The organism is Neobacillus sp. 204 (assembly GCF_046562815.1).
Classification (GTDB): Bacteria; Bacillota; Bacilli; order Bacillales; family Cytobacillaceae; genus Neobacillus.
Genome location: NZ_JBJORY010000012.1, coordinates 115,343 through 173,013 on the forward strand (window position 1 = coordinate 115,343; position 57,671 = coordinate 173,013).

A 57,671-nucleotide genomic window follows, 5' to 3' on the forward strand; every position below is an offset into this window, starting at 1 on the left:
TCGGTAAAAGGGAGTACGAGAGTGATAAATAATCAGGGAATACTGTCTATTAAAAATACAAATAATGGCCAAGTGATCCAGTTAGTTTCACTTAAATATAAGGAGCCAGTACCTGAGAAGGTAGTAGATATAAAGGAAACATCCACTGAAAAGAAAGAACAAGAGCAGACAATGACATATGTAAATGCCATATATGGAGTGATTATTATTGCATTGGCAGGGATTATTGTTGGTGTAAGAAAGAAATTCGTTAGAAAATTATAGTAATAAGATAAGCCATGGAAGGGACGCACCCAACCATGGCTTATTTTTGCGTTACATTTGTTACTAGAAGCATCAACGCAGATATAAATATCATCGCTATAACTAACAACCAGGCTAAATTCATATTTCCAGATTCCATAGCGATGTAAATAGCAGTGGGCGCGGTCTGTGTTTTTCCAGGGATGTTACCAGCAAACATAAAAGTGGCACCAAATTCACCTAGTGCTCTAGTAAAACTAAGAATTAGACCAGTAATTATGGATCTTGTTGATAACGGCAGGGTAATTAGGAAAAAAACATTCCATTCATTAGCACCATCTACTCTTGCTGCTTCTTCAATCCCGTTATCAACCGATTGGAAACCAATTTTGACCGTTTGATACATTAAAGGGAAGGCTACAATGCTAGCGGCAATCACTGCTGCCATGGGAGTAAACATAATCGAACTTGAAAAAAGATGATTTATTAATAAACCCACTGGACTATTGCCGCCAAAAAAGAAAATTAGTAAAAAGCCAATCACCGTTGGCGGCAATACGATGGGAAGCAAAAGAAAGATTTCTACAAGAATTTTTCCCTTAAAATGTCCTTTGGATAATAATCTTGCAAATAATAGCCCAAATATAAAGACTAAGATAACAGAAACGGAGGCCACTTTTAGTGACAATAAAATTGGGGACCAAAATTCACTTTGCATCAGAAGAATCAATCCAATACTTTAAAACCGTATTTTTTAAAAATATCTCGGGCTGTAGGGCTATGTAAATAATCATAAAATAGTGAAACCTCTTTCTGATGAGCAGATGACTTAATAATACCTGCGGAATAAATAATAGGGTCATGTGTTTGTTCCGGAGCGACAGCTATCACTTTTACTTTATCAGAAACTTTTATATCTGTCATATAGACGATTCCTGCATCCACACTGTTCGTCTCTACATAGGTTAGAACCTGCCTGACATCTTTTGTTTCAATTAACTTTGCATGCATTCCTTCCCATATACCTAGTGATTGTAGTGTTTGTTTTGCATACATTCCGGCTGGTACAGAGGCAGGTGCCCCAATAGCCACTTTATTTATTCCTTCTTTTTGCAGGTCATCGAAGCTTTTTAATGGAATTGGCTGTCGTTTATTTGTGATTAATACTAATTGATTGCTTAGTAAATCCATTTGATTCTTGGAATCTATTAAATCTTTTTTGGATAACTCATTAAAGAGTTCCTTAGATGCTGAGATGAATATTTGAACTGGGGCACCTTGCATGATTTGTTGTTTTAATGCACCGGATCCTCCAAAGTTGTATAGAAGGGAAATTTGTTGATTAGTTTTTTCAAAATGGGTCTTAATCTCGTTCAAAGCATCATTAAGACTGGCTGCTGCAGAAATGGTAATTTCCACTTTTTTAGGCTGATTTGCTTCTTCTTTTGACATATTAGTAGAACAGGCGGTAAGGAACAAGATGAAGAGGCTAATAAAGAATTTCAAAAACGTTTTATACATGCCATACGTCCTTTCAAATATCTATTTCATAATCATTATAGCAAATAGATTAAATCATTAAAGATTAAAACAAAAAAAGACTAAAGTGTGTCCTTTAGTCTTTGAGAAATAAATTAAATTATTGTAGTCTGCTTTCTACTTGTTGACATACTTCGTCAGCTGAAAGGCCGTTTGCATCAATAACTGAACCCTTTGTAAAGGTATCCTGCATACCCATTACGTTGGAATCTAGTCCTGTAACAACACAACAATCACAATTCTGGGCGTCAGACTCCTGCTTTAATTCGATAACATCATGACCTTTTTCACGTAATGCTTGTTGAACTTGTGCAAGAGATTGTTCTACACCAATTTTTGCCATACAAAACACCTCCTCTTCTAGATTATTTTGCCTAACTTTATCTGAATTATTCGGAATAAGTACCTATAATACTCCAAAAGATAAAAGGGGAGGTGTACAATATGGGAAAACGTAAAAAGGATCCATCAACGATTGGGTTGACTTCCCCACAGGTGGAAGGACAAGGAACAACAACAACTGAAACAGGTTCAAGAACTGAACCATCATCTAGAAGAAAACAGAAGAGAAGTTAATGAAATGGGCACCTCGTTTATTATAATGAGGTGCCCATTCAGTCTAATTAACTATTTATACATTTCAGCAACTTGCTTTTGTATATCGTCATTTTCAAGATATTCATCATAACTCATTTGCTTATCCACTAAACCAGTTGGCGTTAATTCAAAAATGCGATTGGCAATTGTTTGAATGAACTGATGGTCATGGGATGCGAAAAGTAATGAACCCTTAAAATTAATTAATCCGTTATTCAAGGCAGTTATAGATTCTAAGTCTAAATGGTTTGTTGGTTCATCTAAAAGGAGTACATTCGCGCCATTTAACATCATCTTAGAAAGCATGCAGCGAACTTTTTCTCCCCCAGAAAGAACACTTGCCTTTTTAAGAACCTCTTCACCTGAGAAAAGCATTCTTCCTAAGAAACCACGTAAAAAGCTTTCACTGTCATCTTTAGGTGAGAACTGACGAAGCCAATCCACTAGGTTTAAGTCACTATTCTCAAAATACTCGGAGTTATCTTTAGGGAAATAAGCTTGTGAAGTGGTAATTCCCCATTTATAGGTCCCGCTGTCTGCTTCCATTTCACCCATTAGAATTTTAAACAATACAGTCTTAGCAGCCTCGTTTGTACCCACAAGGGCAATTTTATCACCCTTATTGACGATAAAGTTAATGTTATCTAGAACCTTTACACCATCAATGGTTTTGGTTAATCCTTCAACTCGTAACAAATCATTCCCAATTTCACGATCTGGTGTAAAGCCAACAAATGGATAACGACGTGAAGAAGGTCTAATGTCATCAAGAGTAATTTTATCCAGTAACTTCTTCCGAGAAGTAGCCTGTTTTGATTTCGAAGCATTAGCACTAAACCGCGCAATAAAAGCTTGTAATTCCTTAATTTTTTCTTCCTTCTTTTTGTTAGCGTCCGAAGTTAATCTTGAAGCTAATTGGCTTGATTCATACCAAAAATCGTAGTTCCCTACATAGATTTGAATTTTTCCAAAGTCAAGATCAGCGATATGTGTACATACCTTATTTAAAAAATGACGATCATGGGAAACAACAATAACAGTATTTTCAAAGTTAATTAAGAAATCTTCTAGCCATTGGATTGCTTTAATGTCCAAGTGGTTAGTTGGCTCATCCAGTAGTAAAACATCTGGTCTGCCGAATAATGCTTGGGCAAGCAATACTTTGACTTTTTCTGAGCCTGTCAATTCCGCCATGGTTTTATAATGAAGATCTTCACCAATACCAAGGCCTTTTAAGAGAATCGCCGCTTCAGGTTCTGCTTCCCAACCGTTTAATTCAGCGAATTCACCTTCAAGTTCAGCAGCTTTCATGCCATCTTCATCCGTGAAGTTTTCCTTCATATAGATGGCGTCTTTTTCCTGCATTACTTCATATAAGCGCGAATGCCCCATAATAACTGTCTTTAAAACTTCATATTCTTCATATTCGAAATGGTTTTGGTTTAACACAGCCATCCGTTCGTTAGGTCCGAGCTGAACAGTTCCAGATTGTGCTTCAATTTCACCAGATAAAATTTTTAAAAAGGTTGATTTCCCGGCACCATTTGCACCGATTAGTCCGTAGCAGTTTCCAGGTGTAAATTTAATGTTTACATCTTCAAATAATTTTCGGTCTCCGTATCTTAAACCTACGTTACTTACAGTAATCATATTTAAAACATCCTCCAAAACAAAATATCTACTGATTATACCATTAAAACGGAAGAAGAGCGAATTCTTTTGGTCGGGAAAAAGTTTAGATGAAAAATTTTCTAAAAAAATTTATTCGAATTCACACTTTATTCATATTTTTGTTGTAGAATTGGGTTATGAAGCAAGTAAAAGAAGGTGTGAGATGGATGACAAAAAATCAACTAACTGAACTTGTTAACAAGTTAAAAAAGGCTGGTATAAAAGCGAGTTTAACCAAACCGAAATCCAATTACCTCTTGTCTCTGCAGAAAATAAAAAATTACCCTTCTTCTGTAAACTAATTTGAAGCTATAATGGGGTAATGAACTTGGAAATAAAAAGCGATTAATCCATATAAGGACTAATCGCTTTTTTTTTATTCAATTTTATCCATAACTTTGTCGTAAACCTCTTTTTTGTTAAAGTCTTTTCCCATTGGAAACTTGGCAATAAATTTATTGTTTTCATCAATCAAAAAGGTAAAGGTGGAATGGATGAATTGTCCGTTGCCTGGATCTTTAAACTGAAATTGCATAGCATCCGTAACTTTTTTAATTTCTGCGCGGTCCCTTTTCAAGTTTTGCTTATCTCCTGTTAAGAATAACCAGGCTTTATTATTTTCAATCTCAAATCCTTGCATATAGCTGGTTAATATCTCTGGAGTGTCCCGATAAGGATCAATGGTAATGGTTACAAATTCAACATCCTTCCCAAAAACGCCAGCTTTCTCAAAATCATTTTTCAAATCAATCATTTTTTGGGTAGTGGTTGGACATATGTCAGGACAATGGGTGTAGATAAATTCAACAAGTTTTAGTTTGGTTTTATCCTTACCAAAATTATAGGAATCACCATTTTGGTTTTTCAACGTAACTTCGGCAGGTATTTTAGCATTTGCATCACGAATTAAAAAGAAAGAAATTCCTGCTGCAATTCCAATAAACACAGCAAGACCGCAAATTAAATAAATCTTTTTCATATGTATCCCTCCTATATTTAAAATAAAGAAGTTGTTTAAAAAAAGATATGGATATTTTGTGAACAAAATTTCGTGCAATTAAAATGCGGTTCCTTTATACTGTACTATTATCAATTGTATTTTTTGAATTTTTAAATATTTATTGGGGATAGGAGGTATTATGGTGAAGAAAGTGCTGATGTTTTCTTGTCAAATTGCGATTTTAATAGTGATTTATCAAATGGGCAGTCTCATCACACGATTTTTTAATTTAAAAATTCCAGGAAATGTCATCGGTATTCTTCTCCTTTTAGTATTACTCTGGACACGTGTCATTAAAGTGGAACAAATAGACTTGGCCGCAACATGGTTATTAAAACATTTAAGCTTTTTCTTCATCCCAATTGCAGTTGGTTTAATGACATTGGGTCCTATCTTTTTAAATAAGGGAATTGTCATCTTATTTGTCTTGATTACCAGTGCATTTATTGGACTTTTATCGGCTGGGAAAGTAACACAATCAGTTATTATGAAAAAAGCAAAGGTAAAAGTGAATTATCATGATCACAGTGTATAGTATTGTTCTAACCATTATTGTATATATATTTGCACGTAGATTTGGTCGTAGATATTCTTCACCGCTAACAAGTCCTGTGTTTTTTAGTACATTAATCATTATTATTCTGCTAGTAGGATCACATATTACCTATTATGAATATACACCTGCTAAAAAAATTATGACTTATCTGCTCGGACCTGCAACTGTTGCATTAGCTGTCCCAATTTATAAGAACCGAGACTTATTTGCGAAATACTTTGTTGCTGCTTGTGTCGGATTATTAATTGGGACATTTACAACCATTTTGTCAGCAATCGTTATCGCTAAATGCTTTTATCTCTCGAAAATGCTGCTTTTACCATTAACGATTAAGTCAGTAACCGTTCCAGTTGCGACAGAAATCGGGAAAATAATAAAGGGTAACGTTTCTCTCATCGCTGCTTTTGTGATAATTACTGGAATGATTGGCGCTATGTTTGGGCCCAAGCTTTTGAATCTATTTAAAATCGACCACCCATTTGCTCGTGGTTTATCGATCGGGACGATAGCACATGGTATTGGGACGGCAGAGGCTGTTAAGGAAGGGGAAATTCAAGGAGCTGTTGCTGGGGCAGCAATGGGAATTGCCGCACTATTAATATCGTTTATCATTCCATACATCATCCCTTACTTACTATAAAGGAACTAAAATACCTTTAGATGCATAATCTACAATATGAGGCACACACTTAATTGACAAGTGTTGCCATTTGTAATATTCTTTAAAAGAATTAAATTTTTCTAAAAAAATCACGTTTTTTAAAGGAGTATGTTTTATGTTAGGTGTCGTTCTTAACTAATCCAATCAATTGGATATGTTCATTCCTCGATCCTCTTTCAATTTTTTTCTTGAATGAAGGCTTATTTACGTATGTTTAGGAATGGAGTTAAGAACAATGGGCATCATAAGCATACATCTTTACCAATGTTGCTGTGTACATCCGTGTAGACAGTTTTTATTTTGGGTAAATATTTTGTATGAAAGATGAGTGGAATAGTTTATTTCATTTGGCCGCAATGACATTGTTCATTGCGGCCATTTTTATATTTTTTAGGAGGTTTATAAAAGTGAATCAACATACTCTAAATACGTTAGAATTTCAGCAAATCAAAGACACCATTGCGAGTTATGCCTTAACAAAAGAAGGGAAGGTAAAAATTGAGTGCCTGACACCATCGACAAATATGAAGCAAATAGAAGCTTGGCTTGATGAGGTATCTGAAGCAGTAGAAATTTTAAAAAAGAGCGCAAGTGTGCCTGTTCATGGATTGGATGGGATGGAATCCATATTAAATAACATGAATAAAGGAGTAGCACTGAGGGCTGATCAGTTGGCGAAGCTTTATGATTTTTTGGACTGTTGTGGGAAAATGTGCAGATATATGAAAGATAAAGTTTACTATGCACCAAGAGTGTCTGCATATGTGAACGGAATTGAAGAATTGCCGGATCTTGCGAGTGAGATTATCCGCTGTATTCGCAATGGTCGTGTGGATGATTATGCTAGTAAAGAGTTATTAAAATTGAGGAAACAAATAGCGATTCAAGAGGAAAGGTTAAAAGAAAAAACTCTTCAGTTGATTCGCTCTAATAAATATAAAAATTATTTGCAAGAGAATGTGATCAGTCAGAGGAATGGCCGGTATGTGATCCCCATTAAGAAGGAATACCGGAACAAAATAAAGGGAGTGGTATTAGATACCTCCGCATCAGGTTCCACTCTATTTATGGAACCTGAAGAAATAGCCATTTTTCAAGATCAATTGAATTGGTTATTCGCAGATGAAGAAGTGGAAGTTCAAAGGGTTCTGAACTATTTAACGGGGTTGGTTGAAGAAAAGGAGCAGCAAATTCGATTGGCGATTGAAACTATGGTTCATTATGATTTTTTATTTGCAAAAGCAAAGTATGGCCGTTCGATTAATGGATCCAAGGTAGCAATAAATGAATCTGGTCAACTTAATTTAATTTCTGCAAAACACCCGCTTTTAGGTGAAAAGGCTGTCCCGCTTTCCTTTACACTGGGGAATGACCAGCATGCATTAGTAATTACTGGTCCAAATACTGGCGGAAAAACTGTCACAATTAAAACGGTGGGGCTCTTGACCTTAATGGTCCAATGCGGTCTGCATATTCCTGCAGCACCAGAGAGTAATATCAATATCTTTGAACGGATTCTTGTGGATATTGGGGATGGGCAAAGTATTACTGAAAATTTGAGTACGTTTAGCTCACGAATCGTTAATATTATCGAAATCTTAAAAGATACCCAACATCGGACATTGGTGTTATTAGATGAATTAGGCTCTGGTACCGACCCTGGAGAAGGAATGGGGCTTGCAACAGCCATCTTAGAAACGTTGTATAAAAAAGGGGCTACTATCCTAGCAACAACCCATTACAGTGAGATCAAAGTATTTGCTGAATCACATCCCGGATTTATTAATGGATCAATGGAGTTTGATCTAACCACCTTAAGCCCGACCTATCGATTAAACATAGGGAGAGGCGGAGAGAGTCAAGCATTTGCAATTGCGTTAAAACTGGGGATTCATCCGAAAATTCTTGAAAGGGCACATAACATCACTTATAAAGAGGAAAAGAAATATACTACTGAGCTTACAGATGCATGGAAGCTAAAGGAATTGGAAAAACAGGTGATCATTAATAAATTTCAGGATGTTAAGAAAAAAACGAAACCGGAGGTAAAAGTTCCCCTTTTTCTACAGGGTGACAATGTAAAAATTTCACCGACAAATGAGTTTGGGATTATCTACACGGGTCCCGATCCGCACGGAAATTACGTTGTCCAAATAAAAGGAGAAAAGCAAACAATAAACCACAAAAGAATCCAATTATATATTGCTGCCAAAGAACTATACCCAGATGATTACGATTTCGACATTATTTTTCAATCAAAGGAATACCGTAAGAAAGATAAATTGCTTTCCAAAGGACATCAGGAAAATATTACGATCAAGTATAATGAAAATAACCATTAACAAAAATCAAAAAACTCAAGCTTTCTTTCCTTATGCAGGCTTGAGTTTTCTTCTTCATTCTTTTTCTATTCCTTCTTATGATTAATATATCTTTCGGCCAGCAATTTCTTGACCTCATTATAGCTCAAGCCAGATTGGCTGTTTAACCTCTTCACTTCTTCGATATCCGTACCCACTTTAGTAAATCTTTTTGGATTCAGCATTCTTTTTCTCAACTCCTTGGGTTTTATGGAAATGAAAAGCAACTTTTTTGTACATACTAATAAAAAAGGAGGCGGTTCCCATTTTTTACGGTAAAAGAGCTAAAGAAGAAGAAATTGAAACGATCCTGGTTAATACTGAAATTTATTCTTGCATAGATGAAGCCTGTATAGGGTGGATGAGGAAGGACTTCGTTGCAGATGACTTACTATGCCCAATGTGCGGAAATGAAATGCTTCAAGAAATGAGAGAACTCCCGCAAATTTAAAAATTTATCCACTTACTAAAGACTGTCATAAGACAGTCTTTTCTTACTCACCAAAATCAAAAAAATGTGATTCATAAGCTTTTATTGCAGCATCAGAACTGTTAAAAAGGGCATCATCCTCATCAAGGTCATGAAATTTTTCATTTAGATATAGCGCCAAGGTATTAGGATTATTAGGATGTTGTACAATTTCAGCTGCTGTAACATTTGCGGCAGTTAATACAGCAGGATTTCGATAGATGACAAATACTTCATCACCAGGTTTGGCCTTAGCTATATCGATCATTTCCAATGTTCTTTAACCGCCCTTCTAAAGATTTTCATTTTGCTGGTGAATTTCATCGCCGCTAATTAAAGTGTTTGCTTCTTCAAGATTCCTAAGTTTATCTACAGAATCCCCTGAAACAGTTTTCGTATGAGTAGCATAAGTTCCTTTTAAAGGGTTTCTAGTTTGATAACTCTGAGATTCATCCTTTTTAGTCATCTATATCAACTCCTTATCTAAAGCTTTCGCATCAAGATAAGGGATTATGCCTTCCTAATTCTCTCCTAAAAGGTAAAAACATCAAATTACATCTGAGATAACGAAAAAACTCTCCAATGTTGGAGAGTTTTTTGGAGCTATTCTTCTTTTTTAGCTAAACATTTTTCACATTCCATAAAATAACTTTCTGCCTGTTCCTCCATGTGTTGACCACATTCTGAACATTCCTTTTTTTGTAAAGTGCGGAAAAACTCAACTGGACTCATTAACATAATAAAACTCCTCCTTTATTAATACAGTTTATTTATTTCGTTCTTGTTATAGTACAGTATAGCCGAAATAATTTAAAATGTGTAGACTTTTTTTTAAATAATCAGCCCTTTTTTTAAAATAAGTCTTTTGTCACAAAAAAAATTTTCATTAGACCATTTTATTTATTTCATCGAAAGGCGGAATCAAGGTTAAAATATAGGGGAAAATGATACCTTCGCTTAAATTTTGTACTTCCATAACCCATCACTTTCCATTACAATCATAGTAGAAAAGGAATAGATATGGGGGGATGCTCGTAAATGAATGCAATGATAGGGACTTTTCAACCTTATTTCATAATAATTGCCATTGCTTTAACTCTCATGGCATCATATACAGCATTAGATATGTTTATTTTAGTGAAGTCGTCTGAAAAAAATAAGCGGCTTTTGTTTTTGGGTGGTACATTTTCGATTGGTATCGGGATTTGGATTATGAATTTTATTGGGCTCATTTCAGCAGATACAAACAGGTTTGCCAGTTATCATATTCCACTAACGATTCTCTCGATTATTATCGGCATTGCCTTTACAGGAATGGCTTTTTTGACATTGTTCGGTAAACAAATAAAGTCATATCATTTATTCTTAGCAAGTTTGTTTCTAACGTTTGCTGTTATTGCCATCCATGTAATCTGTTTATACGCCATGAATGTCATAATTAAATATAATGTTTATTTGTTTCTTTTTTCAGGACTATTAATCTTTGGATCTTTTTTATTTTCTTTATGGATTCTATTTTCCTCCAAAAGCTTTACCCAAAGTAACCAGGTTTGGCTAAAGCCAGTTAGTGCCTTAATTATGTCGTTAGCAATTATTGAAGGTCATTTTCTTTTGAGAAAAGGTACATTAACGACAGTAAGTGAAAGGATTAACGGATCAAGTGCAGATAGTCCATTCTTTATTTATTTGGTATTATTCTTGACTATTTTAATTATTGGAGGGCTACTTGTATCAAGTACATTAATTAGCAAACAATTAGTGGCTTCAGATACAAATTTGAAGGATATCAAAGCTGCTCTTGATGCTTCGACAATTGTTGCCATTACAGATCCCAAAGGAAATATAATATTTGTTAATGATAAATTTGAGGAGATTTCCAAATATACAAAAGAAGAGATTATTGGCCAGAATCACCGAATCTTAAATTCTGGATATCATTCTAAAGATTTCTTCAAAGATTTATGGACAACGATTCGCTCAGGTAAAATATGGCGAGGAGAAATTCGTAATAAAGCAAAGGATGGATCGTTTTACTGGGTTGATACCACAATCGTTCCATTTTTGAATAAAAAAGGAAAGCCAGTCCAATATATAGCCATTCGTTCAGATATTTCGAAAAGAAAAAAGGCAGAAGGTCATCTGAAAGAAACGATCAAAGAGAATATTGATATTAAATTTGCTCTTGATCAATCCTCGATTGTTGCATTTACCGATGCAAAAGGAATTATCACTAGTGTAAATGAAAAGTTCTGTGAAATTTCACAATACAGCCGGGAAGAAATCCTTGGCAGAGACCATAATATATTAAATTCAGGTTTCCATTCAAAAGAATTTTTCAAAAATCTTTGGAAGACCATTGGTTCCGGTAATGTATGGAAAGGTGAAATTAGAAATAAAGCAAAGGATGGGACCTTTTATTGGGTGGACACAACAATCGTTCCATTTTTGAATGATCAAGGGAAACCATATCAATATCTCGCCATTCGAAATGACATAACCGAACGGAAGAGAACAGAAGAAGTCTTACATCGGCAGGATAAATTGGCAGCGGTGGGTCAATTAGCTGCAGGGGTTGCTCATGAAATACGTAATCCACTTACCTCCATGAAAGGGTATGCGGAATTCTTGCAGTTAGATGAAAAGGATCCGGAGCGATTGGAGTTTTTGAGTATTATTCTCGATGAAATTGAACGGGTAAATACCATTGTTGAGGACTTTATGGTATTGGCTAAACCAAAAGCCGTTGAATTGGAAGAAAAAAATGTCGTTCCTGTTATCAAAAACGTTGTCTCTCTGCTTGAATTTGAAGCAAGAAAGAAAAATGTTCGTTTGACTTTTGATTGTAATCAGGACATCATTCAAATTGAATGTGATGAAAATCGTTTAAAACAGGTATTTCTAAATTTTATCAAAAATGGAATCGAAGCCATGCCTAATGGTGGTGAACTCCATGTTAAAACAATTATTCACAACAACAATGTTCAGATTTCAATTCAAGATACGGGTGTGGGCATATCCAAAGAGAAATTAAAGAAACTCGGGGAACCCTTTTACACAACCAAGAAGAACGGGAACGGCTTAGGATTGATGGTAAGTTTCAAAATCATAGAAAGCCATAATGGGAAGGTTTTTGTCGAAAGCGAACCCGATAAAGGAACCACCTTTAATATTTTATTACCAGCAAAAATTGCTTAAAAACGGGAGAACTATTCTCTCGTTTTTTTATTACACATTTTTTTTCAAAAAATAGACAAATATTTAAAAAAAAAGCAATCTAAAATCGGAATAAATAGATTAATATGTTTATATAGGTATAAATGTTTTTATGGAGGAGTGAAAAATTTGGGTGAATCAAATTTAGTCAAAACGATTTGCGGGTATTGTGGTACGGGATGTGGTCTAGTCCTTGAAGTTCAAGACAACAGAATAATGAAAATCCGTGGGGACAAGGAAGCACCTGTTAATAAGGGACAAACATGTGTAAAAGGGGCATTTGCCTATGAATATGTACATGCAAAAAATAGATTAACCTCACCACTCATTCGTAAAGCGGGTAAACTGGTTGAAACGACATGGGATGAAGCCTATCAATATATTGCATCTAAATTATCTACCATTAAATCAATATGGGGACCAAACGCGATCTCGATGTTTGCTTGTGCGCGGTCCACGAATGAATCCAATTTTATTACCCAAAAATTCATGAGGACGGTCATTCAAAGTAATAACATTGATGGCTGTAATCGAACCTGACACGCTCCTAGTGTTGCCGGTCTGGCAACTGTTTTTGGAAGCGGTTTCCCAACAAATACACTTGAGGATTTTGATCGTGCTGAAGTATTACTTTTGATGGGCTCAAATACGACAGAGGCGCACCCAATTATTGCTAATCGTATGAAAAAGGCGGCAAAAGCAGGGCTGAAAATAATCGTCATTGATCCAAGGAAAATTGATATGGTAAAAGTATCTCATCGTCATTTACAAACAAATGTTGGTTCAGATATTGCCCTTATCAATGCTTTCATCCGGGTCATCCTTAAAGAGGGTTTATATAACCCTGAGTTTATCAAACAATTTACAGTGGACTTTGAGAAGCTAGAAAAACAAGTGGAACTGTATACACCTGAATATGCAGCAACAATTACTGGCTTGCAGGCAGAGGATATTGTCGCTACAGCTAGAGAGTATGCTTCATCAAACTGTTCAATGATTGCGTACACACTTGGTATTACAGAGCATCACTGTGGCGTTAATAATGTATTTGATATCGCTAACCTTGCATTATTAACTGGAAATATTGGAAAACCTGGGACAGGGATTATGCCATTAAGGGGCCAAAACAATGTCCAAGGGGCAGGGGATATGGGATGCCTTCCTAACCAATTAGCTGGTGCAATGAGTCTAGCAAATGACGAGTACCGTGCCCGTTATGAAAAGGAATGGAAGGTCGAATTAAACCCGCAGGCAGGAGATACACAAACGCGGACGTTTGACCGTTTAGAAATGGGTGAACTGAAGGCTCTTTATATTATCGGAGAGAATCCTCTTCTTGCCGATGTGCATTTGAATCATACGAAAACATTGTTAGAGAAACTAGATTTGTTAGTTGTCCAAGATATTTTTATGACTGAGACAGCACGGATGGCAGATGTTGTCTTGCCAGCGCGCTCTTGGGGTGAGGTAGATGGTACTTATACCAACACTGATCGGAGAGTCCAAAGGGTTCGGAAAGCAGTAGATTCACTTCCAAATGTGAAAGAGGATTGGGAAATACTATGTGAATTGTCAACAATCATGGGTTATCCTCTAAGCTATAACAATAGCGAAGAAATCTGGGATGAAGTGAGGAAGCTTGCTTGGGAGATGTATGGCGGGATATCCTACGAGCGGCTTGAAAAAGAGTATAGTATTCACTATCCATGTCCAGACGAAAATCATCCAGGGACTTTTATTATGCATGAAAGATTCCATCAACAAGGTGCACCGACGAAAAAATCGCCATTTGTACCAGTGGATTATACGGCACCGTTAGAATTACCTGATGAAGACTATCCATTTACTCTTACAACAGGTCGTCGCTATGAATCATATAATACCCATTCTCAGACCCGTCACTATGCCTCAGGTGTGAAGGTGAAACAAACGGAAGAGACCCTTGATATCCATCCGGACGATGCAACTGCCCTTGGAATCATGGATGGGGAGGTCGTTCGGGTACGTTCAAGAAGAGGGGAACTTGAGGTTAAGGCTAAGGTTACAGAACAGGTTGTACCTGGATTAGTATTTATGAGCTTTCACTGGAGTGAAACTCCGACTAATGTATTAACATTAAATGAGTATGATCCCATTTCAGGAACTGCCGAATATAAGGCATGTGCAGTTGCGATAGAACGAGTATAAGCAACATTTTAAACGCAGTTTAAAGACTGCGTTTTTTTATGGCTATGAAAAGCTCATTGGTGATTATAACAATATGTTGTTTGGAGCGCCTGGAGAAATTAACAATCAATTTTAATAGAGCCTTATAAAAAAAGCAAGTCGGAATTACCCGACTTGCTGTGTAAGTGATTTAGTTGCTGTAGCTTTTCTTTGATAATAATACCAGTTGAGTGCAAATGATATGACATAAAAAGCGATAAAGAAGTAAAAGGCTGTAACTGGAGTGCCTGTTGCTTTAACAGACCATCCGAATAGCTTTGGAATAAAAAATGAACCATATGCTGCAAATGCTGCTGAGAATCCGATGACTGGTGCTGCTTCTTTAGGAATAAACAGGTTAGGGATCATTTGGAACGTCGAGCCAGAACCAATGCCAGATGCAACGAAAAGAAGTAAGAATGCTGCTAAGAATCCAGCAAATTGTTTCCCATTTAGGAAGTAAATCACTCCTGCTGCGCCAATGCCCATGATGACTAAAACATAGGCAGTTACTTTAGCGCCGCCAAGTTTGTCGGCCAACCATCCTCCCACGGGTCTTGCAGCTGCTGCCACTAATGCACCAAGGAAGGCAAGTGAAATATGCTCAGGAAATTGTGATCTTAATAGAAGCGGAAAGGCTGCTGAATAACCAATGAATGAACCAAATGTTGCTACATAAAGGGCAGTCATAATCCAAGTGTGTTTACGTTTTACGATTACAAATTGTTCACCTACAGATTGTTTAGCACCAGGAACATTATCCATTTTAAACAAGGCTAGTAGTGTTAAAATAACAATTGGTATAACCCAGATAAAGGCTGCGTTTTGTAACCAAACTTTCTGACCATTAGCTAACACTTGATTACCACCAACTAGTGCAAAAGTGCCTGAAGTAACAATTAACGGTGTAACGAATTGAACCACTGATACACCCATGTTTCCTAAACCGCCATTTATACCAAGCGCTGTTCCTTTTTCTTTTTTCGGAAAGAAAAAGCTAATATTTGCTGAAGAAGATGAGAAATTTCCGCCGCCTAGACCACAAAGGGCTGCAAGTAATAACATGATAGAAAATGGTGTGTCCGGATTTTGGACTGCAAATCCAATTCCAATTGCCGGAATGGCTAAGATTGCCGTTGAAATAACGGTCCAATTCTTACCGCCAATCGAGCCCACAGCGAATGTATAAACAAAGCGAAGTGTGGCCCCAACAAGGCCAGGTATAGCTGCAAGTGTAAAGAGTTGTTCTTCAGTAAAATGGAAGCCGATGTCGTTAAGTCTAACTGCAACTACCGACCAAATTTGCCAGACAATAAAAGCAATCATCAATGATGGGACAGATATCCACAAATTTCTTTGTGCATGTTTTTTTCCTTCTGCTTTCCAGAATTTTTCGTCTTCTGGATTCCAATAATTTATTCGGGCCATTATTTTTTCCCCCTAAATTGTTTTCAAATGTTATTCTTATAAGAAAGTGTTGTTTGTGATATTAATATAAAACAGATGGTAGCATGAATTTTGTGACGTACGTCACAAAAACGGTGAACGAACTGTGAACACAGGGTTGTTGACAAAAAGTTGTAATAATTTCTCTGCTTAACAAAAAAAGACCTTCCTTGAGGAAGATCTCAGGTTGTCAAAAAACCCTTGGTCAGCCTTTTATTTTATTCAATTACTTCAACGATCAACCGCGTTAATTCGTTATAGTATTATTGGTATATAGACTTTAAACAGGTCTGTTGATTGGCGCTCCAGGCATTTCGCTTTCCGCGGGCGTGCCGGGGAGCCTCCTCTTCGCTTCGCTCCTGCGGGGTCTCCCCTGACCCGTACTCCCGCAGGAGTCTTCATGCCTTCCGCGCCAATCAACAGAGTGTTTTCAATAAGACCTTCAACTCAACTAATAAATAATAATGTTCAAGCCAAAAGAGTCTAGCCAAAGTGAATATGAATTTGTATCTATTAATGATTTGGTACCTGATGAACATCTTCCTTGTTTGATTGACGCTCAAAAAATAAGGTAAAAAGTTGTAACACGACATAGTTGGGAGGAGCACAAGGAAAGGGTAAGGTTAAATCGCTTATCTAAATCAGGGAAAATCCATTATACATTTAGAAAGGAAAAAATTGAGACTCAGGAAGAGCTGCACTGGTTTCGCTACTGCCGGTTACGGGGATTGAAGAATGTGAGCGAACAGGCTCTTCTTACTGCAGCCTGCCAAAATATAAAAAAGATTGTGACACACATACAAGGTTGGAAAAAGTGTGTTGTAATCCTTTAAGTTGATTTGCCTCCCCGCGGAAAGCGAGTGCCCGGAGCGGAAATCAACATGCCCATTTGCATGGACAATCAATAAATTTAGTATTTAGATTCTGACAAAATAAAAAATTGCCGAGAAAAATACCCTTTCTCGACAATCTGAATCTACTTTTCTATGCTTTTTCGTTATCTTCATAAAACATACCTACATAGTTTTTCGTTTCTCCTGCGTCATCTTTAATGGCAGTAATGGTAAGCCATTCTCTGTAAATATCATTATTTTTGCGTTTATTCCAAATGTACCCTTCCCAAACACCGTTTGTCTTTAAACTAGCCCACATCTTTTTGTAAAATTCAATGCCATGTTCACCGGACTGAAGAACACTTGGAGTTTTACCGACAACCTCTGCTTGACTATAGCCGGTAATTTTTGTGAATGCAGGATTTACGCTTTGGATAATTCCATGAATATCGGTTACACAAATGCCATCCAGAGCATGGTTGACTATCTTAGCAGAAATATCTAGCTTATCTTGGTAATAAAGCCAAACTACAATAACTAGACTTGCTAAAGAAAACTCGGACAGAGTCATAAACCCAATTGCATAATGCCCAGTCCAATCAAAGAGAATAGTAAGAATAATTGGCGGGAAAAAACCACCAAGCCCCCCCATGGCCGAAACAATACCATTCACAATTCCAGCTTGTTTAGAAAAATATAATGGGACTAATTTAAAAATTGCGCCATTACCAATTCCCGCAAAGAAAGCCACTAATAAGCAGCCAAATGAATAGATCGGCAGCGATGGAGTAAATGACAAGAGAAATCCTGCAAAAGTTAAACTAAAGAAAACAGCCATTAAAATAAGAAATGGATTAACTTTATCGCCTAGCCATCCTCCTATGGGTCTAAAAATAGTAGCCAAAGCAATAAATCCAGCTGTCCTCAAGCCAGCATCGACTTTATCTAATTCAAAGTGATTTACTAAAAATGATGGTAAATATATGGTGAAGGCGACGAAGGAACCAAAGGTGATAAAATAAAATAAACTAAGAAACCATAGTTTTGGATTTCTATAGACATCTTTGATTTGGTCTGGCAATGATATGTTAACTTTTCGTTCCTTTCTATCACCAAATATAAAATTTAATAGAGCAAAGATAAGAACAACCAGCAGGAAAATTTTTATGGTGTTTCTCCAACCATATGAGGTAGCAAGTATCGGTGCTGAAAAGGAAGTAATCGCTGTTCCAATATTTCCTGCTCCGTATATTCCATTGATAAATCCATGCTTTGATTTTTGATAATATTTTGGCAGGGAGGTAACCCCAACTGAAAAAACAGCACCGCCGATCCCAAGTAATAATCCACCAAGGATAAGGTTAAGAAGGGAATTTGCATAACTTAATAACGCAATAGGGATAAGTAGTATAATGAAGCTGAATGTAAATAATAGCCGAGCTCCATAGCGGTTGGTCCAATAGCCAATCGGAACTCGAAGCAGTGATCCAAGAATTACAGGGACGGCTGTTGCCCGTGCTATTTGTGTAGATGTAAGATTTATATCTTCTTTGATAAAAGGCATAAGTGATGATATAAGTACCCAAACCATAAAACCGGCAACAAGGCTACCAGTTTGTATAAATAGTTGTTTCGATCCTTGTTTCATAAAAATCCCCCTTCAATTCCATGCTGTTTTAGTATTTGCTCATTCATTTGTTATAAAATATGTTCATCAGCTTGGAAAAATTTACTTCTTGTATTATAGAACAAGAGATTGTTGTTTTTCAGTGAGGTATGACACACATTTGACACAAACTTAAAAATTTTTTTTGAAGGATTTGAAAAAAGGTTTATTACATTTTACATATTTTTTCCGAATTGTATATCTTTTCTGTATTATAGATGTACAATCTTAAAAAGAAGATAATGGGGGAGATACATAATGGATTTTCTAGAAAAACAGACTATAGATGAACGAATTGACCTTATGAGTAGCCTTTCGAAACAATTCCTATTACGAGCACATCAAATAGACATTGATGGCAGCTTTCCCTATGCCAATATAATGGACCTTAAAAATACAGGATATACTTCGTTAACTGTACCTTCAAGGTATGGCGGAAAGGAAATAACACTTTATGAGTTAATTCGACTGCAAGAAACGATTGCTGAAGGTGACGGAGCAACAGCTCTTTCTATAGGATGGCACATGGGAATTATTATGAATCTTCATGAAAAAAACACATGGAAGGAGCATGTCTATAAGGAGCTGTGTGAGCATGTGAAAAATGGAGCATTAATAAATAGTGCTCAAAGTGAACCAAGAACAGGTAGCCCGACTCGTGGCGGAAGACCGGAAACAACCGCAGAAAAAGGTCAAAACGGTTGGATAATAAACGGGAGAAAAACATTTACAACCATGTCTCCTGTCCTCGATTTCTTTATTGTCAGTGCAACGATTAAAGAGACAGCTGAAGTGGCAAATTTTCTAATCCCCCGTACAACAAATGGAATAGTTATTGAAGAAACTTGGGACAGTATCGCTTTAAGGGGAACAGGTAGTCATGACTTAATATTGAATCATTGTGTTGTCCCTGATGATCATTTGGTCGAGGAGTTTGGTTCGGCCGGAAAAAAAGCTAATGGATGGCTTCTGCATATTCCAGCATGTTATCTTGGCATAGCAAAAGCTGCCCAAAGATATGCCATTCAATTTGCAAAGGAATATTCCCCCAATAGTATTGTGGGAACGATCATCGATTTACCAAATGTTCAACAAAAACTGGGAGAGATTGAGCTAAAAATAATGCAGTCGGAGTACTTCTTATATGGAGTGGCCAAACAGTGGGATTCTTCAAATGAAAATGGTAGGGAAGATATGATCACAAGTTTAGGGGCGGCCAAATTAACAGTGACCAATTTGGCCATTGAAATTGTTGACTTGGCAATGAGAATCGTTGGAGCAAAAAGTCTTTCATTAAGTAATCCATTGCAACGATACTATCGGGACGTACGGGCAGGTCTTCATAATCCCCCAATGGATGACATGACTCTACAATTATTAGCGAAGAACAGCATTATTCATCACTAACCAAAAGTTGGGTAATTAATATTCCTCCTTAATGGAAACCTTAACTGTAAGGAAAAGGAGTGATGAGAATGCCAAGAGGTAAAGAATTAGAACAGCTTCCAATGGCCAATATGGCACCAGGTGCAGGGAAAGATGCGAGTAGGAATAATAGAGAGGTACTTGAAGGTATGGTCCGAGGGGTACAACCAGAGCCAAGTGATATTGAAAAAGAAAATGAAGACATGGTATAAGGCAGGAAATCAATCCTGCCTTTTGTTCTTTAGCTAAGGCTATTTTCGCATAGATTGTTGTTTTTCGTATAGGTTCATCAACCCGTAAAACTATATGCTTCGTGGCATCTTTTCGTAAGAACATATGCGAAAATTGCCCAGGAACTTAGTAAATGCCCCTTAAAAAGCTCCTAAAGCAACAAAGTTTACGAAAAGAGCCTTAGCTAATTATTCTTCGATTAACTCTCCTACTTCAACAATGGACCGTTCTTCTAATGGCCCGCGTAAATGAACTGTAGCGGTACGTCCATCCTCATTTAATTGGTCAATCCATACGGATACACCATTATACTTGACTTCAATATCGGCGGAAGACGACAAAATCTGTTTTACTCGGTTAACATTCATGACATTCACTCCTAATTATTTATTTGATTATTTCTTTTTCGATTCTAATCCAACAGAGATGTAATCGTTTTCTTCTATTATATGGCGGCATTTATCCATTCCTAGGGATAGTCGATATGTACCCCATTGATTGATCCTGGCTCATCCACATCCCCCAAGCTATTGAGATAATCATCAAGGGCGGCTTGGAGTTCCTTCGGAGCGCCAGGTTTAAAATGCCAATTTCCTGGCTCATCAACAAAATAGGAGCTTTTTGTAAACTCAGGTCTTATTCTGGGCATAGTATTCTCCTTTAAATTTTTTCTTCTTTCCTCTGTGTATATACTTTCCAATGTTTACTTTGTTCATTCAAGTTATCTGTAGCTTCACACATGTAAAGATAAGACTATATTCATATTGCTCCCTCATACTTTCAGGTTTATGATATGTAGAAATGACGACTCAATCACATTGAAACCAATAAATGTTTAGGATTTGAGGGAAAGATCCCACTTTTGGTTAAAAAAATGAAACTAAAATAAAACATATTCGTCTTATATTATTGAGGAAACGAAAATAGTCATGTCCAACAATTAAATGACATAGAAATAGAAGGTATCTTACGATTATAAGAATTTATCAACATTTAAAGATTTGGTTGGAAAAGTGACTGAACAATTAGCAGATAATGTAGATTTTTGTTGATAAGATTAGGTAGAAATAGCATGATTTTTGTTTTTATTTTCAATAAAGATGTGATATAGTAATTGAGGTTCGTTTACCGAAGCTTAATTGGTAAGTGAGGGGAGATTTTTTAAATGAATAAAATTAGACTACCTAAAACATTAAAAAATAGTCATACTACATTCTTTGCAGCGGCTGTTTTATTATTTTGGATTAAAACATATGCTGCTTATCAAATTGAATTTAACCTAGGTATAGAAAATAACCTTCAAAAGTTTTTGCTTTTGATAAATCCATTAAGTTCAGCACTTTTCTTCTTTGGTCTAGCACTTCTATTTAAAAAGCATTCAAAGTTGATTATGATCTTAATAAATTTCTTTTTATCATTCTTATTGTATGCAAATATTGCCTATTATCGTTTCTTTAATGATTTCATAACAGTGCCAGTGTTAATGCAAACGAAGACGAATGCTGGACAACTTGGGGATAGTGCACTTTCACTAATGTCACCATTTGATATTTTTTATTTTACTGATATGTTTATTTTAATCGCATTAGCTTTAACGATTTTCAAGAAAGTAACGGTAACGAACAGAAAAACATATAAAATTGTTCTATTATTTTCAATCACTACCTTTCTATTTAATTTAGGTTTAGCTGAGAAGGATCGACCACAACTGTTGTCACGTTCCTTTGACCGAAATTATTTAGTGAAATACCTTGGTGCGTACAATTTTACAATTTATGATGTCATTCAAAATATAAAATCTTCAAGCCAGCGTGCGTTGGCTGATAGCAGTGATATTACTGACGTTGAGAACTACCGAAAAGCAAACTATGCAGCACCAAATCCAAAATACTTTGGTAAAGCTAAGGGTATGAATGTTGTTTATATCTCAATGGAATCATTTCAAAGTTTTATGATTGATTATAAAATGCCTAACGGGCAAGAAGTAACGCCATTTTTAAACTCTTTAGCACATGACAATAATACTTTCTATTTTGATAATTTCTATCATCAAACAGGTCAAGGGAAAACATCAGATGCCGAATTCTTGATGGAAAATTCCTTATATCCGATGGCACAAGGTGCGGTATTTGTTAACAAGGCTCAAAACACCTATCAAGCTATGCCTGCTATTCTAAAAGGACAGGGATATAGTTCTGCTGTGTTACATGGTAACTATAAGACGTTCTGGAATCGAAACGTTATCTATAAAGCCTTTGGATACGATCAATTCTTTGATGCAGAGTACTACAGCATGTCGGATGAAAATACAAAAAACTATGGTATGAAGGATAAACCTTTCTTTAAAGAATCTATTCCATTACTTGAAAGCTTAAAGCAGCCGTTCTATACAAAATTTATTTCATTGTCTAACCATTTCCCATTTGAAATGGATCCGGAAGATACAAATTTTCCTGCTGGGGATTACGGGGATACGGTTGTAAACCAATATTTCCAATCCGCAAACTATATGGATCAAGCGTTTGAACAGTTCTTTAATGATTTAAAAGCTAACGGTATGTATGATAATACAATCATTGTGATGTATGGTGACCATTATGGGATCTCTGAAAACCATAATGATGCAATGGCAAAGGTTATGGGTGTTGACGAAATCACACCCGCAATCAATGCAAAATTACAGCGTGTTCCATTATTTATTCACGTACCTGGCGTTAAAGGTGGAGTTCAACACCAAGTTGGTGGAGAAGTAGATGTCCGTCCAACGGTTCTTCATTTATTAGGAATAGATACCAAAGATTATATGGAATTTGGTTCAGACTTACTTTCTAAACAACACCGTAATTGGGCGTTATTTAGAAACGGTGACTTTGTAACATCTGATGCTATCCAGATTAATGAAAAATGTTACTCCTCAACAACAGGTGAATTACTAGAAGATAGTAATACATGTAAGGATGTAGCTAGCAAAGTTAATATGGAGCTTAAAATGTCTGATGAAATTGTTTACAAAGACTTACTACGATTCTATAAGCCAGAGGGATACACACCAATCAACCCGAATGATTATGAATATTTAGGTCCAAAAGGTAACACAGAAACAGAAGAAAAATAACAAGGTCAAAGAGAGAAGAAGCATTAACTTCTCTCTTTTTTTTGCAACAAAGGAATAACTTAAAGGGGTATTATCAATGAACAATAGATTTTTTCAATTAATCATCTTAATCATCGTAAGTATATCTTTCATACTCACAGGGTGTTCCGGTAGCGACACCACTAGCGAAACAAGTGATACAAACACCTCTTCTAATGCGAAACGCTACGAAGTGGATACCAATGAAACGAACGATACAAAAACATCTACACAATCTCAATCCCAAACAGCTGAACAAAAAATGGAGAATAAGAAATTACTTCCTGCGACCATTGTAAAGAATGTCGATGGGGATACTGTAGATATAAACTTAAATGGGAAAATTGAAAAGGTAAGAATGCTTTGTGTGGATACGCCAGAGACACATCATCCCAGGTTAGGAGTTCAGCCTTTTGGTCCGGAGGCGTCTGAGTATACAAAGAAAATTCTCTCTGTTGGGACCAAAGTCGAAATCGAACCAGGGCTTGGTGGAGGACGAGATAAATATGGGCGGTTACTAGCCTATATTTACGTTAATGGAAAAATGTTTAATGAAATGCTGCTTGAGGAAGGCCTTGCCCGAGTTGCCTATATTTATGCACCCAATACGCAATATGTTGATGAATTTTATGCAATCCAAAAGAAAGCACAAAAAAAGGGTGTGGGCATTTGGTCAATTGAAAATTATGCACTAGATGATGGGTATAACACAGAAAATGCTAAAGGTGTGGATGAAAAAGCTGCAAATTCTAATACATCCTCAGGAACCAACTACCAAAATAACCCAAGTGATGATCAAGAAACCAACTTAGATTGTAAGGGGAAAATAAAGGGAAATGTGAATTCACATATCTATCATGTACCTGGCGGTAATTATTATGATTCGACCACCGATAATATCATCTGGTTTTGTTCAGAAAAAGAAGCACAGGATGAAGGCTACCGAAAGTCGAAACGATAAAATAATTTGTAATAAGTAGCAGCAGGCATTCAAATGCCTGCTGCATTTTTTTAAAATAGCGGAAAGCGAAGCGCCCTTCGCTGCAATCAACAGACTAATATAAAAAAATTAGCCATGTACCAATTGTTAGCATATAATAAAAAAAATATATTATTTTAATAAAGTGAGGAGAGAAATCGCATGAGAGACGTTACCTTATTAAGTATATTTGAACATCATATTGCCCAAAAATATTTGAACCGTTCAGGTCTTGCCCATGCGATTGCTGTTGCTTACCATGCCTTTCAATTAGGGAAAGAGCATCAACTGGATGTTGACATTGCCGCAAAAGCAGGACTTCTCCATGATATGGGTCACTATACATGGTATAAAAATGGAAAATGGGATTATGACTTATACAAACAAAATGACATTCACCCCATAAAGGGGGCGGAAAGGGCGCATAAGCTCCTGATTCGTCTTGGTGAAAATCCAATCAAAGCCAAGACGATTGCACTCGCCATTTTATTTCATACAGACTCATTTTTGCCATCCAACGATATTGTCCGGACACCATTACAGCAAATTGTTAAATGGGCCGATGAAAAGGATGAAGAAGAAGGCGGCATGCATCATTATCGAACGATTGAATATGAACGGGCTAAACAAAGCATTATCCGCCTTGATGAGTGGATCGACAAAGAACTTGCATAAAGAAAAGGCGGTGCCATTGATGCGCCGCCTTTGTTATAGGTCTACTTCCTAGAAAAGCCCTCTTCTTGTAAAAATGCCTCAGCTTCCTCATAGGTATCAAAGGTATTATCAAGATTTAACCCAAAATAGATATTCCAAGATTCATTTTCTTCAACTAAAATGAGGAGATTTTTTTCGCTATCGACCCAGCGCTCCTCTTTCGAATCCCCAATAATGGCTTCTTCTCCAGTAGATTTCTCGACCGGTGAGAGGGATTGAATGGCTTCTTTTAACAAATTACGTAGTTGATCTTCGGTGAAATCTCGGATATTAACCAACCCTTTTTCATCCGTATCATAATTGTCTAGTTGTCCAGCATAAACAAAACCATTTCCATTTGGATGTAAGTGATAAACAATGTTTTTCTTATCTGAGACACTGTCTTCGAATTGAAAATTGACTCGTCCCAGCGAAACATTCTTTCGTTCTAATTCTGGGAATGATTCAATAATCGCTAATTTTTCATTATAGGTAAGCATAGTTTCCTCCGTCTATTTAAGTAAATCTTCTTTCATCATACAGATATTTTACCCAAACGTAAATTCTTTAAGAAAAGTATTATTGAGAGATTCGTTTTTTTGAGAAAATAATGGAAAAATATCATTAAATGGTGTAAAATTACACCATAAAGAAAATTTTGGAAGAAAGACCATTTTGGTATGATTGCGGGGAGAGTTTATGGATTCGAATATACGGGATGAGCAGCGGAAAATTTTTAGAAAAGAGTTATTCGCACTAAGAGAGGAGGGATACCTTTCTGAGGCCATAGTCGACACGGTTGCAAAAGCACATTATCAATACCATTTGGATTTAATAGAGATGGAGTCAAAACCTCCTGTAATTGAAAAAAGTGCACAGGTCCAAATTCTAGTTACGCAAAAACCTCAAAAAGTGAAGAAAACACAGACACCAGAAGAAATTCGTGAAAGAAATATTACCTGGTTATTGAACATAGGGGTGATCTTCTTATTAATTGGGGGGCTGTTTGTAGCCACAAGTAATTGGGAATCCATGACGAGTATCATGAAAAGTGGATCGATTGCAATTGTAGCTTTATTATTTTACGGTATTGCCTTTTTAACGAAAAAAATATTGAAAATAGAAAAGACTGCGTTTGCTTTTAGTGTCCTTGGAAGTTTGTTTTTACCTATTTTTATCCTTTCACTTGGGTGGTTTGAGCTTTTAGGACCATATTTATCCATCACTGGAGAGGGACGTTATCTTCTCGGAACGCTCGGTAGTTTGCTTCCAGTCATTGTTTATTATTTATTTGCAAAAAACTTAGCTTCACGTTTATTTGTTTGGTTCTCGTTTGTTTCGATATCATTAGGAATGGCTTTTCTTTTAGCAAGCTTCCATCTGAAGATCGATTTCTTCTACATGGGGATGATGATTTTCAATGCGATCCTCATTTTTGTTTATCACAAGTTAAAACATAAGGAATCATTCAAATTATTTACAAATGAGTTCATTCCTTACGTCCAGGTAAATCTCGTTCTGTGTACATTGTTTATGCTTTTTTTATACGATAATGAGGTTTTATATAGCTTCAATCTGTTGTTAACAGCTATTATCTATTTATCAATGATGTATGTGAGCGGGCGTAAAGAATATCATTTTATTTTTAGTATCATGATTGTTTATGGCGCCTATCAGTTAATTGAGCATAGCTTCCTCGATTATTTTGGAGAAATAGTCTATGCTCTTATCGGGTTTGGGATGGTTTTCGTTCCTAAGGTCTTGAATGATAAGTTTACATTAAATAAAGCTTTCCAATATACAAGTGCTGTGATTTCTGGTTTGGCATTTATTTACATAAGTCTCGAAGGAATTCTTTTCCGTGCAGGGAATCCATCGGTTGTGCTTATGCTTGCTTATTTTATTATTGCAGTTAACTTTATTTATTTGTCCCATCACAGTTCAAGAAGGTTATTTCCGTATTTAAGTGCGGTTTTTGCTGCCTCTGGTATGTATGAAATGATTGCATTATTGACCAAACCTTTCGATATGGTCAACTTTTCTTTGCAGTTATCCATCACCGGTTTGATCCTATTTAGTCTGTTGGGTATAACACTACTTTCAAAGTACCTAAAGATTATTCAGACAGCTTCAAGAGATGTGGGCTTGTCGATTATGGCGCTTGCTATGATGACGGGTATTTCGATGTTATTATGGTGGGAACTAGGTGTCATGTTAATACTATTTATGGTTGCTGCTTATTTAGTCTATAAGAAGGAATCAAGGATTGTTCTAAAGGAAGTAGCACTATGGATTATGCCAAGTTTACTTGGTCTGGCTATCATAGCTTTTGGAGAAGAAATTAACAGTAACTATTCTGTGTATCTTCATGAATATGGATATGGAATGAATTTTGCTATTGGGGCAATCTTGGTATTATTTACAGGTTTTTTTTGGAAAAAGGCAGGGGAAAAGGAGATAGATAAAGTATCTTTATATACCTCACAGGCATTCTATACACTTGCCATTTTCCATGCTTTGTTTAATCCGATGAATCATCTTTGGGTTCAACCACTTGTTTTATTAGTTGGAATCGGGATGTATTATTATTTGTATAAAAAAATAGGTACGAAATGGGTCCCTTTTTTAGTGAGTTCAGCAGCACTGCTTACGTATTTTTCTATCATCCAAGCAATGATGCTGAAAATTTCTTTCAGTCATACAATGAACTCATTAATTGCTTCTACCGGTGCAGTGATCATGCTTCTGATTGCTTATCTATGTCGGAGAAATGACTTCAACATTTCATTTGCGTTTGGATGGGTAGGACACAGCCTCTATCCATTTGCGCTCTTATTTTCATGGTTTGTTTTTCAAACTGAATCCGTTTACGGGTTTATCTTGGCGTTGTTTGTTTATGCTTTTAGTACAAAATTGACTATGGTAGAATGGAAAATCAAAGGTTTTCTTTATGGCAGTTTTACTTCCTTATTCTTAATTGTTTCAACTGGGTTAGATCAAGTAATCAATCGCTATTTTGGATATTATGAATTTCCAATTACAAGTAGTATTATTCTTCTATTTGCATTATTAGCCAAGGATGAATTTAAGAAACGGACAGCTTATTATTTAATCCCATTTTCGATGATTGGGATTGTATTTACAATGATAACTTATCCGTTTGATATACTGCCATATCTTATCACGCTTGCCTATTCATCTGGGACACTGTTTTATTTGCATAAAATCAACTGGGATGTTCTAGGGGTCATTCCATTAATCTTTACATTTATTGCTACTATTGAATTTACACTGCTTGGTGAATTAAATGGATTGCAAAAAATGCTCCTTGCAGGAGGTTTAGGGATAGTTCTGTCGATTATTGGACAATTCGTCTATAAAAGGCTAATCATAAATGGTCCGAAAATTCTTCAGACAAAAATAGATGGATACACACTAGTTTCCTTGCTGTTTTTTGCGTTTATGTACAGTTTCGAGAATCAAAACATCTGGAGTCATGCCCTGCCAGGCATACTGATCTCGTTGTCCTTTTTGCTGCAAAGAAAAAGAGTACCCGCAAAGTTCTCTGACCTTTTAACGATACTTGGTGGCGCTTATTTATTACAACCCTACTATTCAATCATGGCTAAGCTTAATATTCCACCGCTATGGGAGCGCGAAGTGATTGTCCTTCCATTTATTATTCTAATCATCTTCATCAGACGATGTTTAAAGGGAAGATATGCTGCTATCACGAAAGCTATCCAATGGGGAGTTCTTATCATCGTTTCGCTATTATTAATTCAAGATGCTCTAGCGAGTAACACAATTTATGATGCAATTATTATAGGAACGCTTTCATTGGTATCGATGATGGCGGGGATGTTCTTACAAATTAAATCATATTTCTTTGTGGGAGCGGGCGTCTTATTACTAAACGTATTCCTGCAAACAAGACCTTACTGGGGGAATATGCCGTGGTGGTTCTATTTACTAATTGTAGGACTAATCTTAATAACGGTTGCAAGCTTTAATGAGTGGAATAAGCAAAAAGTGAGTAAGGGTGAAACAACCTTTATCACGATCCTGAAAGAAAAAATAATTGATAAAATGAAAAAGTGGGATTAATCATGGGGACGCTGGTCCAACTTAATTACCATTGAAGTTTAATATTAAAAATGTTATAATAGTATTAATAAAATAAATGCTTTACCTGGAGGAGCCTGTCACCAAGGGATTACTATGTCCCTTGGTTGACGGGCTTTTTTTGTTTTGTTTTCCAAAAAGGGTCTGTTAAAAAACGGCCCTTTTAATTTTTGTATAAAAGGAGTGGTAATTCGATGGAATTCATTTTAGAATTAGCGATTATATTATTTGCCTCAAAGATTGCAGGAGATATAAGTGTTAAATTAGGTCAGCCCTCGGTCTTGGGAAAATTACTAATTGGGGTTATTTTAGGACCAGCCGTTTTAGGTATCGTATCCGATACGAAAACATTGGAAGAACTAAGCCAGATTGGCGTCATTTTGTTAATGTTTATTGCCGGAATGGAGACTGATATTAAAGAATTTAAACGTACATGGAAGGCATCAACCTTTGTGGGGATCAGCGGAATTATTGTTCCTTTATTTTTTGGTTTCCTGGCAGGGATGTTGATGAATTTGACAACAATCGAAGCAGCATTTTTAGGATTATTGCTTTCCGCAACAAGTGTTAGTATTTCAGTCCAAGCACTTAAAGAGTTAAATATGGTCCAATCAAAAGAAGGGACCACCATTTTAGGTGCAGCAGTCATTGATGATGTCGTTGTAATTATTGCTTTGGCCTTTTTAATGAGTATGGCCGGCGGCGAGGTGAATTTAAGCATGATGATTATGAAAAAGGTGCTCTTTTTCATCGGTGCAATATTAGTAGCTTGGAAGGTGGTTCCATGGCTCTTAAAGAAATTTGCCCCATTAAAGGTCACAGAATCGCTTATCACGGGTGCATTAATTATTTGCTTCGTATTTGCTTATGCAGCTGAATTAACAGGTGTTGCTGGTATTATTGGTGCTTATATCGCTGGAATTGCTATTAGTCAGACAGATTATCAACAAAAAATATTTAAGAAAGTGGAAACCATTAGTTATTCTATTTTTGTGCCTATATTCTTTACCTCGATTGGTCTGTCAGTAAGCTTTGACGGAATCTCTCAACATATTGGACTGATGATTGGCCTTAGTATCCTTGCTATTTTAACCAAGTTACTCGGTGCGGCCGCGGGGGCAAAAGCAGCACAGTTTTCTTGGAAGAATTCACTTGGAATTGGAGCTGCCATGGTTTCACGCGGGGAGGTTGCATTAATTATTGCTACGATTGGATTAGAAACTAAACTAATCAACCAAGAACTTTTTGCCGTTTTAGTCATAGTAGTACTAGTTACAACCATCGTTACACCGCCATTGATGAAGTATTTTTTCAACCAAGGTAATAAACAAACTCAGATAAAACACACAGCATGAATTTAAAATGGAAAATAACTAAAGTAGAATCAAGAATCCAGCCAATGTTTCTTTGGCTGGATTCTTATTACTATGACAGAGACCCTACCTTTCTTAAACCACTAATAAATCTTATTGTAAAAATAACTGCAGCTATGATAATAAAAATACCGCACAATGCGCCAACCTGATCCGATCCAGTCCACTCTGGTAAATGTTCAGCCCAGCGACGAGGTGTACTTATCTTTCCGGCATATAGGAACGAGCCTGCTAAACCTGCAAAGAAAACAAAGTAGGTGGTGATGGCTAGATTATCAATTCCCGTTTGCTTATGTTTTCCTTCAGTTTTATTAAAATAGTACATAAAACCGAATATCATGGCAACAACACCCATTCCCATATACGTGTGGAAATGACCTGGTACCCATTTCGTATTATGCATCACATGGTTCACAACGATTGTAGCATCAATGATGGCTGGTACAGCACCAGCAACCCACCCGAACATTGCTAAAAACATCATACTTGAAGCAAAGTCCCATTTAACGCTTGAGCGGAAAACTATCATTAAAGCGCCATAAGCTGTTACCACCATTACTGGTAAACCATTAGCATATGAAAATACTTGACCAATAATCAACATCCATCTTGGAACGGCAAAGTCCATTAATAGATGGTGTGTATAAATCATTAAGGTAAACAGGGTGGAAAAATTCCAAGCAATCAGAAAGGCTTTATTCGATTTCCATGGACGCCCTGTATATTCAGAGAGAATCTCATAGACAGCAATGACTGCCATATAAATAGTACAATTAGCGAAAATATGACCAAAAGCATAGGTTAAGTGCTTAGCAAGCATTGGATCGAACGTTAACTTAGGATAAAGGATATTTATAATCGATTCAACGATGGCTGTAGCACCAGCCAAGATTCCAGTGGAATTGGCTATGATAACCATTGTTGTCGCGACGACAGCAGCAGGCGGTCCATATCCCTTTTTGCCTCTGAAAATATAATCCCAGCCCAGAGATTTTCCTAAACCGCCAAATTCCTTGATAAATCTTGCAGCTAAATAAAAATACATGACTAAATAGCCGATACCTATCAGTAACAGCCCAAATAAAAATAATAAGGCACCTGTTGACCCATTTAGTTTTGCTGATGCGGATGGCAGGGGATAAAGGAACGTCCATCCATCCGAAAAGTTAAAAACAAAAATAGCGAATAGAATCATAACCACACCAATTAAAGATAAGATGAGGTTGGTAAAGAAAACCTTCGGATTCAAAGAAATATATTTCGATAAATAGTACCACATGATAGCGCTTCCGCCCAATGCGGCAATTCCGATCATTCCTGTTCCATGAATAGTCATTACCTTATAAAACAATTGGGCGGAAATTTTTACAATGTTCCCTTGATTTAATAACATCATTACTCCGAAAAACATCATTAAAACTAGCACCATAGAGGTAACAATTAATGAAAAAGCAACACCTTTTTTAATCTGAATGCGAGCTTTACTTTCCATTTTATTTGCCTCCTTTCGGCTTTACAATAATGTCTTTAATCATGACATGGTGACCTGTGCTGCAATATTCTAAACACATAATTTTATAAGTTCCTGGTTTTTCAAATGTGATGAAAACAGTATTTGTATAGTCTGGCATTGCCTGTGTTTGGGCAATTAGGTGAAGTTTTTCATCATAAAGTCCAAATCCGTGTGTTACATCCTTGCTAGTGACCCGAAACTGGATGGGTTCACCCACAACAAAGTTTTCATTACTCAATTCCCATACAAATTGTAATCCAGTAACATCAACAACCTTGCCATTCTCTTTTGCTTGAACATGCTGATCATGGTAAGGAAGTTTGCTTAATGAGATCGCCGATGCAAACCCCATTATGGCAAGTAATCCTAGAAAATAAAACTTGCGAATTTTATAGCCCTTTTCTTGAATAGGTCCATACTCTTTTAATTTTCTCGATTCCCCGTACACAAACGAAAAGGCAAGTGCAATAAGGAAAACTAAAAATAATGTAGCGTACCACGCGATTGATTGGTACATAATAAACCCTCCCAAATAAAAAATAATCAAACAAGAAGTCCCCCAACCACTTGTTTAATTTCATTTACAATTGTAAACACCTTTTTATGAAAAATTAGTGAATAATATCATACCTTCACTAGTTATCTACAAATAAGTACAAGGCTTCTTTTCAATTTTTAAGATTAATTGAATTTGTACCCCCATAACTTTGATGAAAAAGTCGAATAATTTATCAAAGAAAAACAGACTAACATTCAGGAGGTTAGAAATGGGAATTGTATTAATCGATATCGACAAATTACTAGAAGCAACGTCAAATCTAACATCTGAGAAAAACAATCAAAAAGTGAAAAAAGTTGAAATTGACCTTCTACTTGAAAATACCCGAGATTGGTAAAAATAATATTTTCATAGTGATAATTTTTAAAATGCCTTCATATTATATGGAGGCATTTTTTATTATTTAGATGCAAAAAATTGGTTGTTAATAACAGCAAGAACGTTGATTCAATTATATTGCTTTAAAGCGAAAAAATATTTTAGCCATATCTATTGCTTTTCCTTCAAAAAAATACTAGAATAATTTTTAATATATTAAATTTTTTGAAAATTAGTATTTTGTTATTTAAGGGGGACTTTTGCTAGATGAAGAAAAATGGGAAAGTAATATCGATTGCCTTAGCAGGAATGATGCTGTTAGCAGGGTGCGGAAGTAAAGAATCAGCAGGCGGTACTAAAGAGGGTGGAGCGGATAAGGAGTTCAAAGTAGGAATTACCCAGTTTGCCCCACACCCATCTTTAGATGCTGCGACAGAAGGCTTTAAAAAGGCACTAAAGGATAAAGGAATTAAGGTAAGCTATGATGAGCAAAACGCTCAGGCTGACATGAACAACACGCAAACAATTGCCAATAATTTTGTTGGGGATAAAGTAGATTTAATCTTTGCTAATGCTACGCCTAGTGCAACGGCAGCATTGAATGCAACTAAAGATATTCCGATTATCTTCACATCAGTTACAGACCCTGTCGGAGCAGGATTGGTTGAGGCCTTTGATAAACCTGGGAAAAACATCACTGGGACAACTGATAACCATCCAGAAGCAACAAAGAAAACAATTAGCTTTATTACGGACGAAGTAAAAGCGAAAAATGTTGGGGTCATCTATAACTCTGGTGAGCAAAACTCCGTTGTTCAGGTTGAAGAAGTCGAAAAGATTGCTAAAGAGAAAGGTGCTAAACTTGTAAAAGTATCTGTTTCAACTACAGCAGAAGTGAAGCAAGCGACAGAATCATTAGTTGGACGTGTTGATGCGATCTATATTCCAACTGACAATACTGTTGTTACTGCACTTGATTCTGTTATTGCCGTTGCAAACAGCAAGAAGATCCCACTGTTCGTTGGTGAACTGGATTCAATGAAAAAAGGTGCGGTTGCTGCGAGTGGATTTAGCTATTTCGATCTTGGCTACCAATCTGGTTTAATGGCAGCAGATATCTTAAGCGGAAAGAAGAAGGCATCTGAAATCCCAGTCGAACTGCCAAATAGTTTAAAGCTTGTCATTAATAAGAAAGCGGCTGAGGCTCAAGGCTTAACAGTCAATGATTCATGGAGCAGTTTGGGAGAGTTCTACGAGGGTAATTAAATCATATTTTTTAGGGGAGGAGCCTTCATTTTGAAGGCTGCCTCTTTGATACATACATAAGTATTACATAAGGTATTGTGTCTAAAGACGCAGGCTTAAAGATAAAAGAAAGGATGATTTCAATGTTTACAGCCATTTTTGGATCATTTGAAGCAGGTATCATCTACGCGATTATGGCACTTGGCGTCTATCTTTCCTTTCGTATTCTGGATTTTCCAGATTTAACGGTTGATGGAAGTTTTGTCACTGGAGCAGCAATTTCAGCAGTCATGATTGCGAATGGTACCGATCCATTTTTAGCAACAATCATGGCGCTATTTGCCGGTTTTGCAGCAGGATGTATGACTGGGCTTCTGCACACTTTTGGAAAGATTAACAACTTGCTTTCCGGTATTTTAATGATGATTGCACTTTATTCAATAAACTTGAGAATTATGGGACGGTCAAATATTCCGTTATTAAATACAGATACAGCTTTTACGAAAATCAGTGGATTTTTTGAAAAAACAGGAATAGATTCATTTTTTAATAGTATTCTCTCGATGGTCGGACTCGGTGATAGCCTGCCAGAAACATGGGGAATTCTTCTTTTTATGGTTATCGTCACATTTGTGATTAAATTCCTTACAGATTTATTCCTGAAGACAGAAATTGGTCTTGCTGTTAGGGCTACTGGAGATAATAAACGAATGATTCGCAGCCTTTCTGCTAATACCAACCTTCTTGTTGTATTTGGCTTAGGGCTTTCTAATGCATTAGTAGCATTTTCAGGTGCTCTCATTGCTCAGCAAGGTGGATTTGCTGATGTAGGCATGGGAATAGGAATGATTGTTATTGGTCTTGCCTCCGTTATTATTGGGGAAGCGCTGTTTGGTACAAAAACAATCGCTCGAACAACGCTTGCTGTCATTGGCGGTTCTATTATTTATCGAATTGTCGTGACGTTAGCGCTGCGGGTAGATTTCTTGGATCCAGGTGATATGAAGCTAATTACCGCACTCATTGTTATTATTGCACTTACAGCTCCAAAAATCATTGAAGGTTCTAAGGAGAGGAAGCGGAAAGCCCGCCGGAAATCAGAGCGAAGGAATATTATCCAGGCAAGTGCTCAATCGAAGGGGGACAATCATGCTACACTTAAATGAAATTCATAAGATTTTTAATGAAGGAACTCCAGATGAAAAAATTGCGATTGATCATGTGAATCTGACCCTTAAGCCTGGAGATTTTGTCACTGTGATTGGAAGTAATGGTGCAGGAAAATCAACATTAATGAATATTATTTCTGGTGTTTTAATTCCTGATGTCGGTGAGGTTCATATTAACGGAAAAGATGTAACGCATATGTCAGAATTCAAGCGGTCAAAAATGATTGGCCGTGTTTTTCAGGACCCAATGGCTGGAACAGCTCCAAGTATGACAATTGAGGAAAATCTCGCGATGGCATACTCTCGCAACAAAATGAGAACTCTTCGTCAAGGGGTAACAAAAAAGCGACGTGATTATTTTCGTGAAGTATTGGAGTCGCTGCATTTAGGACTAGAAAACCGATTAAGTGCAAAAGTAGGGTTATTATCGGGTGGAGAACGTCAAGCATTATCCTTGTTAATGGCAACCTTCACGGAGCCCTCCATTCTCCTTCTAGATGAACATACAGCAGCGCTTGATCCTTCAAGGGCGGAATTAATTACAAACCTAACAAGAGAAATTGTCGATAAATACAAACTGACCACATTAATGGTTACCCATAACATGCAGCAAGCCATTGATTTGGGAAATCGGCTAATTATGATGGATAAAGGCCAAATAATTTTAGAGGTCAGCGAGGAAAATAAGAAGAAGCTTACGATTGAAAGTTTATTAACGGAGTTTAAAAGGATACGTGGTGTCCAAATGGCAAGCGACCGGGCCATTCTATCTTAAGAAAAAAAATTTTTTAGAATGTCTATTTTTAGACTGTTGCAAAAATATATATTTCCAATGTGATTATTATAGAAACTTCCCGTAATGGGTAAGTTTCTTTTTGTTTATACAGGAAATAACTCAACAATTTTTCTGTTGTCTTTAGCACAAAGAAGCGTTATTGCTTTACACCCTATTCTTGAAAGGACAGGCCTCCTTGATTTAGAATTAATTCAGAATATTATTACTTTTAGATAATGGGGGATTATAGATGAAAGACAAAAGAGTTAGAGCAGACGAATTAGCTGATGATTTTTTTCCCGTTCGAGATGTGGATTATATTGAAATTTACACAGGGAATGCCAAACAGGCATGTCACTTTTTCTGTACAGCATTTGGGTTTGAGCCAGTTGCATACTCTGGTCTGGAAACAGGCAATCGTGAAACCGCTTCCTATTGCCTAAAGCAACGAAATATTCGACTTGTACTTACAGGCTCTTATACGGAGGAAGGTTCTGTAGCCCAATTTGTTAAGAAACACGGTGATGGTGTCAAGGACATTGCTCTCTTAGTTGATAATGTCGAGAAAGCATTTGAAGAAGCGGTGAATAGAGGTGCGATTGCCATTGATGCACCATTTGAAATGAAGGATGCATCGGGAGTGATTAAAAAAGCCGTTCTAGGTACATATGGGGACACGATCCATACGTTAGTAGAACGAAAAAATTATCAAGGTGCGTTCTTGCCTGGTTTCGAACCTTATTCGGCAGCATTACCGGTTAAAGATGCAGGTTTAATTGGGATTGACCATGTGGTTGGTAACGTAGAGAGTATGGAGGAGTGGGTTGATTATTACGCAAAGGTAATGGGCTTTAAAGAAATGAAACATTTCTCTGACAAAGACATTACCACAGAATACTCCGCTCTTATGTCAAAGGTTATGCATAACGGCGGGCGGATCAAGTTTCCAATCAATGAACCGGCGGTTGGAAAACGCAAATCACAAATTCAAGAATATCTAGAATTCTATAATGGACCGGGTGTACAGCATTTGGCAATCCTAACGGAGGATATCGTCTCAACAGTAGCGATTTTAAAGGAAAATGGCGTTGAATTCCTTAAAACCCCTGATACTTATTATGAATCCTTAGGAGAACGAATTGGGAAGATTGATGAAGAAATTGAAAAGCTGCGTGAACTAAATATATTAGTTGACCGGGATGATGAAGGGTATTTACTGCAAATTTTCTCCAAACCAATTGTTGACCGTCCAACATTATTTGTTGAAATTATTCAACGAAAAGGGGCGCGCGGTTTTGGGGAAGGAAACTTTAAAGCTTTATTTGAGTCCATTGAGCGGGAGCAGGAAAGAAGAGGCAATTTATAACGATAAATACTATGTGTTTTAAGGGCGAAATATGGACTAGGGTAAGGGAGATCGATTTCTCCCTTTTTTAAAGGTTAATCGAATTGAGGTGAAATGTCATGGAAATCTCGCCGCAAACACTGGAATGGAGAGAGGCATATAAATTATTAGTTGGGTCTATCCTTCCTCGTCCCATCGCCTTTGTTTCAACAGTTGATGGGAAGGGGACTGCTAATGCAGCACCATTTAGTTTTTTCACGGCGATATGTGCGGACCCTATGCTCATCTGTTTCTCTCCAATGAGAAGAGGGGCAGATGGGGCTAAAAAAGATACGCTTATAAATATTGAAAGCACCGGTCAATTTGTTATTAATATTGTAAGTAATAGTTTGGCGGAGCAAATGAATGACTGTGCCATCGAATTCAGTCCGGATATTGATGAAATTGTTGAAGTGGGATTAACAAAAGAACCAAGTATCAAGGTAAACGTACCGCGTATCAAAGAATCGCTAGTTCACTTAGAATGTGAACTTGAACAAGTGTTGCATTTTGGTGATAAGCCAGGGGCAGGAAGCCTGGTGATTGGAAAAGTGGTTCATGTGCATGTAGTCGATGACCTGTTTGATAAGGGGAGAATTGATACTGCGAAATTACACCCAATCGGGAGAATGGCTGGAAACATTTTTACAGACCCTCTAGAAAAGACGTTTGAAATGGTGAGAAAAACCTAGAAAAGGTGAGTGTTGTGAAATTCATAACGTTTGAAAAACAGGATGGGACAATCAGAGCGGGTTGGTTATTAAACCAAGACTATGCGGTTGATATGTTTGAAGCTTCGGATGGACTGCTGCCAGATAATCTATTAAATTTTCTAGAAAACAGTGAGGCAAATCTGAAAAAGATAGCTAGTTTCTCATTTACAAAGGAGCATAAAGGAGTTTACCCACTAAGTAAACTCCGTTTAAAAGCGCCACTACCTATCCCCAAGAGTTTTCGGGATTTTTATGCATTTGAGCAGCATGTGAAAACAGCAAGGGAAAATAGGGGTCTTGAAATGATTCCAGAATGGTATGAAATTCCTGTCTTTTATTTTTCCAATCATCTTGCTATTAAAGGCTCTGGAGAGGGAATTATCAAGCCATCAGAGTGTAACTGGCTTGATTATGAGCTCGAAATTGCCTGTATCATTGGGAAGGAAGGTAGAAATATTCCTGCTGATCAAGCGGATGAGTATATTTTTGGCTATAGTATTTTAAATGATTGGAGCGCAAGAGACCTGCAGAGGAAGGAAATGAAAGTTGGGCTTGGACCCGCCAAGGGGAAGGATTTCGCGACATCGATAGGACCGTGGATTGTTACAAAGGATGAGTTAGAACCATTTAAGTTAGGAAAGGGTTATGATCTTTCCATGAAAGCCAGGGTAAACGGGAATCTTCTTTCAGTAGGGAATATGAAAGACCTCTATTATTCCTTTGCTGAGATGATCGAGAGGGCATCTAATGGTGTTACCTTATATCCTGGCGAGATAATTGGGTCAGGAACAGTTGGTTCTGGCTGTATTCTTGAACTTGGTTCAAAAGTTCATCGCTGGCTAAGACCTGGTGACCAAGTAGAATTAGAGATAGAATATTTGGGTGTGTTACAGAATGAGATAATCGCTGAAGAGAGGTGAAATCATGTATTACCGCCAGATGGGGAAGATACCTCACAAACGGCATACCATGTTTAAAAAACCAGATGGGAGCCTTTTTAGAGAGCAGGTCATGGGAACACGAGGATTTTCAGGAACGCAATCGATTTTGTATCATCAATATATGCCGACAGAAGTAGTGAGAGCGGAAGTAATAAGTGATTATTTACCAGAATATGAGGACCCGCAGCCGCTTAAACACCGCCATTTTTTTACAAGTAAGGTATCAACCAAAGGGGATGCTCTGAAGGCTAGGGAATATATTTTGGGAAATCAGGATTTATTAATAGGAACAGCTTATGTAACAGTGCCGATGCCAAGCTATTATCGGAATGGTGATGGCGACGAAATGCTCTTTATCCACTACGGATCTGGGAAACTAGAAACGATGTTTGGGACCCTGACTTACCGTCAGGGTGATTATCTGATTATCCCGATTGGGACTATCTACCGTGTTATTCCTAACGAAAAGGAAGAGACCAAAATGCTTGTTGTTGAATCCTTCAGTCAAATTACAACACCAAGAAGGTACCGAAATGAATATGGTCAACTATTAGAGCATAGCCCATTTTGTGAAAGAGACCTTCGCGGACCAGAAAAATTGACATCCTTTGATGAGAAAGGTGAATTTGAGGTGTTAACGAAATCCAGGGGGAAGATCACCTCACATATCTTAGGTCATCATCCGCTGGATGTCGTGGGCTGGGATGGATATTTATATCCATGGGCCTTTAACATCGAAGATTTTGAACCAATCACAGGAAGAGTCCATCAGCCGCCGCCCGTCCATCAAACCTTTGAAGGGAATAATTTTGTTGTCTGTTCCTTTGTTCCCCGGCTTTATGATTATCATCCAGAATCAATACCTGCCCCATATTACCATAGCAACGTAAACAGCGACGAGCTTCTCTATTATGTGGAAGGCAATTTCATGAGTCGTAAAGGGGTGAAGGAAGGTTCCATTACCCTCCATCCAGGTGGTATACCGCATGGACCTCATCCTGGAAAAACGGAAGCGAGTATTGGAAAAAAGGAAACACTTGAACTGGCCGTTATGATTGACACCTTTCATCCGCTAAAAATCGTAAAAACGGCACAAGAAATTGAAGATGTTAACTATATGTATTCATGGTATGAGAAAGGGGAATAAAATTTTTTCTTGAACAATCCAACAAACTTGTTGGATTGTTTTTTCAATCTTGAGGTAAAAAGTGGTATTGTAGTAATAAGTACAAGTTGAAATGGAACAGAGGTGAAGTCATGGGGCTGGAACCAATTTTAGCTAAATTAAAATGCCATACACCCAAGATACTTGGCAGTGAAAAGTTTTCAAAATATGCAGTAATGGTCCCACTCCTACAAAGAGAGGACGGGATCCACGTTTTGTTAGAAGTTCGTTCCCTGGAATTAAGAAGGCAGCCCGGAGAAATTTGTTTTCCTGGGGGGAGGATTGATGCAGAGGATCGTAATGAAAAAGATGCAGCGATCAGAGAAACGGTCGAGGAACTAGGAATTAACAAAGTGCAAATATCTGATGTACACCCATTGGATTATATGATTTCACCTTTTGGAATGATGATCTTTCCCTTTGTTGGCTTTATAAATAGTCCCCAAAATATCCTGCCAAATCCTTCAGAAGTGGGTGAGGTTTTTACCGTACCGCTTTCATTTTTTTTTAAAAATGAACCCGAGATTTATCACATTGAATTTAAAGCAGAGCCCGAGGAGAATTTTCCTTTTGACCTTATTGTCGGCGGGGAGAATTATAATTGGCGGACACGCGGGATTGAGGAGTATTTCTACCGCTATGATGGAAAAGTTATTTGGGGACTAACGGCTAAGATTCTTTCTCATTTTATTGAAATAATACGCTAGTTCTAAGCTAGGAAAAAGGTGGATTTCAAGTCGAAATCCACCTTTTTTAATATATTTGTCCACTGTAAACGAACAAATGTCTACTCAGGAAAGAAAAAGCTTGATTATTTTCTGAATATGATTAAAATTAAGATTATATTTTTAGATTAGGGAGATGTAGGGATGAAGGTCGTAAAGTTTGGCGGGTCCTCGTTAGCCTCAGGAAAACAAATTGAAAAGGTATTTAAGATTGTTGTCGCAGACCCCGAGAGAAGAGTAGTGGTCGTATCTGCACCTGGGAAACGGTTTGCAGAAGATAATAAGGTAACAGATTTATTGATTGAATGTGGAGAACTTTGTTTACAAAATATGGACCCTAGAGAAAAATTTGAGGACGTCCTTGAAAGGTATGCCTCGATCGCCGAAGAATTATCTCTGCCTCAAGAAATTATCATCGAAATTCAAGATGATTTAGCAAAGCGGTTGAGTGCTGATAAAGCAAAGCCTGATCGTTTTCTGGATTTGTTAAAAGCCAGTGGTGAAGATAACCATGCCAAATTGGTAGCTGCCTACTTCCGAGCGCAAGGCGTAGAAGCATCGTACATAGACCCTAGAGAAGCGGGACTGCTTGTCAGTGATGAGCCAGGGAATGCTCAAGCACTACCAGAAGCATTCAGTCAGTTATATTCACTTCACGAACGAAAAGGAGTACTAATTTTTCCTGGCTTCTTCGGTTATAGCAAACAAGGTGAGGTATTTACCTTTTCACGAAGTGGTTCCGACATTACCGGATCCATCCTAGCCAATGCTCTAAAGGCTGACCTTTATGAAAACTTTACCGATGTAGATGCTGTTTATTCCGTGAACCCTTATATTGTAAAAAAACCTAAGGAAATAAAGGAACTGACTTACAGGGAAATGCGAGAACTTTCCTATGCTGGTTTTACCGTGTTACATGATGAAGCACTTGTTCCGGCATTTAGAGCAGGAATTCCTGTTCAAATTAAAAATACAAATAACCCAAGTGCACCAGGAACTAGGATTGTTTATGAGCGCGACAATATGAATGGTCCTGTGATTGGTATTGCCAGTGATCAAGGATTTTGTAGTATTTATGTGAGCAAATACTTAATGAATCGAGAGATCGGGTTTGGACGGAAGCTTTTAAGTATCTTAGAAGATTTCGGATTATCCTATGAACATACACCATCAGGAATTGATGATGTTTCCGTTATCCTTCGTGAAAACCAAATGGATGCGAAAATGGAAGAGGACATCCAAGAACGGATTGAAAAAGAACTTCATGCCGATCAAGTCAAAATTGAACATAGTCTTGCCCTGATAATGGTTGTGGGTGAGGGCATGCGCCACAATGTAGGGACGATGGCAAGGGCCTCCAAAGCGTTGGCGAAAGCTTGTATTAATATCGAGATGATTAACCAAGGTTCGTCTGAGGTTAGCATGATGTTTGGGGTAAAAGAAGTAGATGAAAAAAGAGCGGTTCAGGCACTTTATGAGGAATTTTTTGTGGCAGTAACGGTTTAATTTTCAACATCATTATCATAAAAAGGGCAGTTCTAAATTCACTTGTGATTTTAGACTGCTTTTTTTGCTTTTTAAAAGCAGATTCTTATATTGGTAGTTTTAAAATTAGAATAGTCTGAATTTATTTTCTGTGATATCATTATACTAACCGGTTGGTATGTAATTTGTTATAAAAGCAGAAAAAGGAGTCGAAGTACGATGAAAGCCATTCAATTTAAGGAGTATGGAAAACCAGAAGTGTTACAAATGGTAGATGTACCGATACCAACAATAAAACCAGGATATGTACTGGTGAAAGTGAAAGCAGCTGGAATTAACTTCGCTGATACTGCACGCCGGTATGGTCAATATTTAGCAAAAACTCCGCTGCCTTTTATTCCTGGTGCGGAAGTTGCTGGAGTTATTACAGAAGTGTCACCTGAAGTCACTGAGTTTAAAAAAGGAGATCGTGTCGTTGCATTAACAGACGATGGTGGCTATGCAGAGTTTATTGCCCTTCATGTATCCCAGTTAGTAAAGATACCGGAAAATGTAGATTTTAACCAAGCAGCGGCTATCCTGGGTCAAGGAGTTTCCGCCTACAACATCTTAAAAACATCGGGACAAATTAAAAGAGGTGATACTGTCTTAGTTCATGCGGCTGCAGGTGGAGTAGGAACCTTAGCTGTCCAGTTAGCTAAAATCATGGGGGCGGGTAAAGTAATTGCAACCGCTAGCAGTTCTGAAAAATTAGAACTGGTCCATACACTTGGTGCAGATGTGGGGATAAATTATACAGAAGAAAATTGGCATGAACAGGTTTTAGCTACTACGGAAGGAAAAGGGGTAGCTATCATACTTGAGATGGTCGGAGGTGACATCTTTAAGAAAAGTCTGAAATGTATGGCTATAAATGGAAGACTTGTCGTTTATGGTCGTGCAGGTGGGCAAGTGACAAATTTCGACCCGGCCATTCTTATGCAGCGCAATGTTAGTGTAATAGGGTTCTGGTTAGTTCATATTCTAAAAGATGTTAAGTTATATAAAGAAAGTGTAATAGAATTATTGAATTATATTGGTGAAGGAAAATTAACATTAATAATAGGTAAGACTTTCCCCTTAGATGATGCGAATATAGCTCATGAACTAATGGAAGGGCGCAAAACAATAGGTAAGTTAATACTTAATCCATAAAAGCTATCATAGCAAACATACATCATAAGGGAGTAGAGGTGGTACTTTTGGATAAAATCGAGCAAAGCAAAGAGAAACCAGTAAAAATAAGCTATCGGACATGTCCATTGTGCGAAGCGACCTGTGGGCTAGAAATTCATACCCAGGAAGAAAAGGTAGTCCATATAAAGGGAGATACGCAGGACCCATTTAGCAAAGGTTATATATGCCCGAAAGGATATAGTGTAAAAGAACTCCACTCAGACCCTGATCGAATTCGAAAACCCATGATTCGGAATGGGTCAGAATGGCAAGAAGTTTCTTGGGAGGAAGCCTTTTCTGAAGTAAGGAAGGGGCTTCGTTCGGTAATCGAGGAGCATGGTAAGAATGCGGTCGCTGTCTATTTAGGAAACCCGAGCGTACACAATTTAGGAAGTATGTTATATATTCCAAACTTTTTACGTGCGTTAGGAAGTCAGAGCATCTTTTCGGCCAGTACCCTAGATCAGATGCCAAAACAACTTTCATCTGAAATTATGTTTGGAAGTGATGCCAATCTCCCAATTCCAGATATCGATCATACAAACTATCTATTGATGATTGGTGCTAATCCCCTTGCATCCAATGGAAGTTTAATGACTGCACCTAATATGAGAGAACGATTGAAGGCTCTAAAGGATCGTGGCGGGAAGTTAGTGGTCATTGACCCAGTTCGTACTGTTACAGCTAAACAAGCAGATGAACATTATTTTATTCGTCCAGGGACTGACGCTTTGTTCTTATTAGGACTTATTTATACCCTTTTTGAGGAGAGATTAGTTAACCCTGGGAAGTTGGTTGATTATATAAACGGGCTTGATGATATCAAAGCTCTTTCTCAGGATTTTGCACCTGAAGTTGTTTCCGCTCATTGCGGAATTCCAGAAGACACCATTCGTCAAATAGCACGTGAACTTGCCAGCTCCCCTCAAGCGATTGCTTACGGAAGAATGGGCACATGTACACAAGCTTTTGGCACACTGAATAGTTGGCTTGTGGATGTAGTAAATGTTCTAACAGGAAATTTGGACCGTCCAGGCGGTGTGATGTTTCCTAACCCAGCCACGAGGCGTGCATCTTCAAAAAAAGTTCGCTCGATACGACATAATCGCTATCAGAGTAGAGTTAGAAATACTCCTGAGGTTCTGGGTGAGATTCCCGTATCCTGCCTAGCAGAAGAAATTGAAACCCCTGGTCCCGGACAAATAAAAGCATTTATTTCCATTGCTGGAAACCCAGTGCTTTCAGCACCTAATAGTCAACAATTACAAGCAGCGCTTGAAAAAGTAGATTTTATGGTCAGCGTTGATTGTTATTTAAATGAAACATCTCGCAATGCAAGTGTTCTGCTTCCTGCTCCTTCACCATTAGAACGCTCACATTATGATATTACCTTTTACAACCTTGCTGTTCGAAATATTGCACACTACTCAAAGCCTGTTTTTGACCTTCCGATAGAACAACTAGATGAATGGCAGATTCTTATTCATTTAGCGGCAGCGGTTTGTGAGGAAAAAATGGAAGGAGATATCGTTAGTAAATTGGATGAAATTGCAATCAAGGAATTGATCAAGCATGAAATCAAAAACTCGAATTCTCCTATTTATGAGCGAAACGCTTTGGAAATTACATCTATGTTAAAAGGTAGAAAAGGGCCTGAACGTTTACTTGATTTTTACCTTCGTGTTGGGCCTTACGGAGACCACTTTGGAAGAAATCCTGAAGGACTAAGCTTAACTGTCCTAGAGAAACAGCCACATGGTATGGACTTTGGAGCACTTCAGCCGAGGATCGACGAGATTTTGCAAACACCTTCAGGGAAAATTGAATTGGCAGCACCAATTTTAACGAAAGATGTTGATCGTCTTCGTAAATCGCTTGATTCGAAATCCGATACAATACTCTTGGTAGGGAGAAGAGACCTACGGAGCAATAACTCCTGGCTGCACAATCTCCCGGTTCTAGTAAAAGGAGAAGATAGATGTAAGCTCATGATTCATACCAGTGATGCTAAAAGATTGGGGCTATTACGAGGGGATATGGTATTGGTGAAGTCACGAACAGGAAAGATTGAAGTACCAGTAGCAATCACTGATGATATCATGCCTGGGACGGTAAGTCTGCCTCATGGTTGGGGACATAACCTTTCAGGAGCGCGACTTGGGGTAGCCAGTCAGCATCCGGGTGTTAATGTCAATCTGTTGACGGATGAACAAATGATTGATCCTATATCTGGAAATGCGGTGCTAAATGGAGTACCAATCATAATTGAAAAAAGTATGCTAAGTTAGATAAAATAAACATTTCACACGAGGAGGCTCGCCATTTTGGCGAGCCTCATTTATTCCTTTTTTAGTTTAATCTTCGTTCGAATTCCTGCCCACACTGCAATGACAAGCCCGCCTATTGTATCAGCAATTAAATCTGTCATCGTATCTTTATTGCCGCCGCCTTGTAAGTTCATATCGAAAAACTGGTCAGAGCTAAATTCATAAATTTCCCACAGGACCCCGCCGAGTGCTGCAAAGGATAACGTAAATAAAAACACAAACCATGGCGAAATCTTATCGCCAGCATTTCGATGGATCATTCTTTCGTATAAAGCAATTCCGGAAAAAGCGAGGATGGCTCCGCTGATCAAATGCATAAAGGTGTCCCACCAACCGAGCCCATACCAACCTAGAATTGAACCCAAATATTGTGAACCAACCAAGAATATTAAATAAGAAATAACAATTGGCAAATTGAATTGTAGTTTGGTGAATAGTGCCAATAATAGTGGGATGGCACCGCAAACAATTCCGCCAATCGCAACGGAGCCTTTAAAGGATTCATCATTTGAATAGTAATAGACCGCTAAAACGGCCATGAAAAGGACATAGATGGAGCTAAAAGTAATTACAAGTTTTCGATTCATCAATCTTCACCTCATTAAACTTCTTGTTTTCGAAAATATGCGTAAATGGTAATTATGAGTCCACCAAAAAAACCGCACAATAAGTCATACATTGTATCTTTATTTCCGCCTAATTGCATAATATGCGTGACTGTAAGATCTCCCACAAACTCATAAATCTCCCAAAGTACACTTGCTAGGACAGAAAGTGAAAGAACAAAAAGAGAAATAATCCATCTTGAAGTATCCTTTCTAACTTGTTCAGGAATCATTAATTTATATAAAGTTATTCCAACACAAGCGGTATAGATCCCTTTATAAAAATGAATGGATGAATCCCACCATTTATATCTAAGATAAAAATCACCGATTGACCCTAAATAGGTGGTACAAAAGATAAATAGATAAAAACCAAATATGGATGGCAGGTTAAATGGAATGTTCTTCTTAAAAATTAGCAGAATAGGTAACCCACATACAATAATTCCCCCTAGGGCCACCTGCCATTTGGATGATTCCCCTTTAATAAGGAAAAAAATAAATAAAACAATCATAAATAATACAAATATACTACCTAAAATGATAAGTATTTTCCGTTTCAATTACTCACCTCATTACATATGATTCTTTACAATTATGTCCAATAACAATAAATGAAATCACTCACTTTATTTTGGAAGAAAGAAATATTCCTACTCGCATAGACACATACAAAAGAGTATATTGGATAGGTAATACTAATAATTAAGGGTATAGACCTAGATTAGATTGTGGCGGAGGATATTATGCAAAAAGCGCAAATACCGACTTACGAGCGAATTGCAATAGATTTAGCAAATAGAATTTACGATGGAAAATTTAAAGTGGGTGAAAAAATTCATGGTCGTTCAACGTTAGCAAGTGAATATAAGGTTTCTCCAGAAACCGTTCGAAGAGCAATAAAGATATTAGAAGATGTCGAGATTGTTCAATCCACAAAAGGTAGTGGAATTGTCATATCATCTCGTGAAAATGCCTATAAATATATACAACGGTTTTCGAATCTCGCGAGCATTAAAGATCTAGAGAAGCAAATGAACGCACTGATTTCCGAAAGAGACAAGCTAGATGAGCAGCTCTTCGATACACTAAGAAAAATAATGGACTACTCTGGAAAACTTCGTCATACGAATCCATTGGCACCCATTGAGGTAGAAGTGTATTCGGACTGTAGTCATATTGGGAAAACCATATCAGAACTGAAATTTTGGCAAAACACCGGGGGAACTGTTATTGGGATGAAGAGGAAAGGTGAATTAATTATCTCACCTGGACCTTATGCATTAATCCATGAAGGGGATGTCCTCCTGATTATTGGCGCTGAAGAAACACATGATCGAGTTATACATTTCATGGAAGAGTAAAGTTGCTTAAGAAAAAAAGAAAAAAGCCGGTTGCTAAAAACCGGCTTTGTCCTTTTTGGAAATTATTCTAATAACCCTTCCGTTTCTAAAAATTCCTTTGCAACTTTGGCAGGCGACTGTTTGAGGCTGTCGACCTTATAGTTTAATTGTCGCATTTTTTCATCGGTTAATTTACCAGCCAGAGAATTAATAACCTTTTTAAGTTCTGGATGTTCCTTTAACGTTTCCTCTTTTAACATCGGAACTGCATAATAAGGCGGGAAGAAGTTTTTATCATCCTCTAATACCTTCAAATGGAACGCTTCGAGTAACCCGTCAGTCGAAAAGGCATCGATCACATCACTCTTATGGTTTGCTAATGCGGTATAACGCAATCCGCCATCAATGGCTTTAACGTCGTTGAATTTTAAATTATACTTTTTGGAAAGTCCGATTAGTCCATCCTCACGATTTGGAAATTCAATGGTTGGACCCATCGTTAAATCCTGGCTTACCTTAGCTAAATCAGAGATCGTCTTTAAACCATATTCTTTAGCAGTATCTTGACGAACTGCTAAGGCATAGGTGTTATTAAATCCCATCGGTTTTAACAGTTCAAACCCATATTTTTGTTTGAATTCCTTTTGGACAATATCATAAACCTTGTCCGGATCACTTTGTGGAGGCTGATTTAAAATATTAACTAACCCAGTCCCTGTATATTCAACATACATATCAATGTCTCCCTTTTTAAGGGCACTGAAAGCAACCTGACTCCCGCCAAGATTAAGCTTTCTTTCTACTTGAATATCAGTCTTATTTTCTATTAAATCAGCAAGCATATTACCTAATATGATTTGTTCACTGAAATTTTTTGAACCAATCGCAATTTTATCCTTCGCATTCGCCTTTGAATATGCAACAAAGGTCCCAGCTACAATTAACATAATACAAGCCAAACTAATCATCCATCTTTTTGTTGTTTTACCCGTCTTTTTTGCGGATGTTTGTTTGCTTGTAAAGGAAAGGCTGGATTCCATTTTCCCTACAATAAAATCAATAACTAGTGCCAGGATACAAGCTGGAATAGCCCCAGCTAAAATCATATAATTGTCGACCGTTTGTACACCTGAGAAAACTAGATACCCTAGTCCGCCAGCGCCGATGAAAGCGGCAATCGTCATTAATCCAACAGCGGTAACCGCTGAAATTCTGATACCCGCCATAATCATCGGGAAGGCTAGTGGTAACTGAACCTTTCTCATTGTTTGACTCTTGGTCAGACCGATACCTTTGGCGGCTTCCAGAATATCCCCATCAATATTCGTCAATCCTGTGTATGTGTTCTTAACAATTGGAAGAAGCGAATAAAGTACGACCATAATAATCGCAGGTGTACTTCCGATTCCAACGAATGGAATGAGAAATCCAAGTAATGCTAAACTCGGTATGGCTTGAATCACATTTGTTGTGCCGATAATCGGTTTTGAGAGTTTAGGTTCCCTTGAAATTAAAATACCGAGCGGGATCCCAATAACAATCGCAACTAGGACCGAAATGACACTTAAATAAAGATGCTGACCAAGTAAACTAAAGATCTGTTCATAGTTCGTGCTTATATAATTCCAAAATCCACTCATTAAAAGGCCACCTCCAAATCGATTAATTGGCTGCTTAATGCAGAAAGAATACTACTTCTCGTAATCAGGCCAATTAGTTGGTTATGACTATTTACAACTGGCACATAACCGATTTTATGTTCATTCATTGTTGCTAAAACAGAAATTAAATTTGCATCCTGTGAAACGGAAAGAATGTTTTGTTCCATAATCATTTCAATCGAGGTGGTACGATTTAACAATTGGATACTTTTCAATGTCACTAAACCTTTTAGGGTATTATTTTTATCAGTAACCATGAGACTATCAACCTTATGGTCCTTCATCACCTCAATAGCTTGAAGCACGGTACGCATCGAAGTAATTTTCACCGGGTTTGGAATCATAATATCTTCGGCCATTAATAATTCAGGATTGTTCCACACCCTTCTTTTTCCAATAAATCCTTCGACAAAGTCATTGGCAGGATTTTTAAGAATGTTTTCAGGTGTATCATATTGGAGAATGTCACCATCTTTTAAAATACAAATCTTATCAGCTATTTTAATAGCTTCGTCCATGTCATGGGTAACAAAAATAATCGTTTTGTTCAATTCCTTTTGCATTTGGAAGAGTTCATCTTGTAGGGAGCTTCGAGTAACAGGATCTAACGCACTAAAGGGTTCATCCATTAAGATGATGTCGGAGTTGGTTGAGAAGGCCCTTGCCACACCAATTCTTTGCTGCTGGCCGCCACTTAATTCTTTTGGGTAGCGATGTAAGAATTCCTTAGGGTCTAAACCGACTAATTCAAGTAGTTCTCCTGTTTTCTTGGTAATCGAAGCAAGATCTTCCCCTTTAAGTTTTGGGATTAATTCTAAATTTTCCTTAATCGACATATGTGGAAATAAACCGGTATTTTGGATAACATAACCAATATTTCTACGCAGTTCAATCGGATTCATGGTCGAGATATCCGTCCCATTAACAAAAATCTTTCCTGAGGTTGGCTGAATTAACTTATTGATCATTTTTAGTAAGGTGGTTTTCCCACAGCCACTCGGTCCGATAAAAACAACCAATTGACCAGCCTCAATTTCCAATGAAAAAGGCTTTATTATCGTTTTGGTTCGATACTTCTTAACAATATTTTTAAACTCTATCAATTTCATTCCCCCTTGTATTAAAATAGGCGCTGACTAAATGCAACAACTTAATGGTAACATAAAAGTTGTTTCTCTGTCTAATCAAGACCGATTTTACCCTTGGATAGAAATCTAAAAAAGTTATAACCAAAAGTGTTAAAATAGAGTAAGTAAATAAAATGATAATGAAAAGGAGAATCTATTTTGAGCTTTGTTCGAGACAAATTCAGTGCGAAGTTTTTCCTTTTCCTCGTGTTTGCTTTTCTGTTAATTCATGTGCCTATTCTAGGAAACTATGTAAAAGTCATTAATACCCTCATTCATGAATCCGGTCATGCATTGATTGCTCTTTTTGGAGGAAATGTCGAGAGAATTTCGTTATTTATGAATTCCGAAGGAGCGACCTATAGTCAGCAGTCAACTAGGATTGGCAGTTTTTTAACCAGCCTGGGAGGATACACCTTTGCCTCGTTTATGGCATTTCTGTCATTTTTATTAATTGGTAAGAAAAAACAGATTGTCTTAATTGATATTTTGTTAGGTTTTATTGGCTTAAATCTGATTTTTTGGGTAAGGAATCCATATGGTTTGTTTTGGCTTTGCTCCTTTGCTGTTGCATTTCTTTTCTTACTTATTAAAGGTAGTCAAAACTTTAGAGACAACTTATTACTTTTGATTGCCTCGATCTTATTAGTGGATTCCGTCCAAAGTGCTTATGAAATCTTATATATCAGTGTATTTCAACCGCAGTCAGCAGGCGACGCAGCAAATCTTGCGCGTATTTCAGGGATTATTCCTGCACCAATTTGGGGGATATTCTTCTTTGTTCAAGCACTATGGTTCTGCTATTACGGATTAAAAAGAGGATATTATAAACTTGGAAGATAAGGTAATGCATGCAGAAATGATCATTCCTTCAGGTAGACAAAGTTGGCTTTGCCTACCTGAAAGGAATGAAGGATGAAGTATATATTATTTTTGTAAATCCTTTTTCGTGATTTCACTACGAATGCTCGTTTCCTTTGAAAACTCAGCATCTTGTTTCTTATTGTTAGGATATTTATTTTTCCGTTCCCTGTTATCATTTCTGTTTGTCATCATTTGCCCTCCTTTTAGGTTACTCGGTGATTATTTTGTACAAGAGTGGATTTTTTTACTCCCGTTTATACAATGTTCATTAATTAATGCATAAGATAGAATTATGTGCAGTTTTTAGAAGGGGGCATATGAAAATGAATGCGTTAGATGCAATTAAAACTCGCAGAAACATAAAAAATTTTAAACCTAATGAAATTGACCAGCGTTTAATTCTTTCATGGTTAGAGGCTGCCGCAATGGCACCCAATCATCGCATGACAGAACCATGGGAGATTTTTTTTATTGGAACAGAAACGAGAGAAAAACTAAACCATAAAACAAACTTTGGAAACGCACCAATTGTGTTGATGATTGTATCAAAGCATGGTGCCTCGTCCGTAGAAACAGAGGAAAACGCACATGCAACTGCTTGCTTTATCCAAAATTTTAATTTAGCTGCATGGGCAGAAGGGGTGGGGACCTTTTGGTCATCCATTGGCATCACTCCCAAAAACAGAGGGATCCTCGGTGTTCCGGATGGCTATGATATAATTGGCGTTCTAGGGGTAGGTTATCCAGTAGTAATTCCAGAGCCCAAACCACGGACCCCGATTAAGAACAAAATCAGAAATTTACCCTAACAGAAACCAGAAGGAGCCAACCGAATGATTACGATTGGCTCTTTTAAATTAGCTAGAAAGCTTGATTGTATTCAAATGTAAGCTTGTCGATAATTTTTTGAACAGGGAGAATGTCATGAATTTCACCCACTCGTGCACCCGCAAATACAAGTCCATTTTCGACGTCACCATTCATCGAAACCAGTAGAGAATCCATTGTACAAAAGCGGTAGGAACAACTTTTTAAGCAATCAATGCATTTAGCGATTTTTAACTTGTCTGGTCCACTAATTAATTTAGCAAAATGATTATTAATCGCTCTTCCATGAAGGCCTACAGTGGTTTTAACTAAAACCAAATCTTCATTCCTTGCATCAACATATTTTTGCTTAAATGATAAGGGGGCATCGCATTCCTCACTGGCTACAAAGCGTGTCCCCATTTGAACACCGGAGGCACCCATGGCAAGTGCCCTGGCGATATCTGCACCAGTCAGGATTCCTCCTGCAGCAATAACGGGGATGGAAACTGCTTCAACCACCTCTGGAAGGATATCAAACATAGGACGATCGGTACCAAGATGTCCTCCTGCCTCAAAGCCTTCAACGACAACTGCTGCAGCACCGAGTCTTTCTGAAATTCTCGCTAATTTTGCTGACGAGACAATTGAAATAACCGGAATACCTGCTTGTTTTCCCCATGCATACATATCTCTTGAAATTCCTGCCCCAGAGATAATAAAATCAACTTTCTCTTCGAGGGCTGCCTTCATTTTTTCAGCAAAGTCATTCATCGCGAATAGAACATTAACACCAATGTATCCCGCATCTTTAATCAGGCTTTTCGCCTTTCTAATATGTGATCTCAGTTCGTCGGTTGAAATCCCGGTTCCAGATATAATCCCAATCCCACCCGCATTTGCAACAGCTGAAGCCAATTTACTAAGTGAAATACCTACACCCATTCCGCCTTGCATAATAGGAACCCGAGGGCTCATATGACCTATTTTTAGTTGTGGAAAGTTCAATTTATAACCCCGTTTCATTTTTTGTAGTAGAAACTTCTCAAGCATCATACCACTTCAATTTAGTTATGTCTGTGATTACTATCACCAGGTCATAATGGCAGGTGGTATAATTTACTAGTATGGTAAAATAAATATATATGATAAGAACTTATTGTATAAAAAATTTGTTGAAGCCAAACGATACGATATGAAGTGAAAAATGGATGGTGGTAGGTAGGATGATTATTTTTACGGATATAGATCTGGATGGTTTAGGATGCGGGCTGATTGCAAAACTGGCCTTTGGAGACGATGCGAATGTATTTTACTGTTCTTATCGGAATTTAAATCAGCGAGTAGAAGGGGTGATTAAAAACCCTGAGAACAATTATGTGGAGATTTATATTACCGATTTGGCGGTAAATGAACAGGTCGAGAAGAAACTCGAGGAGCGGTTTAAACAAGGCAAACCTGTTCAAATGATTGATCACCATGTGACGGCTATGCATTTTAATGAATACAAATGGGGGAGTGTCATTCCTGAGTATGAAACCGGTAAGAAGACTTGTGCAACCTCTTTATTTTATGATTACCTGATTACGAATGGAAAAATGGAGAGAAATAAAGCTCTAGAGGAATTTATTGAATTAGTACGCCAATACGACACGTGGGAATGGGATGAAAACAATAATGTGACGGCGAAACGCTTAAATGATTTATTCTACATACGAAATAGAGAGCAGTTTGAAGAAGAAATGCTGAAAAGGTTAACGGAAAATACAGATTCGTTTATGTTATCTGAAACAGAAAATATGCTTCTTGATATTGAGGAGCAAAAGATTAATCGTTATATTCATTCAAAAAGCAGGCAAATTGTCCAAACCTTTATTGATGAATATTGTGTGGGGATTGTCCATGCAGAGCAATATTTATCGGAGTTGGGGAATGCGCTAAATAATTTATATACACATATGGATATGATTATTCTGCTGAATATGAGCGGTAAGAAAATGGGGTTTCGGACAATTCATGATGAAATAAATGTAGCCAAATTCGCCAAAAGATACGGTGGAGGAGGGCATCCGAAAGCATCAGGATCGGAATTGACAAGTGAAGCATTTAATCAATTTGTTGTGAATGTTTTTGAGATCCTTCCACTTAAACCAGATGCTGATCGGAATGAATTTAACGTGAAAAATTCTCATTCTGGAGCCGCCTTTCAAAATCAAATGGGCGAGATTTCATATATCATCCCTAGGGGTGAAAGTGATTATTATATCGTGCATAATCAGATGAAACTGGATCAATCATTCACAACTTTTGAGGATGCTGAGCGTTATGTCAAAAGAAATTATTCTTCATGGCTTCAATATGACCAAGACTATCTTTATCAGTTATCCGCCAGACTTAAGATACCAATTGATAAGATAAAGCAGAACCATATAGAGATTATTAGTAATCACCTCGTCGATATAGTTAAGGGATAAAAAAGAGCTTGGGGTGCCCCAAGCTCTTTTTGTGTAAAAAAACGTTGGACCCAATCGGGTTAAGGTTTCGTTAAGGAACGAATGGTAATATAATCGTGGGTATTTATTAGTGTTATTTCAGTATCGTAATTACCATGAAACAGAAAGTAATTCCACTAACATATTCTTGTAATATTTAAAAGGTATAATGGTTTTATAAGCTAATTCTAAATAGTTCTCATTGGTTTTTAGTCAAGGGAAATTAGTTGAGTGACAATTAAAAAGTATAGTAAAATACCTTTTTTGAAATTTAAATAATGGGGTGATAGGATGGCTTCAACTTCAAAAAGGAGTAAGTATTTTGATAATGCAAAGTTTATTTTGATTTTTCTGGTCGTCTTTGGGCACCTGATTAGTCCATTAAAAGAACAAGACGGGATTCTTTTTACTTTATATACATTCATTTTTCTCTTTCATATGCCCGCTTTTATCTTTATCTCGGGATACTTTTCTAAAGGTTATAATAAGAAAGGCTATTTATTAAAGTCGATTAAAAAAATATTGCTGCCTTATTTTATTTTCCAAATGATTTACTCCATTTATTATTATCTAAATGGGCAGGAAGCGAGAATAGAGATTGACTTTTTACAACCACATTGGTCACTCTGGTTTTTGCTGAGTTTGTTTTGTTGGAATTTGCTACTATACGTCTTTGCTAGATTTAGATGGATTGGCTTTTGTTTCGCCGTCTGCTTAGGAATAGCGATTGGATTTATTGATGGTGTGGGTAGCTATTTAAGTCTTTCCAGAACGTTTGTATTTTTCCCATATTTTTTATTAGGCTTCTTATTGAATGGCGACCACCTGAAAAAAGCGCTTCGTTCCAAGTTTTCAGTCCCAGTGGGATTAGTCATTATTCTAGGAACTTTCTTATCTTTTGGGTTCAGTTTCCCGGATAACGCAGTGCCGTGGCTCTTGGGTGATACCTCATATTCAAATATGGGACAAGAAGAATGGTCCGATGGACTTTTTCGAGGACTCCAATATATGCTGACTTTAATTGTTGTCTTTGGATTTATGACACTTATACCTTCCAATCCACTAAAGGTATCTGAAATAGGTGAAAGGACGTTGTATGTCTATTTGTTCCATGGTTTTATTATCAAATCACTTGAGGTAGCTGTTCTGGACAAAAATCTAATCGATTTTACAGGACATTATCTATTCTTGATCATCTTTTCTTTCATCATTTGTTTAATTCTTGGCAGTTACGTTATTAAAAAATTCACGCGACCGCTAGTGGAACTTAGGATTTAGGGTGACAATAACAAAGTAAGAGCCGAACAGTTACCTGTTCGGCTCTTTACATTGTTATAAAAATCCAAATAATGAGCTTACGATATTTTTCTTTTTTCTCTTTCCTTTACTCGAGTCAAAGACAATTGGTTCTTCCATTTGAGAAGGGATATTCAGCTTACTAAAAAGCTTTTGGAATTGTTCAAGCTGAGCAGTCAATTCATTGACTTGAGCTTGCAAATCTTCTATTTCACGACGATGCTGAAGGAGTTGATATGAAGCAACGGAATCTGCTTTTGAGTGGAGTTCCATTTCTAATTTACTGACTTTTTCATTCAATTTTTCAATTGCGAGATTGTCTTCTACTGCTTTAACAATACCTTTTCTAGGTTTTTTTTTCTCTTTTATTGGAGTGATTTCCTGGATTAGTGTTCCACTTTGGAGTTGTTCATGGATCTTTTTCAATACTTCAATGTCCTCACTGCTAAAATGATAATGCCCTCGCTCATTTCTTTCCATTGGTAACTCAAGCTGTTTGATCCAGCGTTGTATAGTACTGGTAGATACTCCTAATAATTTTGCTACTTCACTAGTATTCATTTCGAATCCCTCCAATGTTTTAATTAATCCCTAATCCACAGGTAACGAAAGAATTCTAAAAAGAAAACTGCTAAGACATGTCAATCTATAATATTAAGACCAGAATTTCCACCATTTCTTTTCTTTTGCAGATGCTACATCACGGTAACTGTTCAACATTTGCTGAAAGGCTATTTCCCGTTGAGTAATTTCATGCCGGTATTGATTACGCTCTTCGAGGAAGAATTCACGTTCTTTGGCCATTGCCTCAGTTAGACTTGATATCTCGTTGTTCGTTACATCCACGTAGTGGGATAATTCCTCAGATGTTTCTGATAACTGCTTGGAGAGTGTATAAATTTCTTGAGAAGTCTCTATCGAAACGTTTGCAATATTGTTAGAAAGGTATTGTAAGGAGTCAGCCGATAGTTCAGATGCTTTTTCAAGTGTCTTTGATAAATCTTGAATTTCAGCCTGGGTGTTAGCTGATGATTTATAAATAGAGTCAGATATTGACTTAACTGTTGTATAAGTTCCTTTGTTTATTTCCTTTTTTACTTCTTCTACTACTTCTTTTCGTACGACATTCCGGATTTCATCTTTTACTTCACTTAAGAAAGTTTGCTTGTACGTATCCATTGCCTCGAAAAACTGATGGGCATCGATCGCATCCTGTATGGTAAGATGTGCATCAATTGCATCCTGAATGGTAATTGGTGGAGGAGGTTCCGAAATGACCTCGAGTGAGACTTCGGTTGTTTCTTGCACCACAACACTTTCAGGTTGCAGTTGTGAGACTTCGGTTGTTTCTTGCACCACATCACTTTCAGGTTGCAGTTGTGAGACTTCAGTTGTTTCTTGAACCACTTCACTTTCAGGGTGTAGTTTTTTTTGCATCCATTCCCTTATTGCTTCCTTACTTACTTTATTTTCATACATTTTTTTTATTTCTACTAGTTTGTTAATTTCTAAATCTGTATATAT

56 protein-coding genes and 1 pseudogene (2 of these 57 running past the window's edge) are annotated in these 57,671 nt (G+C 37.2%); 33 read left to right on the forward strand and 24 right to left on the reverse strand.

Annotated elements, in window-relative coordinates; translation table 11 throughout:
- On the forward strand, positions 1-264 hold the end of the coding sequence (locus ACJ004_RS22540) for a D-alanyl-D-alanine carboxypeptidase family protein (protein WP_410895378.1). It extends 906 nt beyond the left edge of the window; 264 of the gene's 1,170 nt are visible here — the last part of the coding sequence; the start codon falls outside the window, past its left edge; the stop codon is at positions 262-264.
- Positions 265-304: 40 nt separating this feature from the next.
- On the opposite strand, the gene modB is transcribed toward ACJ004_RS22540, so the two are convergent.
- The 3 genes from modB to ACJ004_RS22555 form a co-directional block, all read right to left on the reverse strand.
- Positions 305-961, reverse strand: a complete 657-nt coding sequence (gene modB / locus ACJ004_RS22545; protein ID WP_410895379.1) for a molybdate ABC transporter permease subunit — start codon at positions 959-961, stop codon at positions 305-307.
- Positions 962-969: 8 nt separating this feature from the next.
- A complete protein-coding gene (gene modA, locus ACJ004_RS22550; RefSeq protein WP_410895380.1) occupies positions 970-1,764 on the reverse strand; it encodes a molybdate ABC transporter substrate-binding protein in 795 nt (264 codons plus the stop codon).
- 118 nt (positions 1,765-1,882) lie between these two features.
- Complete coding sequence (locus ACJ004_RS22555; RefSeq protein WP_026563751.1) at positions 1,883-2,125, reverse strand: YkuS family protein; 243 nt, start codon at positions 2,123-2,125, stop codon at positions 1,883-1,885.
- Positions 2,126-2,226: 101 nt separating this feature from the next.
- Here ACJ004_RS22555 and ACJ004_RS22560 point away from each other — a divergent pair, with 101 nt between their 5' ends.
- Complete coding sequence (locus tag ACJ004_RS22560; RefSeq protein ID WP_081825337.1) at positions 2,227-2,358, forward strand: YuzL family protein; 132 nt, start codon at positions 2,227-2,229, stop codon at positions 2,356-2,358.
- A gap of 51 nt (positions 2,359-2,409) precedes the next feature.
- On the opposite strand, the gene ACJ004_RS22565 is transcribed toward ACJ004_RS22560, so the two are convergent.
- Both ACJ004_RS22565 and ACJ004_RS22570 read right to left on the reverse strand, forming a co-directional pair.
- Positions 2,410-4,029, reverse strand: coding sequence for an ABC-F family ATP-binding cassette domain-containing protein (locus ACJ004_RS22565; RefSeq protein WP_410895381.1), 1,620 nt, complete (start codon positions 4,027-4,029; stop codon positions 2,410-2,412).
- A 397-nt stretch (positions 4,030-4,426) separates the two neighbouring features.
- Complete coding sequence (locus tag ACJ004_RS22570) at positions 4,427-5,029, reverse strand: SCO family protein (RefSeq protein ID WP_410895382.1); 603 nt, start codon at positions 5,027-5,029, stop codon at positions 4,427-4,429.
- Between the two features lie 160 nt (positions 5,030-5,189).
- Between ACJ004_RS22570 and ACJ004_RS22575 the strand changes: the two genes are divergently transcribed.
- The 3 genes from ACJ004_RS22575 (at position 5,190) to ACJ004_RS22585 (ending at position 8,609) form a co-directional block, all read left to right on the forward strand.
- Complete coding sequence (locus ACJ004_RS22575) at positions 5,190-5,585, forward strand: CidA/LrgA family protein (RefSeq protein WP_410895383.1); 396 nt, start codon at positions 5,190-5,192, stop codon at positions 5,583-5,585.
- Entirely contained in the window at positions 5,569-6,246 is a 678-nt protein-coding gene (locus ACJ004_RS22580; RefSeq protein ID WP_410895384.1) for an LrgB family protein, read from the forward strand. The genes ACJ004_RS22575 and ACJ004_RS22580 overlap by 17 nt, the downstream gene beginning before the upstream one ends.
- A 428-nt stretch (positions 6,247-6,674) precedes the next feature.
- Positions 6,675-8,609, forward strand: coding sequence for an endonuclease MutS2 (locus ACJ004_RS22585; protein ID WP_410895385.1), 1,935 nt, complete (start codon positions 6,675-6,677; stop codon positions 8,607-8,609).
- A 65-nt stretch (positions 8,610-8,674) separates the two neighbouring features.
- On the opposite strand, the gene ACJ004_RS22590 is transcribed toward ACJ004_RS22585, so the two are convergent.
- Positions 8,675-8,812, reverse strand: coding sequence for a hypothetical protein (locus ACJ004_RS22590; RefSeq protein WP_410895386.1), 138 nt, complete (start codon positions 8,810-8,812; stop codon positions 8,675-8,677).
- Between the two features lie 47 nt (positions 8,813-8,859).
- Between ACJ004_RS22590 and ACJ004_RS22595 the strand changes: the two genes are divergently transcribed.
- Positions 8,860-9,078, forward strand: a complete 219-nt coding sequence (locus ACJ004_RS22595; protein ID WP_410895387.1) for a cold-inducible protein YdjO-related protein — start codon at positions 8,860-8,862, stop codon at positions 9,076-9,078.
- A 43-nt stretch (positions 9,079-9,121) separates the two neighbouring features.
- Here ACJ004_RS22595 and ACJ004_RS22600 read toward each other — a convergent pair whose 3' ends face one another.
- The 3 genes from ACJ004_RS22600 to yhfH all read right to left on the reverse strand — a co-directional run bounded on the left by ACJ004_RS22600 (position 9,122) and on the right by yhfH (position 9,834).
- On the reverse strand, positions 9,122-9,364 hold the full coding sequence (locus tag ACJ004_RS22600; protein ID WP_410895449.1) for a transcriptional regulator SplA domain-containing protein: 243 nt from the start codon (positions 9,362-9,364) through the stop codon (positions 9,122-9,124).
- 24 nt (positions 9,365-9,388) lie between these two features.
- Positions 9,389-9,562 carry a hypothetical protein gene (locus tag ACJ004_RS22605; protein WP_410895388.1) on the reverse strand — a complete coding sequence of 58 codons (174 nt, stop codon included), beginning with the start codon at positions 9,560-9,562 and terminating at the stop codon, positions 9,389-9,391.
- Between the two features lie 137 nt (positions 9,563-9,699).
- A complete protein-coding gene (gene yhfH, locus ACJ004_RS22610) occupies positions 9,700-9,834 on the reverse strand; it encodes a protein YhfH (RefSeq protein ID WP_410895389.1) in 135 nt (44 codons plus the stop codon).
- A 300-nt stretch (positions 9,835-10,134) separates the two neighbouring features.
- On the opposite strand from yhfH, the gene ACJ004_RS22615 reads away from it, so the two are divergent.
- Positions 10,135-12,291: a PAS domain S-box protein gene (locus ACJ004_RS22615; RefSeq protein ID WP_410895390.1), complete on the forward strand. Its 2,157-nt coding sequence runs from the start codon at positions 10,135-10,137 to the stop codon at positions 12,289-12,291.
- Between the two features lie 138 nt (positions 12,292-12,429).
- Positions 12,430-14,496 (forward strand): formate dehydrogenase subunit alpha, encoded by a 2,067-nt coding sequence (fdhF, locus tag ACJ004_RS22620; RefSeq protein WP_410895391.1) that lies wholly within the window; start codon positions 12,430-12,432, stop codon positions 14,494-14,496.
- Between the two features lie 144 nt (positions 14,497-14,640).
- On the opposite strand, the gene ACJ004_RS22625 is transcribed toward fdhF, so the two are convergent.
- Entirely contained in the window at positions 14,641-15,942 is a 1,302-nt protein-coding gene (locus ACJ004_RS22625; protein ID WP_410895392.1) for an MFS transporter, read from the reverse strand.
- A 593-nt stretch (positions 15,943-16,535) separates the two neighbouring features.
- Here ACJ004_RS22625 and ACJ004_RS22630 point away from each other — a divergent pair.
- Positions 16,536-16,793: pseudogene (locus tag ACJ004_RS22630) on the forward strand (transposase); the annotation flags it as partial.
- Between the two features lie 151 nt (positions 16,794-16,944).
- On the opposite strand, the gene ACJ004_RS22635 reads toward ACJ004_RS22630, so the two are convergent.
- Positions 16,945-18,441 carry a nitrate/nitrite transporter gene (locus ACJ004_RS22635; RefSeq protein ID WP_410895393.1) on the reverse strand — a complete coding sequence of 499 codons (1,497 nt, stop codon included), beginning with the start codon at positions 18,439-18,441 and terminating at the stop codon, positions 16,945-16,947.
- 276 nt (positions 18,442-18,717) lie between these two features.
- Between ACJ004_RS22635 and ACJ004_RS22640 the strand changes: the two genes are divergently transcribed.
- A complete protein-coding gene (locus ACJ004_RS22640) occupies positions 18,718-19,866 on the forward strand; it encodes an acyl-CoA dehydrogenase family protein (protein ID WP_410895394.1) in 1,149 nt (382 codons plus the stop codon).
- A 68-nt stretch (positions 19,867-19,934) separates the two neighbouring features.
- A complete protein-coding gene (locus ACJ004_RS22645) occupies positions 19,935-20,096 on the forward strand; it encodes a hypothetical protein (protein WP_410895395.1) in 162 nt (53 codons plus the stop codon).
- Positions 20,097-20,303: 207 nt separating this feature from the next.
- Here the strand turns inward: ACJ004_RS22645 and ACJ004_RS22650 are convergent, their stop codons facing one another.
- Together ACJ004_RS22650 and ACJ004_RS22655 are read right to left on the reverse strand one after the other, a co-directional pair.
- Positions 20,304-20,483 (reverse strand): small, acid-soluble spore protein, H family, encoded by a 180-nt coding sequence (locus tag ACJ004_RS22650; RefSeq protein ID WP_410895396.1) that lies wholly within the window; start codon positions 20,481-20,483, stop codon positions 20,304-20,306.
- A 101-nt stretch (positions 20,484-20,584) separates the two neighbouring features.
- Complete coding sequence (locus tag ACJ004_RS22655) at positions 20,585-20,764, reverse strand: hypothetical protein (protein ID WP_410895397.1); 180 nt, start codon at positions 20,762-20,764, stop codon at positions 20,585-20,587.
- Positions 20,765-21,280: 516 nt separating this feature from the next.
- Here ACJ004_RS22655 and ltaS point away from each other — a divergent pair.
- The 3 genes from ltaS (at position 21,281) to ACJ004_RS22670 (ending at position 24,902) form a co-directional block, all read left to right on the forward strand.
- Positions 21,281-23,230 (forward strand): lipoteichoic acid synthase, encoded by a 1,950-nt coding sequence (ltaS, locus tag ACJ004_RS22660; protein WP_410895398.1) that lies wholly within the window; start codon positions 21,281-21,283, stop codon positions 23,228-23,230.
- Positions 23,231-23,306: 76 nt separating this feature from the next.
- Complete coding sequence (locus tag ACJ004_RS22665) at positions 23,307-24,209, forward strand: thermonuclease family protein (protein WP_410895399.1); 903 nt, start codon at positions 23,307-23,309, stop codon at positions 24,207-24,209.
- A 180-nt stretch (positions 24,210-24,389) separates the two neighbouring features.
- Entirely contained in the window at positions 24,390-24,902 is a 513-nt protein-coding gene (locus ACJ004_RS22670; protein ID WP_410895400.1) for an HD domain-containing protein, read from the forward strand.
- A gap of 41 nt (positions 24,903-24,943) precedes the next feature.
- On the opposite strand, the gene ACJ004_RS22675 is transcribed toward ACJ004_RS22670, so the two are convergent.
- Entirely contained in the window at positions 24,944-25,420 is a 477-nt protein-coding gene (locus ACJ004_RS22675) for a hypothetical protein (RefSeq protein WP_410895401.1), read from the reverse strand.
- Between the two features lie 199 nt (positions 25,421-25,619).
- On the opposite strand from ACJ004_RS22675, the gene ACJ004_RS22680 reads away from it, so the two are divergent.
- Complete coding sequence (locus ACJ004_RS22680; protein WP_410895402.1) at positions 25,620-29,027, forward strand: hypothetical protein; 3,408 nt, start codon at positions 25,620-25,622, stop codon at positions 29,025-29,027.
- 212 nt (positions 29,028-29,239) lie between these two features.
- On the forward strand, positions 29,240-30,400 hold the full coding sequence (locus ACJ004_RS22685) for a cation:proton antiporter (RefSeq protein ID WP_410895403.1): 1,161 nt from the start codon (positions 29,240-29,242) through the stop codon (positions 30,398-30,400).
- Between the two features lie 70 nt (positions 30,401-30,470).
- Here ACJ004_RS22685 and ACJ004_RS22690 read toward each other — a convergent pair whose 3' ends face one another.
- Both ACJ004_RS22690 and ACJ004_RS22695 read right to left on the reverse strand, forming a co-directional pair.
- Entirely contained in the window at positions 30,471-31,910 is a 1,440-nt protein-coding gene (locus tag ACJ004_RS22690; RefSeq protein WP_410895404.1) for a cbb3-type cytochrome c oxidase subunit I, read from the reverse strand.
- A 1-nt stretch (position 31,911) separates the two neighbouring features.
- Positions 31,912-32,448, reverse strand: coding sequence for a cupredoxin domain-containing protein (locus tag ACJ004_RS22695; RefSeq protein ID WP_410895405.1), 537 nt, complete (start codon positions 32,446-32,448; stop codon positions 31,912-31,914).
- Positions 32,449-32,698: 250 nt separating this feature from the next.
- On the opposite strand from ACJ004_RS22695, the gene ACJ004_RS22700 reads away from it, so the two are divergent.
- The 12 genes from ACJ004_RS22700 (at position 32,699) to ACJ004_RS22755 (ending at position 45,913) form a co-directional block, all read left to right on the forward strand.
- Complete coding sequence (locus tag ACJ004_RS22700; protein WP_410895406.1) at positions 32,699-32,827, forward strand: hypothetical protein; 129 nt, start codon at positions 32,699-32,701, stop codon at positions 32,825-32,827.
- Positions 32,828-33,075: 248 nt separating this feature from the next.
- Entirely contained in the window at positions 33,076-34,074 is a 999-nt protein-coding gene (locus tag ACJ004_RS22705) for an ABC transporter substrate-binding protein (RefSeq protein WP_410895407.1), read from the forward strand.
- 122 nt (positions 34,075-34,196) lie between these two features.
- Positions 34,197-35,219, forward strand: coding sequence for an ABC transporter permease (locus ACJ004_RS22710; RefSeq protein WP_410895408.1), 1,023 nt, complete (start codon positions 34,197-34,199; stop codon positions 35,217-35,219).
- Positions 35,203-35,997 carry an ABC transporter ATP-binding protein gene (locus ACJ004_RS22715; protein WP_410895409.1) on the forward strand — a complete coding sequence of 265 codons (795 nt, stop codon included), beginning with the start codon at positions 35,203-35,205 and terminating at the stop codon, positions 35,995-35,997. The genes ACJ004_RS22710 and ACJ004_RS22715 overlap by 17 nt, the downstream gene beginning before the upstream one ends.
- A 250-nt stretch (positions 35,998-36,247) precedes the next feature.
- Positions 36,248-37,363 (forward strand): 4-hydroxyphenylpyruvate dioxygenase, encoded by a 1,116-nt coding sequence (hppD, locus tag ACJ004_RS22720; protein WP_410895410.1) that lies wholly within the window; start codon positions 36,248-36,250, stop codon positions 37,361-37,363.
- A gap of 98 nt (positions 37,364-37,461) precedes the next feature.
- The gene (locus ACJ004_RS22725) at positions 37,462-38,073 is read left to right on the forward strand and encodes a flavin reductase family protein (RefSeq protein ID WP_410895411.1); all 612 of its coding nucleotides are present in this window, start codon (positions 37,462-37,464) and stop codon (positions 38,071-38,073) included.
- A gap of 14 nt (positions 38,074-38,087) precedes the next feature.
- Positions 38,088-39,014: a fumarylacetoacetate hydrolase family protein gene (locus ACJ004_RS22730; RefSeq protein WP_410895412.1), complete on the forward strand. Its 927-nt coding sequence runs from the start codon at positions 38,088-38,090 to the stop codon at positions 39,012-39,014.
- 4 nt (positions 39,015-39,018) lie between these two features.
- Positions 39,019-40,182, forward strand: a complete 1,164-nt coding sequence (locus ACJ004_RS22735; RefSeq protein WP_410895413.1) for a homogentisate 1,2-dioxygenase — start codon at positions 39,019-39,021, stop codon at positions 40,180-40,182.
- Between the two features lie 110 nt (positions 40,183-40,292).
- Complete coding sequence (locus tag ACJ004_RS22740; RefSeq protein WP_410895450.1) at positions 40,293-40,907, forward strand: NUDIX hydrolase; 615 nt, start codon at positions 40,293-40,295, stop codon at positions 40,905-40,907.
- A gap of 162 nt (positions 40,908-41,069) precedes the next feature.
- Entirely contained in the window at positions 41,070-42,431 is a 1,362-nt protein-coding gene (locus ACJ004_RS22745) for an aspartate kinase (RefSeq protein ID WP_410895414.1), read from the forward strand.
- A 198-nt stretch (positions 42,432-42,629) separates the two neighbouring features.
- Entirely contained in the window at positions 42,630-43,604 is a 975-nt protein-coding gene (locus ACJ004_RS22750; RefSeq protein ID WP_410895415.1) for a quinone oxidoreductase family protein, read from the forward strand.
- Between the two features lie 47 nt (positions 43,605-43,651).
- A complete protein-coding gene (locus ACJ004_RS22755) occupies positions 43,652-45,913 on the forward strand; it encodes a molybdopterin oxidoreductase family protein (protein ID WP_410895416.1) in 2,262 nt (753 codons plus the stop codon).
- A gap of 50 nt (positions 45,914-45,963) precedes the next feature.
- On the opposite strand, the gene ACJ004_RS22760 is transcribed toward ACJ004_RS22755, so the two are convergent.
- Together ACJ004_RS22760 and ACJ004_RS22765 are read right to left on the reverse strand one after the other, a co-directional pair.
- On the reverse strand, positions 45,964-46,539 hold the full coding sequence (locus ACJ004_RS22760; RefSeq protein ID WP_410895417.1) for a DUF2238 domain-containing protein: 576 nt from the start codon (positions 46,537-46,539) through the stop codon (positions 45,964-45,966).
- A 14-nt stretch (positions 46,540-46,553) separates the two neighbouring features.
- A complete protein-coding gene (locus ACJ004_RS22765) occupies positions 46,554-47,120 on the reverse strand; it encodes a DUF2238 domain-containing protein (RefSeq protein ID WP_410895418.1) in 567 nt (188 codons plus the stop codon).
- Positions 47,121-47,303: 183 nt separating this feature from the next.
- Here ACJ004_RS22765 and ACJ004_RS22770 point away from each other — a divergent pair, with 183 nt between their 5' ends.
- Positions 47,304-47,921, forward strand: coding sequence for a GntR family transcriptional regulator (locus tag ACJ004_RS22770; protein ID WP_410895419.1), 618 nt, complete (start codon positions 47,304-47,306; stop codon positions 47,919-47,921).
- A gap of 62 nt (positions 47,922-47,983) precedes the next feature.
- Here ACJ004_RS22770 and ACJ004_RS22775 read toward each other — a convergent pair whose 3' ends face one another.
- Positions 47,984-49,540 carry an ABC transporter permease/substrate-binding protein gene (locus ACJ004_RS22775; protein ID WP_410895420.1) on the reverse strand — a complete coding sequence of 519 codons (1,557 nt, stop codon included), beginning with the start codon at positions 49,538-49,540 and terminating at the stop codon, positions 47,984-47,986.
- On the reverse strand, positions 49,540-50,664 hold the full coding sequence (locus tag ACJ004_RS22780) for an ABC transporter ATP-binding protein (protein WP_410895421.1): 1,125 nt from the start codon (positions 50,662-50,664) through the stop codon (positions 49,540-49,542). Before ACJ004_RS22780 ends, ACJ004_RS22775 begins: the two co-directional genes overlap by 1 nt.
- 183 nt (positions 50,665-50,847) lie before the next feature.
- On the opposite strand from ACJ004_RS22780, the gene ACJ004_RS22785 reads away from it, so the two are divergent.
- Positions 50,848-51,531 carry a M50 family metallopeptidase gene (locus ACJ004_RS22785; protein ID WP_410895422.1) on the forward strand — a complete coding sequence of 228 codons (684 nt, stop codon included), beginning with the start codon at positions 50,848-50,850 and terminating at the stop codon, positions 51,529-51,531.
- An 84-nt stretch (positions 51,532-51,615) separates the two neighbouring features.
- Here ACJ004_RS22785 and ACJ004_RS22790 read toward each other — a convergent pair whose 3' ends face one another.
- Complete coding sequence (locus ACJ004_RS22790; RefSeq protein ID WP_256358297.1) at positions 51,616-51,741, reverse strand: hypothetical protein; 126 nt, start codon at positions 51,739-51,741, stop codon at positions 51,616-51,618.
- A gap of 134 nt (positions 51,742-51,875) precedes the next feature.
- Between ACJ004_RS22790 and ACJ004_RS22795 the strand changes: the two genes are divergently transcribed.
- Positions 51,876-52,361: a nitroreductase family protein gene (locus ACJ004_RS22795; RefSeq protein WP_410895423.1), complete on the forward strand. Its 486-nt coding sequence runs from the start codon at positions 51,876-51,878 to the stop codon at positions 52,359-52,361.
- A 52-nt stretch (positions 52,362-52,413) separates the two neighbouring features.
- On the opposite strand, the gene ACJ004_RS22800 is transcribed toward ACJ004_RS22795, so the two are convergent.
- A complete protein-coding gene (locus ACJ004_RS22800; RefSeq protein WP_410895451.1) occupies positions 52,414-53,385 on the reverse strand; it encodes an NAD(P)H-dependent flavin oxidoreductase in 972 nt (323 codons plus the stop codon).
- Positions 53,386-53,585: 200 nt separating this feature from the next.
- Between ACJ004_RS22800 and ACJ004_RS22805 the strand changes: the two genes are divergently transcribed.
- Together ACJ004_RS22805 and ACJ004_RS22810 are read left to right on the forward strand one after the other, a co-directional pair.
- Positions 53,586-54,833: a DHH family phosphoesterase gene (locus ACJ004_RS22805; protein WP_410895424.1), complete on the forward strand. Its 1,248-nt coding sequence runs from the start codon at positions 53,586-53,588 to the stop codon at positions 54,831-54,833.
- Positions 54,834-55,142: 309 nt separating this feature from the next.
- Positions 55,143-56,129 carry an acyltransferase family protein gene (locus ACJ004_RS22810; protein WP_410895425.1) on the forward strand — a complete coding sequence of 329 codons (987 nt, stop codon included), beginning with the start codon at positions 55,143-55,145 and terminating at the stop codon, positions 56,127-56,129.
- 54 nt (positions 56,130-56,183) lie between these two features.
- On the opposite strand, the gene ACJ004_RS22815 is transcribed toward ACJ004_RS22810, so the two are convergent.
- Together ACJ004_RS22815 and ACJ004_RS22820 are read right to left on the reverse strand one after the other, a co-directional pair.
- On the reverse strand, positions 56,184-56,708 hold the full coding sequence (locus tag ACJ004_RS22815; RefSeq protein ID WP_410895426.1) for a MerR family transcriptional regulator: 525 nt from the start codon (positions 56,706-56,708) through the stop codon (positions 56,184-56,186).
- A gap of 93 nt (positions 56,709-56,801) precedes the next feature.
- Positions 56,802-57,671, reverse strand: partial view of a MerR family transcriptional regulator gene (locus tag ACJ004_RS22820; protein WP_410895427.1) — the 3' portion only. It continues 123 nt past the right edge of the window; 870 of the gene's 993 nt are visible here — the last part of the coding sequence; its start codon lies off the right edge, out of view; it ends in the stop codon at positions 56,802-56,804.

Excerpts from the sequence above, each read along its gene's own strand:
- ACJ004_RS22710 (WP_410895408.1), top strand. The coding sequence starts at position 34,197 with ATGTTTACAGCCATTTTTGGATCATTTGAAGCAGGTATCATCTACGCG.
- ACJ004_RS22605 (WP_410895388.1), bottom strand. The coding sequence starts at position 9,562 with ATGACTAAAAAGGATGAATCTCAGAGTTATCAAACTAGAAACCCTTTA.
- ACJ004_RS22690 (WP_410895404.1), bottom strand. The coding sequence starts at position 31,910 with ATGGAAAGTAAAGCTCGCATTCAGATTAAAAAAGGTGTTGCTTTTTCA.
- ACJ004_RS22815 (WP_410895426.1), bottom strand. The coding sequence starts at position 56,708 with ATGAATACTAGTGAAGTAGCAAAATTATTAGGAGTATCTACCAGTACT.
- ACJ004_RS22805 (WP_410895424.1), top strand. The coding sequence starts at position 53,586 with ATGATTATTTTTACGGATATAGATCTGGATGGTTTAGGATGCGGGCTG.
- ACJ004_RS22725 (WP_410895411.1), top strand. The coding sequence starts at position 37,462 with ATGGAAATCTCGCCGCAAACACTGGAATGGAGAGAGGCATATAAATTA.
- ACJ004_RS22665 (WP_410895399.1), top strand. The coding sequence starts at position 23,307 with ATGAACAATAGATTTTTTCAATTAATCATCTTAATCATCGTAAGTATA.
- ACJ004_RS22655 (WP_410895397.1), bottom strand. The coding sequence starts at position 20,764 with ATGCCCAGAATAAGACCTGAGTTTACAAAAAGCTCCTATTTTGTTGAT.
- ACJ004_RS22590 (WP_410895386.1), bottom strand. The coding sequence starts at position 8,812 with ATGCTGAATCCAAAAAGATTTACTAAAGTGGGTACGGATATCGAAGAA.
- ACJ004_RS22680 (WP_410895402.1), top strand. The coding sequence starts at position 25,620 with ATGGATTCGAATATACGGGATGAGCAGCGGAAAATTTTTAGAAAAGAG.
- ACJ004_RS22675 (WP_410895401.1), bottom strand. The coding sequence starts at position 25,420 with ATGCTTACCTATAATGAAAAATTAGCGATTATTGAATCATTCCCAGAA.
- ACJ004_RS22625 (WP_410895392.1), bottom strand. The coding sequence starts at position 15,942 with ATGGCCCGAATAAATTATTGGAATCCAGAAGACGAAAAATTCTGGAAA.
- ACJ004_RS22770 (WP_410895419.1), top strand. The coding sequence starts at position 47,304 with ATGCAAAAAGCGCAAATACCGACTTACGAGCGAATTGCAATAGATTTA.
- ACJ004_RS22570 (WP_410895382.1), bottom strand. The coding sequence starts at position 5,029 with ATGAAAAAGATTTATTTAATTTGCGGTCTTGCTGTGTTTATTGGAATT.
- ACJ004_RS22795 (WP_410895423.1), top strand. The coding sequence starts at position 51,876 with ATGAATGCGTTAGATGCAATTAAAACTCGCAGAAACATAAAAAATTTT.
- ACJ004_RS22685 (WP_410895403.1), top strand. The coding sequence starts at position 29,240 with ATGGAATTCATTTTAGAATTAGCGATTATATTATTTGCCTCAAAGATT.
- ACJ004_RS22575 (WP_410895383.1), top strand. The coding sequence starts at position 5,190 with ATGGTGAAGAAAGTGCTGATGTTTTCTTGTCAAATTGCGATTTTAATA.
- ACJ004_RS22635 (WP_410895393.1), bottom strand. The coding sequence starts at position 18,441 with ATGAAACAAGGATCGAAACAACTATTTATACAAACTGGTAGCCTTGTT.
- ACJ004_RS22740 (WP_410895450.1), top strand. The coding sequence starts at position 40,293 with ATGGGGCTGGAACCAATTTTAGCTAAATTAAAATGCCATACACCCAAG.
- ACJ004_RS22810 (WP_410895425.1), top strand. The coding sequence starts at position 55,143 with ATGGCTTCAACTTCAAAAAGGAGTAAGTATTTTGATAATGCAAAGTTT.
- ACJ004_RS22615 (WP_410895390.1), top strand. The coding sequence starts at position 10,135 with ATGAATGCAATGATAGGGACTTTTCAACCTTATTTCATAATAATTGCC.
- ACJ004_RS22695 (WP_410895405.1), bottom strand. The coding sequence starts at position 32,448 with ATGTACCAATCAATCGCGTGGTACGCTACATTATTTTTAGTTTTCCTT.
- ACJ004_RS22760 (WP_410895417.1), bottom strand. The coding sequence starts at position 46,539 with ATGAATCGAAAACTTGTAATTACTTTTAGCTCCATCTATGTCCTTTTC.
- ACJ004_RS22775 (WP_410895420.1), bottom strand. The coding sequence starts at position 49,540 with ATGAGTGGATTTTGGAATTATATAAGCACGAACTATGAACAGATCTTT.
- ACJ004_RS22640 (WP_410895394.1), top strand. The coding sequence starts at position 18,718 with ATGGATTTTCTAGAAAAACAGACTATAGATGAACGAATTGACCTTATG.
- ACJ004_RS22560 (WP_081825337.1), top strand. The coding sequence starts at position 2,227 with ATGGGAAAACGTAAAAAGGATCCATCAACGATTGGGTTGACTTCCCCA.
- ACJ004_RS22600 (WP_410895449.1), bottom strand. The coding sequence starts at position 9,364 with ATGATCGATATAGCTAAGGCCAAACCTGGTGATGAAGTATTTGTCATC.
- ACJ004_RS22745 (WP_410895414.1), top strand. The coding sequence starts at position 41,070 with ATGAAGGTCGTAAAGTTTGGCGGGTCCTCGTTAGCCTCAGGAAAACAA.
- ACJ004_RS22580 (WP_410895384.1), top strand. The coding sequence starts at position 5,569 with ATGATCACAGTGTATAGTATTGTTCTAACCATTATTGTATATATATTT.
- yhfH (WP_410895389.1), bottom strand. The coding sequence starts at position 9,834 with ATGTTAATGAGTCCAGTTGAGTTTTTCCGCACTTTACAAAAAAAGGAA.
- ltaS (WP_410895398.1), top strand. The coding sequence starts at position 21,281 with ATGAATAAAATTAGACTACCTAAAACATTAAAAAATAGTCATACTACA.
- ACJ004_RS22565 (WP_410895381.1), bottom strand. The coding sequence starts at position 4,029 with ATGATTACTGTAAGTAACGTAGGTTTAAGATACGGAGACCGAAAATTA.
- ACJ004_RS22790 (WP_256358297.1), bottom strand. The coding sequence starts at position 51,741 with ATGACAAACAGAAATGATAACAGGGAACGGAAAAATAAATATCCTAAC.
- hppD (WP_410895410.1), top strand. The coding sequence starts at position 36,248 with ATGAAAGACAAAAGAGTTAGAGCAGACGAATTAGCTGATGATTTTTTT.
- modA (WP_410895380.1), bottom strand. The coding sequence starts at position 1,764 with ATGTATAAAACGTTTTTGAAATTCTTTATTAGCCTCTTCATCTTGTTC.
- ACJ004_RS22705 (WP_410895407.1), top strand. The coding sequence starts at position 33,076 with ATGAAGAAAAATGGGAAAGTAATATCGATTGCCTTAGCAGGAATGATG.
- ACJ004_RS22715 (WP_410895409.1), top strand. The coding sequence starts at position 35,203 with ATGCTACACTTAAATGAAATTCATAAGATTTTTAATGAAGGAACTCCA.
- modB (WP_410895379.1), bottom strand. The coding sequence starts at position 961 with ATGCAAAGTGAATTTTGGTCCCCAATTTTATTGTCACTAAAAGTGGCC.
- ACJ004_RS22670 (WP_410895400.1), top strand. The coding sequence starts at position 24,390 with ATGAGAGACGTTACCTTATTAAGTATATTTGAACATCATATTGCCCAA.
- ACJ004_RS22645 (WP_410895395.1), top strand. The coding sequence starts at position 19,935 with ATGCCAAGAGGTAAAGAATTAGAACAGCTTCCAATGGCCAATATGGCA.
- ACJ004_RS22800 (WP_410895451.1), bottom strand. The coding sequence starts at position 53,385 with ATGAAACGGGGTTATAAATTGAACTTTCCACAACTAAAAATAGGTCAT.
- ACJ004_RS22555 (WP_026563751.1), bottom strand. The coding sequence starts at position 2,125 with ATGGCAAAAATTGGTGTAGAACAATCTCTTGCACAAGTTCAACAAGCA.
- ACJ004_RS22735 (WP_410895413.1), top strand. The coding sequence starts at position 39,019 with ATGTATTACCGCCAGATGGGGAAGATACCTCACAAACGGCATACCATG.
- ACJ004_RS22750 (WP_410895415.1), top strand. The coding sequence starts at position 42,630 with ATGAAAGCCATTCAATTTAAGGAGTATGGAAAACCAGAAGTGTTACAA.
- ACJ004_RS22700 (WP_410895406.1), top strand. The coding sequence starts at position 32,699 with ATGGGAATTGTATTAATCGATATCGACAAATTACTAGAAGCAACGTCA.
- ACJ004_RS22650 (WP_410895396.1), bottom strand. The coding sequence starts at position 20,483 with ATGAATGTTAACCGAGTAAAACAGATTTTGTCGTCTTCCGCCGATATT.